This window comes from Streptosporangium sp. NPDC000239, assembly GCF_040300765.1.
Lineage (GTDB): Bacteria > Actinomycetota > Actinomycetes > Streptosporangiales > Streptosporangiaceae > Streptosporangium.
In genome coordinates, this window is the sequence record NZ_JBEPEI010000002.1 from 1 (window position 1) to 51266 (window position 51266).

Genomic DNA, 51266 nt, shown 5'->3' on the forward strand with positions numbered 1-51266 from the left:
CATGTCGCCATGTCGTGCGTTAGGACGGGTTTGTGCTTCATGCACTGGCTTTTAGCACACTGTTGAGTTCTCAAGAAACGGACGCGTTCACCGTCCCCCCGAACCGTTTTACCGGCCGGAATTCCGGGGCGTTTCGTTTCGTTCATTTCGTTGTGTCTTTATTCTTTCAGACCCGCTTTTTCGTGTCAAACCGATCCGACCGGATCGCATTTTCTTCGATAAAGCCTGTCCGAGGAATTTCAGACCGCCCCGTCTCCGGAGCAACCCTTCCAACTTACTCCAACATCCGGGCCTTGTCGAACCGGCACCCTGCGCGACGCATGCGTCATGCAGGGAAAGTGGATCATTGGAAGGGGTCCCGAGGCCTTGGCGATCTTCGCCGACCCCCTCGGGCCTGTGAACTCTATGTAAGGCCTCCGTCGCCGTCAAATCGACGATCACCCGGCGATCGAAGAGGTGATCGGCGCGGTGATCAAAACAGGGAACGCATCAAAGACCACCCCACAAGGCCGCTTCTCTTCCCATATGGGTAGAGATCCAATATGACGGAGCAAAGACGGATTCCCCGGGCTCTCGTCGTGCTGCTCTGCGCGGCGGGCGCGGTGGTCACACTTGCCGGAGTACGGGAAGCCGGGTCGATCATCGGGCCCGTTCTGCTCGCACTGGTGCTCGTTCTGGCGGTCGCCCCTGTCAGGGCAAGACTGGAAAGGCGGGGCGCGCCCGGCTGGACGCTCGTCGCGGCTCCCCTGGCTCTCGTACTGCTCCTGCTGTTGAGCATGGTCGCGGTCCTCGCTCTCTCCGCCGCGCAGCTGACGACCCTCGCCTCCACCTACGGGCAGCAGTTCGACCAGTTCGTCGTCCAGGTACAGCAGTTCGCGGCGCGACTGGGCATCGGCAACCAGCAGGTGAACCAGGTGATCAGAACCCTCGACCCGGGAAAGGTCTTCGGGATCATCAGCGGCTTCGCCTCCGGACTGCTGGGGGTCTTCTCCAGCCTGGTGATCATCGTCATCGTGGTGCTGGCGATGTGCCTGGACGCCCGGGCCATCTCCTCCGTCCTGTCGTCCCGCCTGGCTCGGGAACACTCCGAACTCGTCACGGCGCTCGGCCACTTCGCGCACAACACCCGCCGTTATCTGGTCGTCTCCACGGTCTTCGGGCTTGTCTGCTCGGTGTTGGACGTCATCGCGCTGTGGGTGCTCGATGTCCCGCTTCCGATTCTGTGGGGTGTGCTGGCGCTGTTCACCAACTACGTCCCCAACGTCGGCTTCGTCATCGGCCTGATCCCGCCGGCGCTCCTCGGCCTGCTGCAGGGCGGTCCCAAGACCATGGTCCTGGTGATCGTCTGCTACATCGCGATCAACTTCGTGGTCCAGTCACTCGTCCAGCCCAAATTCCTCGGGGACGCGGTCGGCCTGTCCACGACGGTGACCATGATGTCCCTGCTGCTGTGGGCGTTCGTGCTGGGCCCGCTCGGAGCGTTGCTCGCCATTCCGCTGAGCCTGCTGGCCCGCGCCCTGCTGGTGGACAGCGACCCCGAGGGGCGGTGGGTCGCGGCGCTCATCTCGGGGAAAGTCGTCGAGGACGGCCGGGACCGAAAACCCGCGAGGCCGTCCTAGCCTGGAGGCATGTACCGCGAGTGGGCCCCGGATCCGGCGATCGCCGGGCGGGTGACCTGTGTCTGGACGAGCCTCTCCGTCTCGGCGGCCACACAGCTTGTGGTTCCCGACGGCTGTGTCGACCTGATCTGGGGGCCGGACGGTCCGCACGTCGCCGGGCCGGACACCGGGCCGATGCCGGTGCTGATGCGCCGGGGTGACCGTTACACGGGGGTCCGTTTCCGGCCTGGCGCGGTGGGCGAGGTGTTCGGCGTTCCGGTCGAGGCGCTGCGTGACGCCAGGGTGCCGCTCGACGAGCTGGGGGTGTTGCCGGACCTGACGCCCCGCACCATGCAGGAGACGCTGGCCGTACGGTTGCGCGAGGTTCCTGAGCCCGATCCGGCGGCGCCGGCCATCGCCGAGGCGCTGCGGACGGGCAGGACCGTCGCCCAGGCGGCTTGGAAGCTCGGTCTCGGGGAGCGGCAGCTGCATCGGCGGTCGCTGCGCGCCTTCGGGTACGGGCCGAAGACGCTGCAGCGGGTGGTGCGTTTCCAGCGGGCGTTGCGGCTGGCCAGGCGCGGGACGGCGCTGGCCGAGGCCGCGCTGGCCAGTGGGTACGCCGACCAGTCCCACATGGCCAACGAGGTCAGGCGGCTGGCCGGGGTGTCCCTGGGCGGGCTGCTCAGCCGGTGACCCGTTCTCCGGGCGGTGTGGGCGGAGCGTCCAGCCTGATACCGAAATGGTCGCGGTAGGCGGCCAGGATCTCGGCGTCGGTGGTCAGGGTGGTCTCCTCGCGCTCGTCCCCCACGGTGCGGACGAGCTGCCTGTCGTTGAGCGTGAGACGCCCGTCCTCGGTGAGGAGGGAGCACACGAGCGAACGGGTGAAGTGGGACTTGGGTGAGGTCTGCTGCCACCAGCAGGTCGCCTCGTAGTCGGCCAGGACGCGTGGCCGCCGTTCCAGGCGATATTGGGGCACGCCGTTCTGCAACACGTCGATGTCCCCCTCCTCTGCCTCGACCAGCCGGAAGACCCCGCCCTGGTCAGCCTGGTCGGTGCGCAGGTCGAGCCGGAGGGGACGGTTGACGAACCTGCCGAACCCGACGTCGACGAGCCACGGCTCCGGGGTGTCGACGCGTAGCGCCATGTGGTCGAAGGGCGGGCCGAGCGAACCTCCGGAGAAGACCCTGGCCGCCAGCATGGTCACCCGGTAGCCCAGCGAGCGGAGCAGTACGGCGAAGGCACCGTTGAGCTCGTAGCAGAAGCCGCCCCTGCGGCGGCCGACGATCTTGTCGATCAGGGCCTGTTCGCTGAGCGTGACGGGTTCGCCGAGGTGGATGCTCAGGTTCTCGAACGGCACCGTCCGCAGGTGGCGCAGGTGCAGTTCGCCGAGAGCCTCGGCGTCCGGGCGCGGAGGGCGGGCGGCGCCGATCCGCGCCAGATATTCGTCCATGGGGGTGTTTCCCGTTCAGGCTGCGGCCGGGGCCGTGGGAGACAGGGGATCCGAGGCCTTGGAGACGCGGCGCGCCCAGGGCATGGCCATGACCAGGATCGGCAGCAGGACGATGGAGGCGCGGGACCAGATCGAGTGCATGGCCCACCAGGTGTCGGTGTCGAACTGGGTCAGGTAGAGGTAGCCGCAGCCCGCCCAGAGGGACACGCCGATGATGGCCGGCCAGGCGAAGCGGGTCGGGCGGGCGACCAGGAACGGCATGAACCACAGCAGGTACTGCGCGCCGAGCCTGGGCGTGGTGACCATGAAGGCGAGCAGCAGGGCGGTGGTGAGGTCGATCGGGTCGGCCCGGCGCCAGAGGAAGGCCACGACCAGCATGGTGAGGTAGATCAGCCGGGTGCCGAAGGTCGCGATCCCGGAGTGGAGGGTCCAGTCGCCACCGACGAGGATGGCGCTGTAACCCCACTCACCGACGATCGGCCTGACGTCTCCCATGACGCGGATGACCTCGGGAAGCTGATCCAGCGAGGTTCCGGCGAAAACGGGCAGGGTGGCCAGGAAGAAGATCGGTGGCACGGCCGTCGCCACGAACGCGGCCAGCCGGGAACGGAAGGTCGGCAGCAGCAGGAGCATCCCGGGGATCAGCCAGATCGGCCAGCTCTTCGCGCACAGGGCCAGTCCCATCAGCAGGCCGGCGATGATCGCCCTGCGCATGACGGCCGAGTCGCCGTCGCGGGGGGCGAGCGCCGTACGCACCGAACCACCGGGGGCGAGCGCGCCGCCCGGCGCGGTGAGGCTCCGTACGGCTCCGCCCAGCCCGAGGGCGGCGACGCGTTCGCGCGCCAGGGCGAACACGTCGATCCTGAGGCCGGGGCGCTCGGGGTCGCCGGGGCCGCGGGCGACCACGAAGGCGGCGACACCGAAGAGCAGGGCGACGGGTTCGACCTGTCCGTGGATCGAGGCGACGAGGATGGCCAGCGGGTTGCAGGCGTACTGGAAGGCGCGCAGGGAGGCCTTGCCGCCGCCCGCGAGCTTGCCGACGAGCGGGATCAGCGCGATGTCGGCGACCACGGTGACGAGCCTGCCGCCGATCTCCCACGGGATGCCCAGCCACAGCAGCAGGCCGTACACGTAGGGGATGGTGGGCAGGAAGTGCCAGCCGCCCTCACTGCCGATCACGGGGTCCTGACGTCTGAGGATCGCCTCGCCCGCGGGCTTGAAGCTCTCCATGAAGTCGACCGGCTGCCATCTGCTCATCGCGGCCAGGACCATGATGAGCACCCGGAACACGATGCCCACCACGAGCACGAGGATGGGAGACGGGCGCCAATCTCGCCACTGGGCGACCAGAGCCAGCACGACACCTGTGACGAGGACAAACCCCGTGAGAATTGCGTAGTCCATGACGGTAACAGCCTGCCGGAACCGGTCGCCTCACGCCCACTCGGTCTCGAAAACGAGACCTGTCTCTCAGCTTACATCACTCAAAGCTCTACAATCGTTACAAATGGTAGCCCCTGGGGGCGAGTCCTGGTCGTTCGGCAAGTGGATCGCCGAACCGCCCGGGAGGGTGTGGGTGGCGCCGGCCCTGCTGGTGCTCGGGGTGGGCTTCGTCGCGCAGAACCGGGTGCCCGTCAGGATCCGCTGGATGGTCTTCGGCGTGACCTGGCCGCTGTGGCCGGCCCTGCTCGTGATGCCGGTCGTCGGCGTGCTCATCGGGGTGCCGGCCCGTCGCCGGTCGGCGCGGCGGAGGTGAAGGCCTTCCTGGTGTAGAGCAGCGCGCCCAGCGCCGTCAGGGCGAGCAGGAGATAGCCGATCGTGTAGGCGTGGGCCACGGAGTAGACCACTCCCATGACCAGTGGCGGGAAGTAGCCGCCGAGACCACCCGCCGCGCCGACCAGGCCGGTGACCGTTCCCACCCTGGACGGCTCGACGAGTTTGGCGACCAGGGCGAAGACGCCACCCGTGCCGAGGCCGAGGAACAGGGCCGTCAGCACGAAGCACAGTCCGGCGGGGATCTCGGCGGGCGGTTCGAAGGCCAGCACGACCGCCATGATCGCGGTCCCGGCGAACGAGACCAGCAGCACCCTGGTCGCGCCGATCCGGTCGGACAGCGCGCCGCCGACCGGCCTGGCGAGGACCGCGGCCATCGAGAACCCCGCGTCGCGCAGGCCCGCTCCGGTCTGGGTGAAGCCGTAGACGACCTGCAGCAGGGTGGGCAGGTAGGTCGAGAAGGCCACGAAACCGCCGAAGCAGACGGCGTAGAGGAACGCGCACTGCCAGGTCGCCTTGATCTTGACGGCCTCGCGCATCCGGGGCAGCGCGGGCGCCGTCGCGGGTCGCCATTCGGGTGAGTCCCGGCTGACCAGCAGCATCACGACGCCCATCACGGCCAGCAGCACGGCCATCAGCACGTGGGTCTGGGCCCTGCCGAGCCACTCGACCAGGCGGGGCGTCAGGAACGCCGAGACGGCGGTGCCGCCCATGCCCATGCCGAAGACCCCGGTGGCGAAACCGCGCCGTTCCGGCCGGTACCAGGCGTTGACGAACGGGATGCCGACGGCGAAGGAGGTGCCGCCGAGGCCGAGCAGGAAGCCCCACAGCAGCAACCAGCCGTAGGAGTCGGACCAGCCGACCCCGAGCACCGGGACGATGGTCACGAAGCACACGACGGCGAACATGAGCCGCCCGCCGAGCTTGTCGGTGAGCACGCCGACCGGGATGCGGCCGAGCGAGCCGACCAGCACCGGGATCGCGACCAGCAGGGAGGTCTGGGGCGGCGACAGGCCGAGCTGCCTGGTGTAGCTCCCGGCGAGGGGCCCTATCAGGTTCCACGCCCAGAAGGTGATGGCGAAAGCGGTCGTTGCGAGCACCAGGTTGACGACCTGGCCCCGGCGAAGTTCGTTCGGCATGCGCACCCCCGACATCACAAATGGTAACCATCCGTGATGGATCACTCACAAGGGGTGCGGCTCGCGAAAGGAAAGATGGACGGATTCCGGCCTGCGACCTTGGCCGGAATCCGTCCGCCGGGCGGAAACTCAGCAGCTAAGGTTGCCGCCCGGAGTCACACCGAGGATCTGAGTGAACCTCTGGTAGCTGTTGATCCTGCTCTGCACCTGGGAGGGGTTGCCTCCGTTGCACTCCAGGGCGCCGTTGATGCTGCGGATCGTCTCACCGAATCCGGCGCCGTTGACCATGGCGTTGTGCGGGGTCATCGTGCCGGGGCCGTTCTGGGTCATCCAGTACCAGATGCCGGTCTTCCAGGCCACGGCCGGGTCGTTCTGCACCAGGTTGGGGTTGCGCAGCAGGTCGATGCCCAGGGCGTCGCCGGCGGCCTTGTAGTTGAAGTTCCAGCTCAGCTGGATCGGGCCCCGGCCGTAGTAGGCGGCCTGGCCGGCGGGGCAGCCGTACGGCTGGCTTGCGTCGCAGTAGTGCGGGTAGTTCGAGGTGTTCTGCTCGACGACGTAGACCAGGCCGCCGGTCTCGTGGCTGACGTTGGCCAGGAACGCCGCCGCCTCCTGCTTCCTGACCGTGTCGCTGCCGGTGCCCGCGAACGCCGGGTAGGCGCTCAGCGCGTTGACCAGGCCGTTGTAGGTGTAGAAGGGGTTGCGGCTCGGGAACATCTGGTTGAACTGCGCCTCGCTGACCACGAAGCCGCCCGGGTTCGGCGTCGTCGACGTCGGGGTGGGCGTGGGGGTCGGCGTGCCGGAGGGGCGGCAGACGTACGGCGACCAGTACCACGTGCTGATCACGGGGTCGTAGCCCGGGTTGTCGTGGGTTGCCTGGTAGTAACGGCCGTTGGTGTACCTGACGATGTCACCGGTGACGTAGTTCCTGCCCGCGACCCAGTCGGGGTGGTCACAGGTCGGGACGGTCGGGGTCGGCGTGGGGGTCGGCGTGCCGTTCCCGCACACCCCCTGGTCCGCCCACACGATGGCGACGCCCGGCGTCTCGTTCTGGGTCCACCACTTGGCCGACCAGTTGTGGCCGTTGTAGGAGGCGGTGTTACCGCCCGTGTAGACCTTCGAGGAGTTCCAGGGGTCCGCGCAGGCGGCGGCGACCGCGGTGGAGGTGGTTGCGGTCGTTGAGACGGTCGTTGAGGCGGAGGCCGCCGGGAGGACGACCGCCAGGGCGCCTGTCACCGCGGCCGCGGCGATGGACGCCATGATGCGTAGTCTCGTCACTTGCTCACTCCTTGGGGCGAAGTCCTTGGGTGGAGTCCTGCGCGGACTCCTGGGGGAGTCCCTGGGGTGATGTCCTGGGGCGGAGACACGGGGACCGGCAAAGACAATCGGCGCCGGAGGTCCGTCTCCCCCGGCGCCGATGGGAACCTCGCCGCCGGGGGTCCGTCTCCCCCGGCGGCGATGAACACCTCGCCTCCGAGGGTCCGTCTCCCTCGGTGACGATGTACACCTCGCCGTCGGAGGTCCGTCTCCTCCTCCGGCGATGGAGACCTCACCGCCGGGGGTCCGTCTCCCCCGGCGGCGAGGGGCCTGTCAACTCAGGGCGTCAAGGTAGGCCCTGTGGTTGCGGGAGAACTCGAAGTTGTTGTACTTGTCCCAGTTGATCGACCAGGTCATCAGACCCCGCAGGCCACGGTAGACACCCTTCGGCTTGTAGGAGCCGCAGTTGGTGCCCTTGCTCAGGCAGTCGAAGGCCTTCTGGACCTCGGCCACCGAGGTGTAGCCGTTGCCCGCGTACTGCGCGGCGGGCAGGCCGATGGCGACCTGCTCGGGGCGCAGGGCGGGGAAGACGTTGTTCGGGTTGCCCGCGATCGGGAAGCCCGCCAGCAGCATGTCGGTCATCGCGACGTGGAAGTCGGCGTTGCCCATCGTGTGGTACTGGTTGTCAAGACCGGTGATCGGCCCGGAGTTGTAGTCCTGGACGTGCAGCAGGGTCAGGTCGTTACGCAGCGCGTGGATGACCGGCAGGTAGGACCCGGCCCGCGGGTCGGCGGAGCCGCTCGCGCCGGGACCGTAGAACTGGTAGCCGAGCTGGACGAAGAACGTCTCCGGGGCCATGGTCAGCACGAAGTTGGCGCCGTACTTGGCCTTGAGGGTCTTCAGCGCGGAGATCAGGTTGACGACGACCGGGGTGGTCGGGGACGCGAGGTTGGTGTCACCGGCGTTGAGGTAGAGCGAGTGGCCCTCGAAGTCGACGTCGAGGCCGTCGAGGCCGTACTTGTCGATGATGGCGCTGACCGACTCGACGAACTTGTCACGCGCGGCCGTCGTGGTGAGCTGGACCTGGCCGTTCTGGCCGCCGATCGAGATCAGCACCTTCTTGCCCTGGGCCTGCTTGGCCTTGATCGCCGCGATGAAGTCGGCGTCGGACTCCACGCTGGGGCACTCGGCGACCGGGCAGCGCACGAAGCGGATGTCACCGGAGGTCACCGAGGTCGGCTCGCCGAAGGAGAGGTTGATGAAGTTCCACTCCTTGGGCACGTCGGCCATCCGCACGTAGCCGGAGCCGTTGGCGAAGGAGGCGTGCAGGTAGCCGACCAGCACCTTGTTCCCGGGCGGCGGGCTGTCGCTGACCGTGACCGAGACCTCGCCGGACTTGCTCGACTCACCGGCGGGGTTGAAGGCGCTGACCCGGTAGGCGTAGGTGCCCGCCGGAAGGGTCTCGCTGAAGCCCGTGGTCGTCGTCGTGCCGACCTTGGTGTTGCCCCGGTAGACGTTGTAGCCGGTCGGGTTGCCCGAGGCCGGGCTCCAGCTCAGCGTCACGGTGCCGCCGTTGGCCGTGGCGGTCAGGCCGGTCGGGGTTGCGGGCGGCGGCGGGGTGTCGTTGCCGACCGTGACCGAGACCGTGGCGGACCTGGCCGACTCGCCGGCCGAGTTGACCGCGCTCACCTGGTAGTTGTGGTTACCGGGCTGGGGGCTGTCCGCGTAGGTGGTCGTCGTGGCCGAGCCGACCTTGGCGCCGTCACGGTAGACGTTGTAGCTCGTGGCGCCCTCTGAGGCGTTCCACTTCAGCGTGGCGGTGGTCACGCTGCCCGTACCGGTCAGGCCGGTGGGGGTGGCGGGCACCTGCGGGGTGTCGTTGCCGACCACCAGCGTGACCGACGCCGACTTGGCCGACTCGCCCACGGCGTTGACCGCGGTCACCTGGTAGACGTGGGAGCCCGCCGGGGCGCCCAGGTCGGTGTAGGTGGTCGTCGTGGCCGAGCCGACCTTGTTGCCGTCACGGTAGACGTTGTAGCTGGTGGCCCCCTCGGAGGCGGACCACTTCAGCGTGGCGGTGCTGGGGGTGCTGCTGCCGGTCACGTTCGTGGGAACGGCGGGCGCCCCGGCTCCGGGAGGGCCGTCCAGGACGATGTCGTCGGCCTGGTAGGCGCCCTGGCCGTACCAGCCGTTGACGTAGACCGTCACCGAGTTGGTCGAGGCGCCGGTGGTGAAGGTCCGGGTCAGCTGGGAGTAGGCCGACGGCGAGGACGTCCACGTGCTCTGGTCGGTCGTGCCGGTGCCGGTCACGCCGAGGAACACGTAGCCGCCGCGCACCCAGCCGGACAGGGTGTAGGAGGAGGACGGCTTGACGGGGACCGTCTGCTGGCAGCGCGCGGTGTCGGCGCCCTGCGGCGTGGCCTGCAGGGCCTTGGACCCGCCGTGCACCGGCGAGGAGACCGCCGTCGCGCCGGAGGAGGCCGTGCAGGTCCAGCCGGACAGGCCGTCCTCGAAGCCGGGGTTGTTCGCGATGTTGGCGGCGCTGGCGGGCGTCGCGGCGAGCATCGTGCCGCCGATCGCCAGTGCGGCCGCCGTGGCGAGCTTCCTGAGGTTCATCCGGTGAATCCCTTGAAGATTGTGGTGAACTCCCACGGCGACTGTGAGATGCCGCTGCAGGTGGGCGATACCTGACCGTTGGGGCAGCCGCCGTTGTCACGGCCGGCCGACCAGAAGCCGATGTAGGCCACGTGGTTGCTGTTGGCCCAGTTGAGCAGCGAGCGCGCGTCCGCCTGGGTGGTGGTCGATCCGGTGTCGTTCTTGCCGATCATCGGGGTGAGACCGAGCATCTTCTTGAGCTGCGCGTCGGTCTTGGCGGGCCAGACGCCCTTCATCTGGTTGAGGGTCGCCTGGGCGGCGCTGATCAGCGCGGCGCCCCAGTTGCCGCTGTAGCCGAAGTCCATCAGCATCGGGTTGACGATGAGGTTGAGACCCTTGGCGGCGGCGTCCTGCAGGATCGACACGGAGAACGGGTCGAGGCCGTAGTCCGCGCCCTGGATGCGCAGCGTGTAGCTGATCACGGTGCCGCGCTCGGTCTGGAGCTGCTTCAGCGCGGTGTTGACCTTGTTGACGTCGATGGAGGCCTCGACGTCGACGTCGAGGTGGTTGGTGCCGACGGTGTCGAGCACCTTCTTGTAGGCGGTGAGCAGCGCGGCGGAGGTGCCGCAGGTGTGCTCAAGGTAGGGACCCTGGGCTCCACCGGTGGCCACGATGACCTGGCCGCCCTTCGCCTGGAGCGCCTTGACGTCGTTGATGATGCGCGGCTCGTCGATCGGGATGGTGCCGCCCCAGGCCGGGTTGCAACCGGTGCTGTCGCCGAGGGCGAAGGCCAGGGTGTAGTTCTTCACCCCGGTGGCGTTGGACGCGCTGACCAGGGAGGGCGTCGGCATCGTGATGTCGATGTAGGGCGCGTAGCGGATCTCACCGGTCGGAGGGAGGGTGTCGTCGCTGGTCTTGCCGCTGACCGAGGGACCGTACGCGGAGCAGTTGTTCGATCCGTCGCACGCCCTGACCCGGAAGCCGTAGGTGGTGTTGGCGGTCAGGCCGGTCGCGGTGTGGCTCAGGTTCGCCCCCGCGCTGACCGGGGCCCCGTTGTCCCTGGAGACCTCGTAGCGGTCGACCTTGCCCGAGTCGTCGGTCGAGGCCGACCACGCCAGGTTCAGCGAGTTGGCCGTGGGACCGCCCACGGTCAGGCCGGCCGGCACGCTCGGCGGGGTGGTGTCGGGGCCGCCGGTGGTGGTGCCGTTCACCACGGAGGTGTAGGCGGAGCAGTTGTCCGAGCCGTCACAGGCGCGGACCCGGAAGCCGTAGGTGGTGCTGGCGGTCAGGCCGGTCGCGGTGTGGCTCAGGTTCGCCCCCGCGCTGACCGGGGCCCCGTTGTCCCGCGACACCTCGTAGCGGTCGACCTTGCCGGAGTTGTCGGTCGAGGCCGACCAACTCAGGTTGAGCGTGCTGTTGGTGGCGCCGCCGACGGCCAGGTTGCCGGGGACGGTCGGCGGGACGGTGTCCGGGGGCGGGGTGTCGTCACCGGGAGGGCCGTCCAGGACGATGTCGTCGGCCTGGTAGGCGCCCTGGCCGTACCAGCTGTTGACGTAGATCGTCACGGACTTGGTGGACGCGCCGGTGGTGAAGGTCCGGGTCAGCTGGGAGTAGGCCGACGGTGAGGACGTCCAGGTGTTCTGGTCGGTCGTGCCGGTGCCGGTCACGCCGAGGAACACGTAGCCGCCGCGCACCCAGCCCGACAGCGAGTAGGACGAGGACGGCTTGACGCTGACCGTCTGCTGGCAGCGCGCGGTGTCCGAGCCCTGCGGCGTGGCCTGCAGGGCCTTGGACCCGCCGTGCACCGGCGAGGAGACCGCTGTGGCCCCCGAGGTCCCCGAGCAGGTCCAGCCGGTCAGGCCGTTCTCGAAGCCGGGGTTGGTGGCGATGTTGGCGGCGTGGGCCGGCGTGGCGGCGAGCATCGTGCCCCCCACCGCCAGTGCGGCCACCGCGGCGAGCCTCCTGAGGTTCATCCGTTGTACCCGACGAAGATCTTGGCGAACTCGTAGGGCGTCTGGGGGATGTTGGTGCACTTGTACAGGGGGCCGTTGCAGGCGTTGCGGTCCCGCGTGCCCTCCCAGTACGAGAGCATCCCCAGGTGCTTGGACTTGGCGAAGGCGACGAGCTGGCGGGCGTCGGCCTGGTCGAAGACCCTGCCGTCGTCGTTCTTGCCGAGCATCGGGGTGACGCCGAGCATTCTCCACAGCTGGGCGTCGTTCTTGGCCGGGTAGAGGGTCTTGAGCTGGTTGAACGTGCTGTTGGCCGCCTGGATGGCCGCGTCACCGTAGTCGGCGTCACGGTAGTAGTCCATGGCCATGACGTTGACCAGGTCGAGGTTGACCCCGGCGTCCCTGGCCGACTTGACCACGTTGATGCCGCTCTCGACGAGGCCCTCGGGCAGCACCGGCAGGGTCAGCGAGATCTTGAGGTTGGGGTAGGTCTGCTGGAGCTTGGCCAGCGCCTGCGACCTGCGGTTGACGGAGGCGGTGTCCTGGGTGGCCGCGCCCTCGATGTCCAGGTCGATGTACTTCAGGCCGTAGGTGTCGACGACCATCTTGTACTCGTTGTAGAGCGCGGTGACGTCGGTGCAGGCCTGGGCGAGCTCGACGCCGCTGGCGCCGCCGAAGGAGATCTTCACGTCACCGCCGGCCGCCCTGATGGCGTCGATCTGGTCCTTGGCCCACCCGGAGCGCGGGTCGAAGGCGCCGAACCAGGTGGCCTTGCAGGTCCCGGCGCCGATGAAGGCGAGGGTGTAGTTCTTGACCCCGGAGGCCGTCACCATGTCGGACAGGACCGGCGTCGGCCAGGCGCCCATGTCGACGTAGGGGGCCATCCACAGGTTCCCGCCGGGCTGGACCGTCGGAGTCACGGTGGGAGTCACCGTCGGGGTCACGGTGGGCGTGACCGTCGGGGTCACCGTGGGGGTCACGGTGGGCGTGACGGTCGGCGTCGGCGTGGGGGTGGAACCGCCGTCGCAGGGGTTGCCGTTGAGCGTGCAGCCGGTCGGCGAGCCGGTGCCGGTGGAGACCCAGCCGAAGGTGGCGGTCGCGCCGGGCGCGAGCGTGCCGTTGTAGTCGCGGTTCTTGAAGGTGTACTTGCTCCCGGACTGCGTCATGAGCGAGTCCCAGTAGGAGCCGACCCCGGTGCCCGAGGGCAGGTCCAGGACCACCGTCCAACCGTTGAGCGTGGTGGTACCGGTGTTCTTCACGGTGATCTGGCCGGTGTAACCGCCCGACCACTCCGATGCCTTGGTGAAGGTCGCGGTGTCCGCCTGGGCGGGCGCGTTGACAAGCAGTGTCGCTCCGCAGGCGAGCGCCGCGGCGACGGCGAGCGTCGACAGCCGCACTCGTGTTGATCGTTGGTTCATGACCTGCCTCATGGGACTTCTGGGGGGTGTGGGGGGTGTCATGGGGTGTCATGGGGGTACGGCCCGCGGCCCGGTGCACGGGGCCGCGGGCCGTACCGGCTAGAAGCCGGCGGTGATCTTGGTGAACTCCCAGTCGGCCTGCGCGACGCCGCTGCAGGTCTCCTGGACGCCGCCGCCGGGGCAGGGGCGGTCACGGTTGGTCGACCAGAAGGCCAGGCGGGTCAGACCCTTGGACTTGGCGTAGTCGGTGATCTGCTGCCAGGTCGCCGGGCTGGTCACCTCCTGCTGGTCGGACAGGCCGTTCATGCCGGAGATGCCCATGTGGGCGTAGGCCTGCGCGTCGGTCCAGCCGTTGGCGGACTTCAGCGCGTTCTTCAGGCCCTCGGCCGCGTTGACCGTGCTCTGGTACATGTTCGCGCCGCCGTTGAAGTCGAACGGCATGATCGTGTAGTTGTCGATCGGCACGGCCAGCGCCTTGGCCTGGTTGATCAGGCGGATGCCGTGGCTGGTCGGGCCGGTGGTCGCGGTGCCGAAGGTCACGACGATCTTGACGTTCGGGTTGGCGGCCTTGACGATCTTGAGGCCGTTGAGGATGCGGTCCTGGACGGTGTAGTTCTCGAACTCGTCGGTGTTCTCGATGTCGAAGTCGACCACGGCCGGGCCGACCGCGTCGATGACCTTCTGCACGGCGCCGGCGAAGGCCTGCGGGGTCGAGCAGTTCGGGCCGAGCTTGTTACCGCTCCAGCCGCCGAAGGAGATCTGGACGTTGCCGCCCGCGGCCTTGACCGCGTTGATCGCGGCCTGGTCGGCGCCACCGGTCAGCGGACGCTGCCCGTCCCAGGCCGGGTTGCACCCGTTCTGGGCGAGGATGAAGGCCATCGTGAAGGACTTGATGCCGGTGGCGTTCATGACGGTGGTGACGCTGGGCGGGTTGCCCCAGCCCATGTAGAGGTACGGCGCGCCGGGCATCTTGGCCGGGTTCGGGTTGGTGCAGCCCGTGGTGGTGCCGGTGACGGCGGCGCTGGCGGCCGACTCGCCCTGGGAGTTGTAGGCCTTGACCGTGTAGGTGTGCGGCTCACAGGTGCCCAGGTTGGAGACCGTCGCCGAGGTGCCGGTCACGGTCGCCTTCACCGTGGAGCCCTCGTAAACGCGGTAGCCCGTCACCGTACCCGAGGAGGCGCCCCACGACAGCGAGATGGAGGTGTCGGTGGTGCCGCTCACGGTCACGTTGGCCGGTGCGCCGGGGGTACCGGTGGTGCAGCCGGTGGTGGTCGCGCTGACCGGGTCGCTCTTGGCACCCTCGCCCGCGCCGTTGTAGGCCGCGACGGTGTAGGTGTGCGCCTCGCAGTCACCCAGGCCGGAGATCGTCGCCGAGGTGCCGGTCACGGTCGCCTTCACCGTGGAGCCCTCGTAGACGCGGTAACCGGTCACCGTACCGCTGGCCGCGCCCCACGACAGGGACACGCTCTTGGAGCCGCCGGTGGCCGTCACCGCGCCGGGCTTGCCGGGGGCGGTCTCGGTGCTGCCGCCGCCGCAGTCGGCGCCGTTGACCTTGCAGCCGGTCGGGGTCGCGTCACCGGGGGAGGCGATGAAGCCGAAGCTCACGCTGCTCCCGGCCGGGAGGCTGCCGTTCCAGCCGACGTTGCTGAGCGTGAAGTGGGTACCGCTCTTGGTCAGGCTGGCGTCCCAGGCGGAGCTGACGTTGCCGCCCGCGGGCAGGTCGAACTCGACCTTCCAGCTGCTCAGGGCGGCACCGCTGTCGTTCTTGATCGTGTACTTGCCTTCGAAGGCCGAGCCCCAGCTTGAGGTCTTGGTGAAGGTCGCCGTCACCCCGGCCGCGTGGGCCGGGGAGGAGGCGAGCAGTACACCCGAGGCGGCGATGGCCGCCGCCACGAGAATACGAAGAGGACGCATGTTCCCTCCATGGGGAAGAGGTGCGAGAAGTGCGGTCTTACCTGGGGGGTGTCACTTCGTCGTGACCTAGGTAGGGCCCGCGCCCCGGGGGCGGAAGACGCGGGCCGTACCGGCTGTGTGCCCTGGGAGGTGCTTCCCTAGGGAAGAGTGGCGAGGTGCGGCTTGACGGTCTTGGAGAAGTTCCAGTTGTTGCTGGCGTCCCAGTTGATCGACCAGGTCATCGCGCCCCTGATGCCGGGGTAGGCGTTCGGGGGAACGAAGGAGCCGCAGTTGGTCTTGGTGGCCAGGCAGGTCAGCGCCTGGTTCACCATGGAGGGCGCGACGATGCCGCCGCCCGCGGCGCCGGGGCCCGCGGGCAGGCCGAGCGCGACCTGGTCGGGGCGCAGACCGTTCTCAAGCTGGATGCAGGCCAGGGCGGTCATGAAGTTGACCGTGCCCTGCGAGTAGGCCGCCATCTTGTCGCAGCCGAGCATGGAGCCCGAGTTGTAGTACTGCGTGTGGACAACGGTGAGGATGTCCTTGATGTTCAGCGCGAGCTTGAAGTACTCGGCGCCCGGCGACTGCATGTCGATCGTCTGCGGCGCCATCGTGATGATCAGGTCGGAGCCGGCCTTGGCGCGCAGCGACCGCAGGGCCTGGCCCATGTAGGTGGCGTTGAGGCCGTTCTCCAGGTCGATGTCGACGCCGTCGAAGCCGTAGTTCTGCATCAGGGCGTAGACGCTGTCGGCGAACCTGGTCGCCGCGGCCGAGCTGGCGACCTGGACGCGGCCCTTCTCACCGCCGACCGAGAGGATGACCTTCTGGCCGCGCGAGTGCACGGTCTGCACGTCGGCCTTGAACTGGGCGTCGGTGTAGCCGCCCAGGGAGGCCGACAGGCCCGGGTCGATGCCGAAGACGACCTCGCCCGCGGTGGAGCTGGCCTCGCCGAAGGAGACGGCGATCAGGTCGTACTCCTTCGGCACCGAGGAGAGCTTCAGCTCGACCGCGGGGTTGTCGAAGTTGTGCCAGTAGCCGGTGAGGAAGTGCTTGGGCAGCGGGGTGGTGGTGCAGCCCGTGGTGCTGGTGCTGGCCGGGTCGCTCTTGGCGCCCTCACCGTTGTCGTTGTAGGCCGCGACGGTGTAGGTGTGCGCCTCACAGTCACCCAGACCGGAGATCGTCGCCGAGGTACCGGTCACGGTCGCCTTCACCGTGGAACCCTCGTAGACGCGGTAACCGGTCACCGTACCGCTGGCCGCGCCCCACGACAGGGACACGCTCTTCGAGCCGCCGGTCGCCGTCACCGAGCCGGGCTTGCCGGGGGCGCCGGTGGTGCAGCCGGTGGTGCTCGCGCTCGCCGGGTCGCTCTTGGCACCCTCGCCCGCGCCGTTGTAGGCCGCGACGGTGTAGGTGTGCGCCTCACAGTCACCCAGACCGGAGATCGTCGCCGAGGTACCGGTCACGGTCGCCTTCAGCGTCGAGCCCTCGTAAACCCGGTAACCGGTCACCGTACCGCTGGCCGCGCCCCACGACAGGGACACGCTCTTCGAGCCACCGGTCGCCGTCACCGCGCCCGGCTTGCCCGGGGCGGTCTCGGTGCTGCCGCCACCGCAGTCGGCGCCGTTGAGCTTGCAGTTCAGCGGTACGGAGTTGGCGCCGCCCGGGGTGCCGAGGAAGCCGAAGCTCACGCTGCTGCCGCTGGGGACGCTGCCGTTCCAGCCGACGTTGCTGAAGGTGATGTGCTGGCCGTTCCTGGTCAGCGTGGCGTCCCAGAACGAGCCGACGCTGACACCGGCGGGCAGGTCGAACTCGACCTTCCAGCTGCTCATGGCGGTGCCGCTGTCGTTCTTGATCGTGTACTTGCCTTCGAAGCCCGAGCCCCAGTCGCCGACCTTGACGAAGGTCGCGGTGGCCGAGGCGGCCTGTGCTGGGAGTGCGACCGCCGTCGCCGCCGCGGCGAGGGCCGCCGCGGCGACGAGCGATCCGGCTATGACGCGAAATCTCACGTTAACCTCATGCATTCGGTGGGGGGGGTGGCCGTACGGCTCGCGCTCCTTTTTGGGGGGTGCTCCTCTGCAGGCGGCGAGGAGGCGGAGCGCAAGCCGTACGGCGGGTAGGGCGCGGTCCCGGGGCCGCAGGAAGGCCGGGTCCACGCCATGGTTCAGCGCAGGCCGTCGCCCGGCACGCCGAACGAAGAGGCGCCGTCGCTGGTCGTCTCTTGGTTCGCCGTACCGGTCGCGTGCCCGATCTTCCGGTGTTCACCGGTGATGACCGGCTGTACGCCGACCCGCGGAGTCCGGCCGACGGTGTGTTCGGCCCGTGCGGACGCGCGCGGATCGCCCGGGGTGTTCCGCGTGGCCGCGTCGTTACGGCTCACGCTGGTCGAAACGCTGGTCGAAACGCTGGTCAAGGCGATGATGGAGCCGAGATGCCGCCCGTGACCGGTGGGCGGCGTGTTCTCGCGCCGGGTTTGCCGGTGCGCGGGAACCGCGATGGTGACATCCTTGGGCGTGTGCCCGCCCCGTGGCCCCGACCACCGGCCGCAAGGCCGGACGAGGGTGGCGGTGGTGGTGCCACCTGGCGCGAACGCCCCGTGCGGGGAGCTTGCAGCCTCAGTCAGGACGAGTAAGGGAAGGGTACGCCACATGATCGCTCCCTTGACAGGGGAACCTGGGGGGTGGAGTCGTCCGAACGGCCGGACCTTCACATGGTGATGACTGCCGTCTTGGCGTTCTCGCAGCTCGCGATCGATCAAGGCGGTGGGGGGCGCACCATCGTCGTCTCGTCTCCTCATTTCTTTTAGGAAAGTTTCCTAAGAGTTGTCGCGATCGTAGCCTTGACAGAGATTTGCCACAAGGCCCAAAAGCTCAAGGATTCAACGATCCAGCTAGGCACGTTCCAAAATCTGCCCTCCTTTCCGCCTCCGCGCGCCGGTCACTCCTCGCCGAGCACCTGTGACAGCGGTTTGCGGGTGAGATCGGGAACCTCCGCGTCGTGGGCCGCGTAACCGACCGGGAACAGAATGTAAGGGCGCTCACTGCCGGGACGTCCGCAGATCTCGGTCAGGAACGCCATCGGGTTCGGGGTGTGGGTGAGCGTCGACAGACCCATCTCGTGCAGCGCGGCGATGAAGAACCCGCACGCGATGCCGACGCTCTCGTTGACGTAGTAGTGCTTGACCCGGGTGCCGTCGGGGCGGACGCCGTACTTCTCCGCGAAGCAGACCACCAGCCACGGCACCGTCTCCAGGTAGCCCTTGTCCGAGGTGGTCTCCAGGTGGGCCAGGGCCTCGCGCCACTCGGCGGTCAGCCGGCCGCCCTCGTAGTTCTGCCGCTCCTCGATCTCGGCGGCCTCCCTGATCCGCTTCCTGGTCTCCGGGTCGCCGACGACGATGAACTTCCAGGGCTGCTGGTGCGCCCCTGACGGCGCGGTGTTGGCGGCCCTGATCGCCAGCTCGACGCACTCGCGGGGCACGGGCTCGTCACTGAAGAAGCGCACGCTCCTGCGCCGGTCCATGTGCTCGTAGAACCTGCGGCCCCGTTCCACCATCTCGGCCTCGGGGTACCGCGTGGGCCGGTAAGGAATGAAAGGGTGGGAATGCTCGCGTGCCATTTCTCCTCCATCTTTGCCGTATATGCCATATATGCAGGCGTAGTGTGATTGGCAGTCCCAGACTGGGCAACACACCCGCCGTTTCACTGCCAGATCGTCAGTGAAGGGCACGGCGCGCACTTCGGAGGTGGACAGATTGGCAGCCCGGCGGAACGGCCTGGACGAGCTCGACCGCAAGGTGCTCCACCTGATCAGGGAACGCCCGAGGACCGGGCTGCTGGAGATCTCCCGCCTCCTCGGCGTCGCCAGGGGCACCGTCCAGGCCCGCCTCGACCGGATGGTCTCCGACGGGGTGATCACCGACTTCGGCCCCAACCTCTCCCCCCGCGCGCTGGGGTACCCGGTGCAGGCCTTCACCACGCTGGAGGTCGAGCAGGTCTCCAGGGCCGAGATCTCCGCCGCGCTCACCGCGATCCCCGAGGTCCTGGAGGCCCACATCGTCACCGGTCCCGGCGACGTCTGGTGCCGGATCGCGGGCCGCGACCACGAGCACATCCAGGAGGTCATCGACGAGACCCTCACGATCCCCGGCGTACGGCGCAGCAGCACGGTGATCACGTTGTCCACGGTCGTCCCGCACCGGGTCCAGCCCCTGGCCGACCGAGGCTGAGACACCGGTTCCCGGGAACAGCCGGACCCCGGCGGGCGATCCGGAGACGGGCATGCCGGCGGCGGAGGCGGACCGCCGAGCCGGGGAGGCCGGGAAGGGCTGTGACAGGACGAACGGCGGGCCGTCGCGACGGCCCGCCGTACCGGACTCCGGTCTCAGGCGGCGCTGAACCCGCCGAACAGTGCCAGCGCAAGCCCGAGGGCGACGACCACGTTGACCAGGGTCGCGGCGGCGAAGACCCCGACCGGGCGCCAGCCCGCCTCCCGCAGCGAGGCGACCCTGAACTCCAGGCCGATGCTGACGAAGGCCAGGATCAGGAACCAGACCCGCAGGTCGTTCACCTCCCCGATGACCGCCTTGGCCTGCGTGACGGCGACCGTGCCCTGCCACCAGGTGGCGATCACCGAGGCGGCGACGAAGCCGAGCACGAACTTCGGGAAGCGCCGCCAGAACTCGCCGAGACCCGGCCCGCGCGTGCCGGGGCGCCGCTCGACCCGGAAGGCGAAGTAGGCGGTAAGCCCGATGGTCACGACGCCGATCAGGGCGTTCTGGGTGACCTTGACGATGCTCGCCACCGCGAGCGCGTTGTCTCCGACGATCGCGCCCGCCGCCGTCACCGCCGCGGTGGTGTCGATGTTGCCGCCGATCCACGCCCCGGCGACCTCGTCGCTGAGCCCGAACACGCCCGCGAGCCAGGGCAGGACGAAGATCGAGGGCAGCGCGAAGGCGATCACCAGACTCGCGCTGTAGGCCAGCTGCTCACGCCTGGCCTGTACGGCGCCCGCCGCGGCGATGGCCGCGCTCACCCCGCAGATCGAGACCGCGGCCGACAGCAGCGCGCGCAGCCGTTCCTCAAGGCCCAGCCTGCCGCCGAGCCACCAGGTGAACAGGAACACCGAGGTGATCAGCACGATCGCCTGGACGATCGCGGGACCGGCGGCCGTGACGATCACCCTGAGGTTGATCGAGGCGCCCAGCAGGACCAGGCCCGTCTTGATGAAGAACTCGGTCCTGAAACCGCCGGACAGGCGCTCTCGCACCCCGGCCAGGGTGAGCACGGCGTTGCCGGCCAGCCCGATGACGATCGCGTAGACCGGGTACTCGACGGTGGCCGCGATGTTCCCGAGCGGGGTCCCCTTGAGCAGCTCGGGGACGTTCTGGTCCAGATAGCGGGTCGCCGCGGCCAGCAGCAGCACGACCAGGACGCCCGACAGCGCCCATCCGGCGCCGCCCTGACGCCGGGACACGACGTTCGTCTCCTCGATGCTCATCAGGGCACCAGCCCTACGGGGATCACGCCGACGAGGACCAGTGCCAGCAGCACCAGGCCCACGATCGTGGCCGCCCAGTCCTCGTTGACCGCCGTACGGCCCTCGCTCTCCACCGCGGTCTCCGCGGGGGTCTCCACAGGAGGATCGGTCTCGCTCATCTCACGACCTCACTCGTCGTCCGACGTCACCCCCGAGTCATTTCCATGGTAATTCGATAGGGATTAAAGGTAAAGCGGTACGACGCGTGGCGGTAGCGTGTGACGGATCACGCAACGTCCCCCTGGAGCACGACCATGTTCTTCGGCATAACCGACATATGGACTTATGTCCTCGGCGCCTTCTTCATCATCCTGTTGCCCGGCCCGAACTCGCTCTACGTGCTCACCACCGCCGCGCAGCGCGGCGTACGCCAGGGATACCGCGCGGCCGCCGGGGTGTTCATCGGCGACAGCGTCCTGATGGTGCTCGCCTCGGCCGGGGTCGCCTCACTGCTGAAGTCGACGCCGATCCTCTTCAACGTCGTCAAGTACGCCGGCGCGGCCTACCTGGCGTGGATCGGCTTCCAGATGCTGCGCGGAGCCTGGCGCTCCTGGCGGACGTCACAGGACGCCCAGGCGGCTCAGGCGGCCCAGGGAGCGCAGGCCGGGCGGACGACGCAGGCCGCGTCCCGGCGCGGTGGGGAGAACCCCCTGCGCAAGGCCCTCGTGATCAGCCTGATGAACCCGAAGGCGATCCTGTTCTTCATCTCCTTCTTCATCCAGTTCGTCGACCCGGCCTACGGCATGCCCGCGCTGTCGTTCCTGATCCTGGGCGTCATCTGCCAGGTGTTCAGCATGCTCTACCTGTCTCTGCTGATCTTCGGTGGAACGTTCCTCGCCGCCCAGTTCAGGACGCGCCGCAAGCTGGCCGCCGGGCTGACCACCGGGGTCGGCGCGCTCTTCCTCGGCTTCGGCGCGAAGCTGGCCACGGCCTCCATGGGCTGACGCCTCCCCGGCCCCGGCGGGACGGCTCGGGCACTCACCCGGCTCGGATACGGTGAATCGCCGTCCGGCACGGGAGTCTCCGTCCCCCGATCCGAGACGTCCGGCGGCCGTCCCCTGGGGAGCGTCATGAGCCATCCGCCCGTCGTCCTGCCCCGCCTCACCGCCCTGGTCCGGCAGGCCGTGCCCAAGCTCCTCGAAGGGGTGGTCGCCCCCCTGGCCGTCTTCTACGCCGCGCTGGCCGTGCTCGGGCTCAACGGGGCCCTGATCGCGGCGGTGAGCTGGGTCTACGCGGGGGTCGGCTGGCGCCTGGTCCGGCGGGTCAGGGTGCCGGGGACGATGGTGCTGGCCGCCATCGCGATCACCGTGCGGGCGCTGCTCGGGCTGTGGAGCGGAAGCGCGGTGGTCTACTTCCTCCAGCCGGAACTGGGCACCATCTGCATCAGCGTGGCCTTCCTCGCCTCGGTGCGGCTGAACCGGCCACTGGCGCAGAAGCTCACCCTCGACTACATCCACCTGCCCTCCGCGGTGCTCAGGCACGAGCGGGTGCGGCGGTTCTTCGCCCGGATCACCCTGCTGTGGGCCTTCGTGCTGCTGGCCAACTCCTCGGTGAGCATCTGGCTCCTGCTGCACGAGTCGATCGGCACCTACCTGCTGGTCCGCACCGGCGTCGTCGCGCTGATCAGCGGTCTCGCCGCGGCCGTCTCCGTCTACGCCTTCCGCCGCGTCCTGCGCCGCCTGCACCACGACCCGGCCCCCGCCTGAGCCTTTCCCTCCCCGCCGGGGAAACCGTCCTCGTCTGAGCCACGAAGACAGGGGCAGGGAGGACCTCATGGACATCGCGGAAAATCCGAAACGCTGGCTCGTGCTGCCCGTCTTCATCCTCGCCCTCGCCCTGGTCGCCGCGGCCGGGGCGCTGGCGGCGGGAGACGCGGGCGGTGAGTACCTCATGCTCGACCGCCCCGCGTGGGCACCGCCGCGGTGGCTGTTCGGTCCCGCGTGGACGGTGCTCTACGTCATGATCGCGCTGTCGGGCTGGCTGGCCTGGTCGGCGCGCGGCCTGACCCCCGCGCTCGGCGTCTACGCCGTCCAGCTCGTCCTCAACGCGCTCTGGACCCCGCTGTTCTTCGGCGCCCACCTGTACGGCGTCGCCTTCGCCGAGATCGTGGTGCTCTGGGGGACGATCGTGGCCACCGTCGTCATGTTCCGGCCGATCAGCCGCCCCGCCGCCTGGCTGCTGGTGCCGTACGCGCTGTGGGTCACCTACGCGGGCGCGCTGAACCTGGCCGTCTGGCTGATGAACTGACCCCGCCGCGCGGGATCTCCTGCCGGAACAGGAGGGCGCATGACGAAAGTAGGGGGTCACCACGACCGAACGCGGGATGTGCCGACCGCCCTCTGCTTCCTAGGGTCGAGATGACGCGCCCCTGAGGGGCCCTCAGGGGGCGCTCCCCGAAAGCTCGGGGACTCCCCCTGATGCCCGACATGCGGGCCGCCCGGCACCGTGCTGTGTGCGGTTCCCGATACCTACAGGAGTGCGGCTGTGACACAGGCCATCCTCGACGCCGTCCACCAGGCGATGTCCTCGCCGTGGATCTATCTGGCGCTGTTCGCGCTGGCCATGCTCGACGGCTTCTTTCCCGTGGTCCCCGCGGAGACGGCCGTCATCACGGCCGGTGTCTTCGCCGCCTCGACCGGCGCACCCAGCCTGTGGCTGGTGATCGTGGTCGCGGCACTCGGAGCGTTCGCGGGCGACCACATCTCGTACGCCATCGGGCGCACGACCAACAGCCGTCTGAGGGGCGGAAGGCGCAGCGGCAAGGCGATCGCCTGGGCGGAACGGGCCCTGGCCGAACGCGGCGGGCTAGTCCTGGTCGTGGCCCGTTACATCCCCGCGGGCCGGACGGCGTGCACCCTCACCATGGGCGCCGTCGCCTACCCCCGGCGCTCCTTCGCCCTCTTCGACGCCCTGGCCGCCGTGTCCTGGGCGATCTACTCGGGGCTGATCGGCTTCGTGGGCGGCGCCGCCTTCGAGAACGACCCGATCAAGGGGCTGCTGCTCGGCCTCGGCATCGCCCTGTCGATCACGGCGGTGGTCGAGGTGGTCCGCTTCACCCGGCGGCGCCGTACGGCCGAGCGGCACGAGCGGACCGCGGCCGGGGTCCGCGACTGACCCCTACCTCCTTTCCCCCTCGCCGGCGGGGAGGGAACTCCGTCACCTCGGAGAAGGCCGTCGCCCCGGCCACGAGGCCCTGACGGCCCCCGAGCCCGACCCCGGGGAATTCCCCGGGGAGTCAGGGAGAACCCCGATGGTTCCGGGGTCCGTGCCGCGAGACGCTGCCACTGGTTCACCGGAAGACCCCAACCGGTCGCCTCCTTGAGGTGTCTCGGCCATCTCGCCATGTCTTCATCTGCAGTGGAAGGAGTGCGCATGACCGTGTTGGCCGTCGGCCTGGCGTTGCTGGGATCGCTGTTCTTCGCGCTCGGAGCCGCGTTGCAGCAGCACGAGGCGGCCGGTGCGGAACGACCCACGATCGGCCGTCTGTTCCGGCGCCCGCGATGGCTGCTCGGCGGGCTGTCCATCGGGGTCGGGACCGGCCTGCACGTCCTCGCCCTGAGGTACGGCCCGCTCACCGTCGTCCAGCCGATGGGCGTGGCCAGCCTGCTGTTCGCCCTGCCCTGCGCCGCCGCCCTCGGCGGTCGCAGACCCACGTCCCGTGAACTGTCCGCCGCCGCGGTGATCGCCGTCGGGCTCGGCGGCCTGGTGCTGGTCGTTCCCCAGGGCACCGGAGACCCCCACCTGAGCACGACGGGGGTGGTGGCCCTGCTCGCGGGGGCGGCCATCACCGCCCTGGCCCTGTGGGCGGCCTCCCGGCGGACCTCGCCGGCGGGACGGGCCGGGCTGCTCGCCATGGCCGCGGGCGTGCTCTACGGGGCGACCGCCACCCTCACCAGGGTCCTGGTCTACGGCGACTGGGACCTCTGGCTGGTGCTCGCCGTACCGCTGCCCTGCCTGGTCGCGCTGGTCCTGCTGCAGCACGCCTACGCCGCCGGCCACTTCGGCGTCGCCTTCGCCGCGCTCCAGGTGGCGGACCCGCTCACCGCCGTCGTCTTCGGAGCCCTGCTTCTCGGTGAACCGCTGCCGACCGGCGCGGTGAGCACGCTGACCGCGCTCGCCGCCGCCTGCCTCACCGCCGCGGGCACGGTCGCGCTGGCCCGCACGACCCCGCTGTCCCCCAACGTCCGATTAGATCGATGAAGGAGTATCGATGGTCACCTCAGCCGCCCCGATCCTCGCCCCGTCCCCCCTCCCCCAGAGGCCGAGACGGGTTCTGATCGCCACCGACACCTACCCGCCGGACGTCAACGGCACCGCCTACTTCACCCACCGCCTGGCCTGTGGCCTGGCCGGGCGGGACAACGAGGTCCACGTGATCTGCTGCTCCGACGAGGGCCCGGCCAGGACCGAGTCCCTCGACGGGGTGACCGTGCACCGGCTGCGCTCGGCCCCGCTGCTGGTCCACCCGACCATGCGCGTCTCCCTCCCCTCCAGGCTCGACCGGCTGGTACGGCACATCGCCCCCGACGTGCTCCACGTCCAGGGACACTTCGTGGTCGGCAGGGCCGCGATCTCGGCGGCCAGGCGCGGCGGCGTCCCGGTGGTCGCGACCAACCACTTCATGCCCGACAACCTCTTCCAGTTCGCGCACGTCCCCGGGCCGCTGCGGGAGCAGGTCGCCCGGCTGGCCTGGCGCGACTTCAACCGGATCTTCTCCCGTGTCGACCGGGTCACCACGCCGACCAGGATCGCCGCCGGGCTGCTCACCGACCGGGGCTTCACCCGCTCGGTCGAGGCCGTCTCCTGCGGCATCGACCTCGCCCGCTTCCACCCGCACGCCGAGCCCAGGGCGTGGGCGCGCAAGGCCTTCGACCTGCCCGACCGGGACACGGTGCTGTTCGTGGGGCGCCTGGACGAGGAGAAGCGGCTTGAGGACCTCGTCCGCGCGCTGCCGTACGTCCTCAACGAGACCGACGCGCAGATCGCGCTGGTCGGCACCGGCGGGCAGCGGGCGGCGCTGGAACGGCTGGCGCACCGGATCGGGGTCGGCGACCGGGTGATCTTCCTCGGTTTCGTGCCGGACGAGACGATCCCGCAGGTGTACGCCGCGGCGGACGTGTTCGCGATGCCCAGTGTCGCGGAGTTGCAGAGCATCGCGACGCTTGAGGCCATGGCGACGGGCCTGCCGGTCGTCGCCGCCGACGCGATGGCCCTGCCCCACCTCGTACGGCCCGGCGAGAACGGTCACCTGTTCGCCCCCGGCGACGTGCGGGGGCTGGCCAAGCACCTGGGCGACCTGCTGCGCAGCCCGCAGGCGCGCGCCTCCATGGGCGCCGTGAGCCGCTCGATCGCGCTGACCCACGACCACCAGGCCTCCCTGGCCAGGTTCGAGGCGATCTATCAGGAGGTGGCGCGGTGAGCGCGGGCGCCCTGGGCAGGGGCGCCGTCGGCACGGGAAAGGAAAGCGAAGGAACCGTGAAAGAGGAGAACGCGGGCGCACGCGCCGTGTGGCGCTGGCCGGGGGTCGCGGCGGCGCTGCTGGCCGTCGCCGCGACGCTCTACGCGCACGTGGCCGCGGGCCAGGTCGATCCGATGACGACGTTGATCAGCGACTACGCGCTGCTGGGCGCCAGTGCCCCGGCGATGGTCCTCGGCACGATCGCGCTCGCCGTCGGCTCGGTCTGGGTCTCCTACGGCCTGGCCCGGGTGGACCCGGCGCGCAGCGCCGCCGCCCGGGTGCTGTTCCTGGCCGGGGCCGTCGGCCTGCTGCTGACCGCGGCCTTCACCACGGACACCGCCGCCGGGACCCTCTCGGCGGGCGGGGAGATCCACCGCTGGTCGGCGGCCGTGGTCTTCACCGCGCTGCCCTGCGCGGGCTGGCTGCTCGGCAGGAGGTTCAGGAACCCGCTGCTCTCGGTCGTCAGCGCGCTCTCGGTGGTGCTCCTGGCCGCCTTCCTGGCCGCCCACCCGGGCTCGCTGGTCTCCTCCCTCATCGACGGCCCCGGCTACTACGGCCTGCTCCAGCGCCTGCTGGTGCTGAGCGACGCCCTGGTCGTCCTCCTCGCCTCCCTCGGTCTGGGCGGCAGAGGTGAGACATCTCGCGTACCGACCCTCGGGGTACCTACGCTAACGTAGGTTACGGTTCCGTAGTCTGTGAGGGAGAAGACCGCAATGCGCGAGTTCAGCCAGACCGAGCTGTTGCTTGAGCTTGAGCCCGTCGTCGCCGGGGAGCTGGACCGGCATCACAAGGTGGCGAAGGAGTGGTTCCCCCACGAATACGTCCCGTGGTCCGAGGGCAGGGAATTCGACGGCGTGCTCGGCGGCGAGGCCTGGGTCGAGAACGACTCGAAACTGCCCGAAGAGGCGCGCGTCTCCCTCATCGTCAACCTGCTGACCGAGGACAACCTCCCCAGCTACCACTACGAGATCGCCACCGCCTTCGGCCGCGACGCCGCCTGGGGCACCTGGGTGCACCGGTGGACCGCGGAGGAGGCCCGGCACGGCGCCGCCCTGCGTGACTATCTGACGGTCACCCGCGCGGTCGACCCGGTCGCCCTCGAACGCGCCCGCATGTTCCACATGGAGGAGGGGTTCACCAACTCCTACGAGGGAGTGCTCCACTCACTGGCCTACGTCTCCTTCCAGGAGCTGGCCACCCGGATCTCGCACCGCAACACCGGCAGGGCCTCCGGCGAGCCGAACTGCGAGCGGCTGCTGGCCAGGATCGCCGCCGACGAGAACCTGCACATGCTCTTCTACCGGAACCTTCTCGACGCCGCCTTCAAGCTGGCCCCGAGCCAGACGATGCGCGCCGTCACCGACGTGGTGACCACCTTCCAGATGCCGGGGACCGGCATCGAGGGCTTCAGCCGCAAGGCGATGATCATCGCCAACGCCGGGATCTACGACCTGCGCCTGCACATCGACGACGTCCTCATGCCGGTGCTGCGGCAGTGGGCCGTCTTCGACATGAAGGACCTCGACGGCGAGGGCGAGAAGGCCCGGGAGGAGCTCGCCGAGTTCCTCGCCCGTCTGGAGGTCTCCGCCTCCCGCTTCGTCGAGCGCCGCGAGGCCCGCCGCGCCCGCGAGGCCGCCCGCTCCTGAACCTTCTCGCGCCTTCCGCCGGGGGCTCGGGAAGCGGCCCCCGGCGGAAGGACGCGCGGATCAGGACTTCGCCAGGTCCGCGAGCGGGACCTCGGGGTCGGCGAGCCGCTCGGCGTCCACGGCGACGCCCGAGCGGATCAGGTTCTGCACCGGGCCGATGCCGTCGTCCCACAGGTTGACGTGCATGCCCGCCACGACGCGGCCCCCGCTGAGCCAGAAGGCGTAGAAGGCCTGTTCCTCCCGCTCTCCCCTGACGACGACGGAGTCGTAGCCGCCCGGCTCGAACCAGCCGGAGAACTCCATGCCCACGTCGTACTGGTCGCTGAAGAAGTAGGGCGGCCTGTCGTAGACGACCTCCTGGCCCAGCATGGACCTGCCCGCGGCGAGGCCGCCGTTGAGCGCGTTGGCCCAGTGCTCGACGCGGACGCGGGTGCCGTACAGGGGGTTGAAGGCGTTGGCCACGTCACCGGCGGCGTAGACGTCGGGGTCCTCCGTGCGCAGCGCGGCGTCGACCAGGACTCCGTTGTCCACCGGCAGACCGGACAGTACGGCCAGCTCGGCGTTGGGCCGCACGCCCACGCCGACGATCACGACGTCGGCCGGGACCTCCGCCCCGTCGTCGGTCGCGACGGCCCTGACGCGCCCGTCACCGAGGACACCGGTCACCTGACGGCCGAGCCTCAGGTCGACCCCGTGCCGCCGGTGCAGGTCGGCGAAGAAACCGCCCATCTCCGGCCCTAGCGCGGCCTGCAGCGGCACCGGGCGCGGCTCGACGACGGTCACCTCGCAGCCGTACTCGCGGGCCGCCGCCGCCGTCTCAAGGCCGATCCAGCCCGCGCCGACGACGACGACCCGGCCGCCGCCCTTGATCGCGTCACGGAGCCGCTGTGAGTCTCCGAGGCCACGCAGGTAGTGCAGGCCCTCAAGGTCGGCGCCGGGCACGTCGAGGCGGCGCGGGGAGGCGCCGGTCGCGAGCAGCAGCTTGTCATAGCCGATCTGCCCTCCGCCGTCCAGCTCCAGCCTGCGCGCGCCCCGGTCGAGGTCGGTCACCTGGCTGCCGGACACCAGTTCCACGGAGTGCTCGCGGTACCAGGCCTCGTCGTGGACGTAGACCTTGGCCTGGTCCTCCTTGCCCAGGAGATAACCCTTCGACAGCGGAGGACGTTCGTAGGGCAGTTCGGACTCGGCGCCGACAAGGGTGATCCTGCCGTCGAAGCCCTCCTCCCGCAGGGACTGGGCGGCCTTCGCGCCTGCGAGGCCCGCCCCAACGATGACGTACGTCTGCTCGGTGGTCATGCTCCTCTTCTTATCGGATTACCGCCCCGCTATCGATCAGTTGGCGTGATCCGTCTCCACGGCGGCGTTCCCCCTTATTTCATCACTTGTTGACTTTCTGGTCGCACCGACCTACGTTTACGGGAGAAAGACACTGATCACCGCCCGTGGCCTTGTGGAGGCTCGCCGATGTCCGCCAGCCCGTTGATCCTGCCGTTCTCCGACATCGGAGCGGAGGCGCTCCCCCTGGCCGGCGGCAAGGCCGTCAACCTCGGCGTGCTCACCAGGGCCGGTTTCCCCGTCCCGCCCGGGGTCTGCCTCACCACACGGGCCTACCGCGCGGCCACCGAGGGGGCGGGTCTCGGCGACGTGCTCGACGCGCTGGCCACGACCCCCGCCGGGGACGTCACGGCCCTGAACGAACTGGCCGCCAGGGCCCGCGCCCTCGTGCTCGCCGCCCCGGTGCCCCCCGAGGTCGCCGAGGCCGTACGGCACGGCGTGCGCGGCCCCGGCGGTCCCTCCGGCCCGGTCGCCGTGCGCTCCTCGGCGACCGCCGAGGACCTGCCGCACGCCAGCTTCGCCGGGCAGCAGGACACCTACCTCAACGTGGTGGGCGAGGAGGCCGTGCTCGACGCGGTCAGGCGCTGCTGGGCCTCGCTGTGGACCGACAGGGCGGTCGCCTACCGGGCGGCCAACGGCGTCGACCACCGGTCCGTCCTGCTGGCCGTCGTGATCCAGGAGATGGTCTCCTCCGAGGTCGCCGGGGTGATGTTCACCGCCAACCCCGTCACCGGCAGGCGGCACGAGGCGGTGATCGACGCCAGTCCCGGGCTCGGCGAGGCCGTGGTCTCCGGCTCCGTCAACCCCGACCACTTCGTGGTGGACGTCGCGACCGGCCGGATCACCGGGCGGCGCCCCGGCGACAAGCTGCTGGCCGTACGGCCGCTGCCCGGGGGAGGCGTCGAGCATGTCGGCCTCGGGGACGGGACGGGGTCGGCCTGCGTCACCGACGACCAGGTCAGGGCGCTGGCCGCGCTGGGCGGGCGGGTCGAGGAACACTACGGGAGCCCGCAGGACACCGAGTGGGCCATCGACGCCGACGGCTCGCTGTGGCTGACCCAGTCGCGCCCGATCACCACCCTCTTCCCCGTCCCCGAGAGCGCCGCGGCGCGGGCGGAGGGCGGCCCCCGGATCTACTTCTCCTTCAGCGTCGCGCAGGGCGTCTACGCGCCGTTCACCCCGATGGGCGTCTCGGCCTTCCGGCTGATCTCCTCCTCGATCTCGGCGCTGGCGGGGAACCCCGTGGCCGACGTGACCGCCGGGGCCCCGCAGCTGACCGAGGCGGCCGGGCGGCTGTTCCTCGACGTCACCGGCGTCATGCGCGGACGGGCCGGTCGTGCGGTCGTGCCGCGCCTGCTGGACGTGATGGAGGCCAGGTCGGCGGTGGTGCTGCGCGGTCTGTTCGACGACCCCCGTTTCGGGGTGACCCGGCGCTCCGTGCTGCCCGCGCTGCGGCGGGTGCTGCGGATCGCGCGCCGCTTCCGCGTCCCCTCCAACGTCGTGCGGGCCGTGCTGAACCCCGGGGCCACGCGGGGGCGGGTCGAACGCCTCAGGTCACGGCTGCGGGCCGAGCTGGCGCCGCTGCCGGAGAGCGCCACCCCGCTTGAGCGGCTCGACCGGGTCGAGCGGACGCTGAGCGCGCGGACCGTCCCCCTGCTTCCCCACGTCGTGCCCGGCCCCATCGCCGGGTTCGCCATGCTGGGCCTGGCCGCCCGTCTCCTGGGCGGGCGGGCCCGGCCCGGGGAGCTGACGACCGTGCTGCGCGGGCTGCCGCACAACGTCACCACCGAGATGGACCTGGCCCTGTGGCGGCTGGCGGGCCGGATCAGGCGGGACGCCGACGCCGCCGCCCTGCTGCTCACCGTCCCCGCCGCCGACCTGGCCCGGCGCTTCCACGACGGGACGCTGCCGCGGACGGTCCAGCGGGAGCTGCGGGAGTTCCTCGCGGTCTACGGCGTCCGCGCGGTCGCCGAGATCGACCTGGGGGTGCCCCGCTGGTCGGAGGACCCCACGCACGTCCTGGGCGTGCTGGCCAACTACCTGCGCCTGGACGACCTCTCCCAGGCTCCCGACGAGGTGTTCGCCAGGGGCGCCGCGGAGGCGGCCGTCATGATCAGGACACTCGCCGCCCGGGCCGGTGGCCTCCGCGGGCCGCTCGTCCGCTTCGCCCTCGGCAGGGCGCGGGCCCTGGCCGGGCTGCGTGAGCTGCCCAAGTTCCTCGTGGTGACCGTGCTGGCCGCGATGCGCGCCGAACTGGCCGCCGTCGGGGCCGAACTGGCCTCCCGCGGCGTCCTCGACTCCCCCGGCGACGTCTTCTTCCTGACGATCGGCGAGGTCAGGGCCCTGCTGTCTGCCCCGCCCGCCGACCCCGCCGGTTCCCTGGCGCTCGTCGCGGAACGGCGCGCCCAGGCGGACCGGGAACGGCTGCGCAGGCACCTGCCCAGGGTCGTGCTGTCCGACGGCACCGAACCCGAGGCCGTCGCCACGGCGGAGCCGGTCGACGGCGCGCTGACCGGGACCCCCGCCTCGGCGGGGACGGTGACCGGGACGGCCAGGGTCGTCCTCGACCCCGTCGGGGCCCACCTCGAACCCGGGGAGATCCTGGTCTGCCCCTCGACCGACCCCGGCTGGACGCCGCTGTTCCTCACCGCGGGCGGCCTGGTCATGGAGATGGGCGGGGCCAACTCACACGGCGCCGTGGTGGCCAGGGAGTACGGCATCCCCGCCGTCGTCGGTGTCGCCCACGCGACCGAGCACGTCGTCACCGGCCTGCGGATCACGGTCGACGGCACCTCGGGAACGGTGACCACGACCTGAGGCGACCTGAGGCTCATCCGCGCAGCACCTCCGCACACCACCCGAGGCCCGTCACGGCCCGGTCGACCAGCGCCTGGTCGGCGAACTCGTCCGTGCCGAGCAGGCCGAGCAGGGCGAAGGTGTCGGCGGCGTAGGCGGCGATCGTCCGCTCGTCGGCCGGTTCGCCCCCGGCCTGGCCGTACCCCGCGAGCAGCGGCCCCTCCAGCAGGCCGTAGGCCCTCATCCGGCCGAGTTCGGCGGCGGGGTCGCCCATCGTGCAGTTGGACAGGTCGAGCACCGCGACGAGGTCGTCCCCGTGGAAGCACAGGTTCTCCCTGCGCAGGTCCATGTGGAGCAGCCGCAGCGGCGCCCGCCCGGCCCGCTCCCCGGCCACCGCCGTGGCCGCCTCGACGAGCGCCCGGTGCCCGTCGAGGGGGACGCGGGCGGCCAGCGCGCCCACCCGGATCTCGATGCGCCTGGCCATCGCCTCCGGGGCGCAGTCGGCGCCCAGTCCCGCGCGCCGGGACGCCGGGACGTCCGCCGTGTGGACGCGCGCCAGGACCTCACCGAGGCGGCGCAGCCGCGTTTCGCCGAGTTCGGCCGCTCCGTCGTCGGGGACGAGGTCCAGGAGCATCCACGACCGCTCCCCCTCACCCCGGGCTCGCCGCCACCCCCTGAGACCGGCGACGGGCACGCCCGCCCGGGCGAGAACCCCGTGCGCCAGGACCTCGCGTTCGAGGACGGCCCCGAAGTCGACCGTCCCGTCGTAGGCCGTCGGGGTGACCTCCCGCAGCGGCACCCTGAGCACGAACCGCCGTTCGCCGTCCGCCTCGACGAGCAGCGCGGCGTAGTCGGCGCCCCGGCGCCAGGGCGAGATCACGCACCCCGGCGGCAGCCGGTCGGCCAGCTGCCGGGCCATCCGCCCGGCGAGCCGTTCCTCGTCGGGAATCTCCAGACCGCGCAACACGACATCCCCCCTGTCCCCGTTCCCCGCCCGATTGTAAGAATCGGCTCGGTGGGTCGCCTCGGGAAAGGACCGTCACGTGTCCCGTGATCGGATCGCCGTGCTCGGCGAGTGTGTCGCCGACGCCTTCGTCACCGGTACGGCGCCGGGAGGCGGGCTCGCCCTGCGGGTCCTGCCCGGCGGCGGTCCCGCCAACACCGCCGTGGCCCTGGCCCGTCTCGGCACGCCCGTCCGCTTCCTCGGGCGGATCTCCCGTGATCCCTTCGGGGAGCTGTTCCGCGCCCACCTGGACGCCTCCGGCGTCGATCTGACCGGCTGCGTGAGCGCGCAGGAGCCCAGCGTCCTGGCCGTCGCCACTCTGGACGAGGCGGGACGGGCGGCCTACTCCTTCCACGCCGAGGGAGCGGCCGACTGGCGGTGGAGTGCGGCGGAGCTGACCGGCGAGCGGGTCGGCGACGCCGTCTGCCTGCACACCGGCTCCCTCGCCCTGGTCCACGACCCCGGGGCGGGGCGGATCGAGGAGCTGCTCGCGCGGGCCGCCGCCGGGACGACCGTCTCGATCGACCCCAACGTACGCCCCGGCGTCGTCCCCCTTGACCGCTACCGGGAGGCGATGCCCCGCTGGTGCGCGCTGGCCGACGTCGTCAAGCTGAGCCTCGACGACCTGGAGCTGATCCGCCCCGGTGAGACGGCCGAGCGCGCCTGCGACGCCTGGCACGCCGCGGGTGCCCGGCTGGTCGTGGTGACCCTCGGTCCCGGGGGCGCGCTCGTCTCCCTGGACGGCCTGCGCGTGAGGGTGCCCGCGCCCGCCGTACGGGTCGTGGACACCGTCGGGGCCGGTGACTCCTTCACCGCCGCGTTCCTGCACCGGCTGCGCGCGGACGGCCTGCTCGGCGGGCGGCTCGACGCCCTCGACCTGGACGCGGCCGGGCGGGCGGCGGCCTTCGCGGCCGGGGCCGCCGCCCGCACCTGCTCGGTTCCCGGAGCCGACCCTCCGTGGGCCGGTGACCTGTGAGCCCCGCTAGCTCCTCGGTCCCGTGGAGAGGGCCTCGGCCCGTTCGCGCCCGCCCGGCAGCAGGCGGGCGAACCACTCCGAACGGCTGGCGATCAGCGGCCCGAACAGCGCGAGGATGAGCACGTATCCGGCGATGAACGGCGCGAGCCTGCCGTCGAGCCCGGCGGCCACGGCCATGGTCGCCAGGACCAGGGCGAACTCCCCTCGGGAGAGCACGGTCAGTGAGATGTTCACCGCCTGTGTCGCGCCGAAGGAGTTCATCCTGGCGGCCAGTGCCCCCGCCGCCACGTTGAACACCAGGGTGAGCATGACCGCGATGGCGACGGGCCAGGCGACGGAGAGCATGTCCCCGGGCTCGATGGACAGGCCGAACGCGAAGAAGAACAGGGCCGCGAAGGCGTCCCTGAGCGGATGGACGAGCCGGCGGATGCGCGGCGCGGCCTTGGTCGAGCTGAGGATCAGGCCGATCATGAAGGCCCCGATGGCGTCGGAGACGCCGAGTTCCTCCGCGACGCCCGCGGTGAGGATCGCCAGTCCGGTGAACATCACCACGAGCAGCTCGTCGTCCTTGGTGGTCACGAGCCTGTCGACCAACCGGGTGCCCCACCTGGCCAGCGCGGTCAGCGCGATCAGGAAGGCGAAGGCCTTGCCGAAGGAGAGCGCGGCGGCGGCGAAGGAGTCGGCACCGCTGAGCACCGGCTGCAACACCGCCAGGTAGAGGGCGAGAAAGATGTCCTCGACCACGATGATTCCCAGGATGAGGCGGCTCTCCGGGTTGCCGATCCGCCCGAGGTCGACGAGCAGTTTGGTCGCGATGGCCGAGGAGGAGATCCCGACCACCCCGGCCAGGACCAGCGCCTCCCTTGTCCCCCAGCCGAGGGCGAACCCGAAGATCAGGCCTCCCCCGACGTTGAGCAGGATGTAGACGGTCCCGGCGAGCGCCAGCCTGCTGCCGCCCGCGATGAGACTGTCGAGGGAGAACTCCAGGCCGAGGTAGAACAGCAGGAAGATCAGGCCGAGCGTGGCGATGACCTTCAGGTCGGCCGGGTTCTCCACGAGGGCGAGCCCGGGGGTGTGCGGCCCGAAGATGATGCCCGCGAGCATGAACAGGGGGATCGTCGGCAGTCCGATCCGGCCGCCGAGCCTGGCGATGATCCCGGCGGCGAGGAAGGAGCCGCCGAGGGCGATGAGAGCGTCACCCAGTGCCACGGTGGCCTCCTTCCGGCCTGATTCCGGGCATGGTGAAAGCGCATTCGTAGAACATGAAAAAACCTCCGTCGGACGATCTCGATCTGGTGCGTCAGAGATCGCCGGACGGAGGCGCCCGGGGTTCGGACGGGCCGTGTACGGCCCGCGTGACGACGGTGACGGGCGGCCGGGGGCGCAGCCACACCACCCGTGCCGGGCCGGCGTGCCGGATCGTGGGCGGAGGCAGGCTGTGCCCCGCCTTGTACGGCGAGGCCGGGGGCAGGATCGCGCCGCTCGCCAGGGCCACGGCGACGCCGGGTTCGTGGCGTAGCCCGTGGTGCGCCTGGAGCGGCGCGTGGATGACAGTGAGCAGAACGAACAGAAGGGAGGCGACCGTACCGACGACCCTCTTCTGCAAACCGGACCCTAACCCTGAGGCGAATTGTCCGTTATTTTATCATCTGTCACCGTCGTTTCCCGGGCCGGGCGCCACGACATCAGATACGCCCGCTGCCAGAGGATTTCGAGCGGCCCCCGCTCGAAGCGGCGCAGCCACAGCGCGGCCAGCGTCATGAACACCGCGCAGATGGCCGCCCAGGCGGCGACCGTCCACCACGGCCGCAGTCCCTCGAACCGCGTGGCCAGGCCGAGCCCCCAGCCGTAGCAGAGCACCGCCCCCGCCAGGTTCTGGAAGACGTAACAGCTCAGCGCCGTCCTGCCGACGGCCGTCAGCCCCCGGCGCATCCGGCCCTGAACGTCCCCCGCCCCGAGCGCGACCGTCGTCACCAGCCCCAGCAGGCCGAGCGCGACCAGCGGCGGCAGCAGGTAGCGGTCGACCAGGAACCAGCCTTCTCCGGAGAAGGCCGTCAGCAGGTTCAGCGGCGCGCCGACGCCGAGCCCGAGGACCATCAGCCTGCGCCGCAGGACGGCGCCGCGTTCCGAGTCCTCGAAGACCCCCGCCCGCACCAGGCGGGAGCCGAGCAGGAACAGCACGACGCCCAGCGGGACGATGAACACGGCCTCGAAGCGGTAGGTGCCCATGTTGACGATCCTGGCGGTGACCTGGTCGAGGTAGCCGCCCTCGGCGAACCGTCTCGACGGCGCGGCCCCTGAGGAAAGATCGGCGACGCCGTACAGGAGGGCGAGGGTGATCAGGCCGATCACGGCGGCGAACACCGTCCCCGTCACGATCATCCAGGCCCTGACCACCCGGTCGCTCCTGCCGATGAGGAAGGCCACCAGGACCGAGACCACGGCGTAGCCCATGAGCACGTCGAACTCGAAGATCAGCACGTAGTGGAGCAGTCCCTCGACGAACAGCAGCGCCGCCCGCCACAGGTACCGGCCGGGCCAGGTGACGCCACGCCGTACGGCCGAGCGGTACTGCAGCTCCATGCCCACCCCGAACAGCAGGCTGAGCAGGGCCAGGAACTTGCCGTTGGCCAGGAAGTGCAGGAAGGTCTCGGCCGCCCCGCTCCCGGAGAGGGCGTCCATGACCCCGGCCGGCCCCAGGGGGTCGGTGAAGATCCAGATGTTGGTGCCGAGCGTGCCCATGATGGCGATGCCCCTGAGCACGTCGAGCACGTCGATGCGTCGCGTCGTCACCCTTCAACGATCGCCGTCCCCGGCCCGCGGGACATCGTCGCGCGGACCCATCCGTCGGCTACATCGATCTATGTAGCCTCTCCCCCGCTGGGGCGATCTCTAGACCGACAAATCCGGATATGTCGCCTTCAGAGGTGTTCGGCGAGGAACTCCGCCGTGGCCTCCACCGCCCGGGCGACGCAGGGCTCGACGTCGTAGAGGTCGGTGTGCCGCCGGGCGTCCACCCAGACGAGCCGCTTGGGCCCCTCCATCCGCCGGTAGACCTCCTCGGCGCCCTCCGGGGAGCTCATCCGGTCGATCACCCCGTGCACGACCAGGCCCGGCGTCGGGGCCAGGAAGTCGGCGCCGGTCATGTCGTCCACGGTGAGCAGCTCACCCAGGGAGGCCCTGGTGACCAGGTTTCGCCAGTGCGGGCAGGCGCCCCGCCCCGTGCCGTAGTAGTCGAACGGTTCCGGCCCCGGCATGGCCGCCTCGCCCTCCTGCGCCACGGCGGGCAGGTACTCCACCTCCCCGCCCCGGTCCTGACGCTCCATGACCTCGGCGTGGCGGGCCAGCGCCTCCCGGTAGCCCGCCCCCATCGTGGCGCGCGTGCCGTACGGATTGCCGTAGGACCCCGCGATGCCCGCGAAGGCCCCGACCCGGGGGTCGAGGGCGGCGAACCTGAGCGCGTAGCCCGCGCCGAGGCAGATCCCGACCGCTCCGATCCGGCCGCCGTCCGCCTCGGGACGCGAGCGCAGCAGCGAGACCGCGGCCCGCAGGTCACGCAGCTTGCCCTGCGGATCCTCGTGCCCGCGCGGCGTGCCGCCCGACTCGCCCCAGTTGCGGTGGTCGAAGGCCAGCGTCACGTAGCCGGCCCCGGTCAGCGCCTCGGCGTAGCGGCCGGCGACCTGGCCGCGTGTCCCGGTGAACGGCCCGGTCAGCACCAGCGCCGGACGCGGCCCCGGCCCCTCGGGCACGCGCAGGTCACCGACGAGTGTGATCCCGTCGGCCTCGAACTCAACCCTCTCGCTCATGCCCCCAGACTGTACGGCTCCGCGAACGTCCCCGGCCCTCGGCCGTACGCGCCGAGGGCCGGGGACGACGGCTAGGAGTCGAACCCGAGACCCATCTTGTCCAGGGTGCGCAGCCAGAGGTTGCGACGGCCCTGGTGGAGGTCGGCCTGGGCGATCGACCAGCGGGTCATCTGGATCCCGGCGGAGCGGACCGGCTCCGGCGGGAACGGCAGCGGCTTCTCCCTGACCATCCGCAGCTCGGTCCGCTCGGTCGATTCGCCGCCGAGCAGGTCGAGCATGACGTTCGCCCCGAACCTGGTCGCGCCGACCCCCATGCCGGTGTATCCGGCGGCGTAGGCCAGGCGTCCGCCGTGCGCGGTTCCGTAGAAGGCGCTGAAACGGCTGCAGGTGTCGATGACGCCGCCCCACCGGTGGGTGAAGCGCAGCCCCGACAGCTGCGGGAAGGTCGTGAAGAAGTGCTCGGCCAGTTTGACGAAGGTCTCGTCGCGCTGTTCGTACTCCGGCTTGATCCTCCCGCCGTTGTAGTAGACCGCGTCGTAGCCGCCCCAGAGGATGCGGTTGTCCGAGGTCAGCCGGTAGTAGTGGAACTGGTTGGCCGAGTCTCCGACGCCCTGCCGGTTGTGCCAGCCGACCGATGCCAGCTGCTCCTCCGACAGGGGCTCGGTCATCAGCGCGTAGTCGTAGACCGGCACCAGGAAGTGCTTCAGCCTGCGCAGCAGCGGCTGGAACACTCCGGTGCCGAGCGCCACCTTCTCGGCCCTGACCGTGCCGTGCGGGGTGAGCAGCTCCATGTGCGTCCCGGTGTCCCGCATGTGCCTGACCGGCGTGCGCTCGTGGACGCGCACGCCCAGTGAGAGACAGGCCTGCCTGAGGCCCCAGGCCAGCCGGGCGGGGTCGAGCATGGCGCAGCCGTCACGCTCCCAGTGGCCTCCCACGTAGGTGGGCGAGTTCACCTCCGCCCTGACCTGGTCCTGGTCGAGGACGTCGAAACGGACACCCAGCTCCCTGGCGACCTCGACGCTCTGGTGCATCTCCGCGAGCTGCCACGGCTCGGTGGCCACGTGCAGCTCCCCGGTCCGCTCGTAGCCGCAGTCGATGCCGTACCTGGCGACCGTCTCGCCGAGCTCGTCGAGGTTGGTCAGTCCCATGTGTTCGAGGAGGGCGATCTCCTCCGGCCAGCGCTCAAGGCCGTTGGCGATGCCGTGGGTGAGCGTCGCCATGGCGAATCCGCCGTTACGACCGGACGCCGCCCAGCCGATCTTCTTTCCCTCCAGCAGGACGACGTCCAGCGACGGGTCCCGCTCCTTGGCCATCAGGGCCGTCCACAGCCCCGAGAAGCCACCGCCGACCACCGCGAGCCCGGCGGTCGTGTTTCCGAAGAGCCGCGGCAGCGGCTCGGGTTTCGCCGGACTGTCGAGCCAGTACGGCTTGCGCTCCGCGTCAGCAAGAGCCTTCAGCGGATCCACAAATCTCACTTCCCTACGGTGAGTCAAAGAGTCTTTGTGTGTGTCGCGGGGCCTTGGGGGCCACGCGCGGGTTCCCCCCGCCTGAGTCCGATCTCGCCTCCCTGTTCTCTGTCGAGGATCCTGATGCGCCTGAGCCCGTGCCACCGGCGGCGGCACGGGCTCAGGCGACGGTCAAGTGCGGCGGCGGGCGGTCACCGTGTTGACCACGGCGATCACGACGCCTACCGCGAATATAAGCGTTCCCAGGATGTTGACCTGCGGCGGGATGCCGATCCTGGTGGCCCCCCAGATCCACAGCGGGAAGGTCTCCATGGCCCCGCTGGTGAACTGGGTGATCACGAAGTCGTCGATGGACAGCGCGAAGGCCAGCAGCGCGCCGGAGACGACGCCGGGCAGGATCATCGGGAACGTCACCCGCCAGAAGGTGGTCCAGGTGGAGGCGCCCAGGTCCCTGGCCGCCTCCTCGACCGACCTGTCGAGCCCGATCACCCTGGCCCGCACGGTGATGGCCACGAACGACAGCGAGAACAGCACGTGCGCCACGACCACGGTCCAGAACCCGGTGTCCACCCCGGCGCTGACGAACAGCGACAGCAGCGAGGCGCCCATGACGAGCTCGGGTGAGGCGATCGCGGCGAACAGCACCAGGTTGGTCGCGCCCTGCCCGCGGAAACGGTGACGGCCGAGCGCCAGCCCCATGAGGGTGCCGATCACCGTGGTGATCAGCGTGGCGAGCAGGGCCACCTGCAGTGAGTTGCCCACGGCCCCGATCAGCTCGGGATAGTCGCCCAGCCTGCCCCACCACCTGAGCGTGAAGCCCTGCCAGGTGACGTTCGACTTGCTCGCGGTGTCGTTGAACCCGAAGACGATCATGACCACGATCGGCAGGAACAGCCAGGCGATGACCAGCCAGACGTAGCCCCACAGCAGCCGCTCGCCGAACCTGACCCTGGGTCTGGTGATCTCCGGTGCGCTCATCGGGCCGCCGCCTCCAGCACGTTCTCGGTGCCCAGCGCCCTGGCGTAGGCGAAGATGCCGACCAGCATCACCGCCATCAGCGTGAACGACAGCGCCGCCGCGGTCGGATAGTCGGCGTTGACGAGATACTCGGTCTGGATGATGTTGCCGATCATCGTGTTGGCCGGGCCGCCGAGGATCCCGGCGTTGACGTAGTCGGCGGTCATCGGGACGAACGTCATCAGCACCCCGGCGAAGACCCCGGGCAGCGAGAGCGGCAGCACGACCTTCGTGAAGGCCTGGCTCCTGGCCGCGTAGAGGTCCTGGGCCGCCTCGACCACCCGGGGGTCGATCCGTTCGAGCGCCACGTAGATCGGCAGGATCATGAACGGCAGGTAGTTGTAGACCAGGCCGCCGATCACCGCGACCGTGGTCTGCAGGACGTGGAAGTCCTGGGCCACCAGGCCCATCGCCTTCAACGGCGACAGCAGCAGGCCGTCGTCGGCCAGCAGGAACTTCCACGAGACCGTGCGCAGCACGAACGACACGAAGAACGGCAGCAGCACCAGCAGCAGGTAGGTGGACTTGCGGGAACCGCCCCTGAAGGCGATCCAGTACGCCACCGGATAGGCCATCGCGATGGAGACGGCCGTGCCCACGAGGCCGTACCCGACCGAGCGCAGGAACTGCGTCTGGTAGCGCGTCAGGGCGTCGCCGTACACGGAGAAGTCGAAGGTCTGCACGAAGCCGTTCAGGATGTCGCCCTCCTGGGTGGAGACCGAGGCCATGAAGACCATCGGCACCACCAGGAAGATCAGTAACCACAGACCGCCCGGCAGGATGAGCAGGTAGGGGGTGAGGCGCTTCACCGGGGCTCTCCGTCAGCCCTGGGTGATCGGCTGGAAGATGGACTCGAAGGTCTTCTCCTTGGCCCCGTCGAGGGTCACGTAGGAACGCAGCCTGGCCATGTCGGCGTCCGAGGGGTAGATCATCGGGCTGTTCGCCAGCTGTTCGAGCGCCGCCTTGTCCTCACCGGACTGCTTGGCCGCGTCGGCGAGGACCAGGTCCTTGGTCGCCGGGACCGGCGTGATGTAGTTGATGGCCTCGACCAGGGTCGTCGCGATCTTGGGCTGGTAGACGTAGTCCATGTACGTCAGCGCGTCCACCGGGTTCTGCGCGGTCCTGGGGATGCACATGTTGTCGGTCCAGATCGTGCCGCCCTCCTGGGGGACCACGAACTTGAGGTCCTTGCCCTCGGCGACCTGCTGGAAGATGTCGCCCGACCAGGCCATGGTGATCCACACGTCGCCCCTGGCGAGCGCGTCCACGTAGTCGTTCTCGTAGTACTTGCGCACCAGCCCCGCGTCGCGCTGCGCCTGGAGCCGCTCGGCCGCCTTGCGCCAGTCGGCCTCCGTCGAGGTGTCGGGGTCGATGCCCAGGGAGAACAGCCCGACGTTGGCGATCTCCTCGCTGTCGGTCATCATGCCGACCTTGCCCTTGTACTTGGGGTTCCAGAGGTCCTCGACGCTCTTGACCTCGTCGACGTACTTGGGGTTGTAGGCGATGCCGGTCAGCCCGACCGTCCACGGGATCGTGTGGGCGTTGCCCGGGTCCCACGTCGGGTTCTTGACCTTCTGCGCGGCGTTGGCGGCGAAGTTGGGCAGCTTGGAGTGGTCCAGCGGGGCCAGGTAGTCGAGCTGGATGGCCCGGCCGAGGTGGATGCCGTTGGTCAGCACCATCAGGTCGTGGCCGATGTCGTTGCCCGCGGCGAGCAGCGGCTGGATCTTGCCGAAGAAGGACGGGATCTCCTGGATGACCTCCTTGTAGGAGACCTTGATCCCGGTGTCGGCGGTGAACATCTCCAGCGACGGGTACCTCTTGCCGTCCTTGTCGATGTACAGCGGCCAGTTGGCGAACCGCATCGTCCCGTTGCGCTTCTTACCGGTCCAGAAGTCGGCGACCGCGTCCTTCTTCGGTGTGGTCACGGGCTTCTTGCCCTGGATGCCGCAACCGGCCAGGGCGAGCCCGGCGGCCGAGAGCCCGGCCAGACGCAGGGCGTCGCGGCGGGTGACCGAGCGGTTTTGCGTCAGGCCCCGCAGCAGGGCGGGGTTGGAGCGGGGGTCCATGGCTGTGGTCAACGTCAACTTCCGATCACGTACGAGTGGCGTGCCTGCCACGACAACCAGACGGCCTCGCCACGCTCGGCCGTGCTCGTGCTGTCGAGCGCGTTCTGCTGGAAGACGGTGATCTCGGCGCCGTCGGCGAGGCGCACCGTGTAGCTGTTGTAGAGCCCCAGGTAGACGACCTCGGAGACGGTGCCGCGCACCGCGCTGAGGTCGCCCTCCGGCTCCCCGGCGGAGATCGTGATCTTCTCCGGGCGCACGGTGACCGCGACGCGGTCCCCCGTGACGTGGGCGTCCCCCTCGACCAGGACGCGCCCTCCGTGTCCCGCCCGCAGGACGGCCCGCCCGGCGCCCGTCTCCTCGACGACGCCGTCGAGGAGGTTGGAGGTGCCGATGAAGCCGGCGACGAACGCGGTGGCCGGACGCTCATAGATCTCGCGGGGCGGGGCGAGCTGCTCGACCAGGCCGTCGTTCATGACGGCGATGCGGTCGCTCATGGTGAGCGCCTCGCTCTGGTCGTGGGTGACGTAGACGAAGGTGATGCCGACCTCGCGCTGGATGCGCTTGAGCTCGATCTGCATGGCCTGGCGGAGCTTAAGGTCCAGGGCGCCGAGCGGCTCGTCGAGCAGGAGCGCGCGGGGGTTGTTGACCAGGGCGCGGGCCAGGGCGACGCGCTGCTGCTGGCCGCCGGACATCTCCCTGGGGCGGCGCTTCTCCCGCCCGGTGAGGTCGACGATCTCCAGCATCTCCCCGACGCGCCGTTTGATCTCGGCCTCGGCGACCTTCCTGCGCCGCAGGCCGAAGGCGACGTTCTCCCAGACGTTCATGTGCGGGAACAGCGCGTAGGACTGGAAGACCATGTTCACGTCGCGCCTGTTCGGCGGGACCCCGGTGACGTCCTGGCCGTGCAGCCTGACCGTGCCGCGCGAGGGGTCCTCGAACCCGGCGATCATCCGCATGGTCGTCGTCTTGCCGCAGCCCGAGGGCCCCAGGAGGGAGAAGAACTCGCCTCCGGCGATGCTCAGTGTGACCCCTTTGACCGCCTGGACGACCTCACCCTGGGCGAGGTACTCCTTGACGACTCCGGAGAGCTCGATGGCGGGCACCTGGGGGGAGGAGGGGGCGGCCGCAACCGCCCCCTCCTCTTCTGAGCCCGCCTGGATTTCGGTCATACCAGGCTTAATCTCTCTGTCTGCGGCTACTCGCCGATGTAGTGCATGACGTGCTTTACGCGAAGGTAGTCGTGAAGGCCGAAAACCGACAGGTCCTTACCGTATCCGGAGTGCTTGAACCCTCCGTGCGGCATCTCCGAGACGAACGGGATGTGGGTGTTGACCCACACGACGCCGAAGTCCAGCCTCCTGGAGACCCGCATCGCCCGGCCGTGGTCGGAGGTCCAGACCGAGCTGGACAGGCCGTACCTGACACCGTTGGCCTTGGCGACCGCGTCGGCCTCGTCGGAGAAGGTCTGCACCGTGATGACCGGGCCGAAGACCTCGTTCTGCACCATCTCGTCGTCCTGGCGCAGGCCGTCGACGACGGTCGGGGCGAAGAAGTAGCCCCGCTCGCCGACCCGCTCGCCGCCGGTCAGCACCTTGGCGTGCCCGGGGACGCGCTCAAGGAAGCCCGCGACCCGCTCCAGCTGGGCGGCGTTGTTGAGCGGGCCGTACAGGGCGTCCTCGACGGACAGGTCACCGGTGACGGTCGCGGCCGCGGCCTCGGTGAGCGCGGCGACGAAGGCGTCGTGGGCGTCCTCCTGGACCAGCACCCGGCAGGCCGCGGTGCAGTCCTGACCCGCGTTGTACAGCCCGGCGGTCGCGATGGCCTCGGCGGCCGCCTTGAGGTCCTTGACGTCGTCGAAGACCACCACGGGGGCCTTGCCGCCCAGTTCGAGGTGGACGCGCTTGAGGTCGTCGGCCGCCGACCTGGCCACGGCCATGCCCGCGCCGACGGAGCCGGTGATCGCGACCATCTGGGCCGACGGGTGGCCGACGACCAGCGCGCCGGTCTCGCGGTCGCCGACGACGACGTTGAAGACGCCCTTCGGCAGGATCTCACCGATGATCTCGGCGAGCTTGACGGTGGAGACCGGGGTGGTGTCGGAGGGCTTGAGCACCACGGTGTTACCCGCGGCGAGCGCGGGGGCGATCTTCCACACCGCCATCATCAGCGGGTAGTTCCACGGCGTGACCTGGCCGACGACGCCGATCGGCTCGTGCCTGATCACGGAGGTGTGGTCGGCGAGGAACTCACCCGACGTCGGCCCCTCAAGCGTGCGCGCGGCGCCCGCGAAGAACCGGAAGTGGTCGGCGGCCACCGGGGTCTCGTCCTCGGCCATGCGGGCGAGCGGCTTGCCGGTGTTGCGGCACTCGGCCTCGTTCAGCTCATCCGCCCTGGCCTCGATCGCGTCGGCGACCTTCAGCAGCAGACCGGCGCGCTCACCCGGGGTGGTCTGGCTCCACGACTCGAAGGCGGCGGTCGCGGCGGCGTAGGCGGCGTCGACGTCCTCGGCTCCGGAGACCGGGGCCTGAAGATAGGCTTCCCCGGTGCAGGGGTCGATGACGTCGGAGAACCTGCCGCTTCTGGCGTCCACGAGCTCACCGTCGACGTAGTTGCGCAGCCGGGCGGATTCACGGTTCTCAACCGGGGTGGTCACCGTTGACCTCCTAGTTCTTTCGAGCTGAGTCGTCGAGACTCTTACAGAGGAGAAGACCCTCGACAAGGGATTTCGTTGTTAAGATATCAAATTGCTACGAAATCGCTTGACAGAGACGTAATAACTGACACGATGTCGCACCAGAGCCGCGAGAACACCGGCGACACACACGCATCAGGACGTCTCAGGGAGCGCGCATGACGACCCCGTCCAAGGCACGCCGCGAGAACGACGCCAGACCCGGCACCGTCGTCCTCGACGAGATCTCAAAGAAGATCATCGAGCAGTTACAGGCGGACGGGCGCAAGCCGTACGCGGCGATCGGCAAGGCGGTCGGCCTGTCCGAGGCCGCGGTGCGCCAGCGGGTCCAGCGCCTGATCGACGGCGGTGTCATGCAGATCGTCGCGGTCACCGACCCGCTGACCCTCGGCTTCTCCCGCCAGGCCCTGATCGGCATCAAGTGCGAGGGCGACCTGGAGGCGGTGGCCCAGGAGCTGTCCCTCATCGCCGAGCTCGACTACGTCGTGCTGACCGCGGGCGCGATGGACATCATGGTCGAGGCGGTCTGCGAGAGCGACCAGCACCTGCTGGAGATCCTGGGCAAGATCCGCGCCATTCCCGCGGTCCGCGGCACGGAGACGTTCGTCTTCCTCAAACTCCACAAGCAGACCTACTCCTGGGGCACCCGCTGACCCCTTGGAGCGTTTCTCGGGAAGCCCACTACCCTTCTGGGACATTCCTTGGGGGACCCACCGGCCTCCTGGGGCGGCACGCTTTCTGTTAACTTTATTTCCTAATTGCTAGCGTTTCCCCCGCGACCACACGCGCGCCTCAGCGACGGAAACGGGTGATCACGAAAGTGGTACCAGGCATGCGGCTCTCCAAGGTGTTCTTCAGATACTCGCGACGCGGTCCGTGGGTGCTGCGGGACATCGACCTCACGCTACGGCCCGGCTCCGTCATCGAGGTCACCGGCAAGAACGGAGCCGGCAAGTCCACCCTGCTGCGCCTGCTGGCCGGGATCGTCCCGCCCTCCAAGGGCACCGTCGCCCAACGGCCCCGCGTCGTCGGCTACGCCCCCGACGTCTTCCCCATCGGCCAGCCGTTCACCGTCACCGCCTACCTGACCCACATGGCCGAGATCCGGGGGGTCTCCCCCGCCGCCATAGGACGCCTCGCCGACCGGCTTGAGGCGACCCACCTGCTCGAACAGCCGCTCGGCGACCTGTCGAAGGGCAGCGCCCAGAAGATCGGGCTCATCCAGTCGCTGCTGGACCCGCCGGACCTGCTCATCCTGGACGAGCCCTTCGCCGGGCTCGACGCGCACACCCGGGGCGAACTGCCCGCCATGATCGGCGAGATCGCCGCGAACGGCGGGACGGTCGTGGTGAGCGACCACCAGAACCAGCTGGAGAACTTCCCCGGCGCCGACCACTGGCTTGTCGCGGGCGGTACGGTGACCACCCAGGCGGGAGAGCGCCCCAAGCAGGTCGTGATCGAGGTGCTCGTCGACGCCGCGGAGGCCGACGAGGTCGAGCAGAAGCTCCACGCCGACGGCTACACGACCAGGCGGGCCCTGTGACCCCCTCCGCGTCACGCCTTCCCGGCGTCAGGCAGATCACTCCCTACGGCGCCCTCCCCCATCCGAAGGCGGCCGCAACGCCCAGGAAGGCCAGATGATCCCCCTCGTCCGTTTCAAGCTGGCCGCCTACACCCGGTCGCACCGCCTGCTCCAGCCGGTGATCGCCCTGTTCGCGATGCTGGCGATCTTCTACTCGTCGCCGGGACCCGCCCTTGAGGGCTACAGCGACTCGGCCGCGCTGCTCATCGTCGTCTTCGCCTGGGCCGCCAGGAGCCTGCTCGACACCGAACCGCCGACCCAGCGGCTGATCTCGATGACGGCGGCGGGAAACCCCGGCCGGGAGGTCACCTCCGGCCTGGTCGCCGCCTTCGCCGTCAACCTCGGCCTGGCGGCGGTCGCGATCGTGGCCCCCCTGATCATCCGCTTCGGCGTCCTGCCCGCGCCGGGCGACCTGGCGCGCGGCGTCGGGCTCCACCTGCTCGGGGTGTGCGTCGGCACCGCGCTCGGCGCGCTCGCCAGCGCCCCGATCCTGCCCTCCCCCGCCACCTCCCTGGTGGCCCTGTTCGGCGGCTACACGGCCATGCTGCTGCTCAGCCTCACCCCGATCGGGTCCTTCCTGGTGCCGATCATGCCGTGGATGCGGGCGACCAACTCGGGCAGGCTCGACGAGGTCCTGCTCCCGATAGCCACCGCGACACTCCTGTGGTCCGCGGCGGGCGTGCTGGCCTACCTCAGACTGCGCCGCTCCCGCCCCTGACGGACGCCGCCCTTGGCCCGTGTCAAGGCGTGACGGCGAGGACCGGGTGCGGCGGGGGGCGCCGGGTGCGGGGGCGGGTCGGTACGGCGGGCGGCGGCCGGGGGGCCGGCCGTAGGGCCTGGGGGGTTGCCTGGACTGTTCGGGGGCTATTCGGCGGCGGCGAGCTGGCCGCAGGCACCGTCGATCTCGCGGCCCCTGGTGTCGCGGACCGTCACCGGGACGCCGTGGAACTCCAGGCGGCGGACGAAGGCCTGCTCGTCCTCCGGGCGGGAGGCGGTCCACTTCGAGCCCGGGGTGGGGTTGAGCGGGATCAGGTTGACGTGCACGAGCTTGTTCCTGACCAGCTTGCCGAGCAGGTCGGCCCGCCACTCCTGGTCGTTGATGTCCTTGATCAGGGCGTACTCGATCGAGACACGGCGCTTGGTCCTGGCCGCGTACTTCCAGGCGGCGTCGAGGACCTCGGCCACCTTCCAGCGGGTGTTGATCGGCACCAGGGTGTCGCGCAGTTCGTCGTCCGGGGCGTGCAGCGACAGCGCCAGCGTCACCGGCAGCCCCTCCTCGGCGAGCTTGCCGATCGCCGGGACCAGGCCGACGGTCGAGACCGTGACCCCGCGCGCCGAGATGCCCAGCCCCGAAGGGGCGGGCTCGACCAGCCTGCGCACGGCCCCGATCACGGCCTTGTAGTTGGCCAGCGGCTCGCCCATGCCCATGAAGACGACGTTGCTGATCCGGCCCGGCCCTCCTGGGACCTCGCCGGAGGCGAGAGCCCTGGCTCCCGCGACCACCTGCTCGACGATCTCGGCGGTGGACATGTTGCGGGTCAGGCCCGCCTGGCCCGTCGCGCAGAACGGGCAGTTCATCCCGCAGCCCGCCTGAGAGGAGACACAGATGGTCGTCCGGTCCGGGTAGCGCATCAGGACGGACTCGACCAGCGCGCCGTCGAACAGCCGCCACAGCGTCTTACGGGTCGTGCCCCTGTCGGTCGTCAGCTCCCTGACCGACGTCAGCAGCTTCGGGAACAGCGCGGCGGCGAGCTTCTCCCTGGCCGCGGCGGGCAGGTCCGTCATGAGGGCCGGGTCGCCGTTGAGCTTCTCGAAGTAGTGCCGGGAGAGCTGGTCCGCGCGGAACGCCTTCTCACCGAGCTCCGTGACCGCGGCCTTGCGCTCGGCCATGGTCAGATCGGCCAGGTGACGGGCGGGCTTCGCCCTGCGGGGCGCCACGAAGGTGAGCTGGCCGGGGGCGGGAGTCCGGCTCTGGCTCTGGCTGGCAGTGGACACGGTGCAAAGCCTTCTCTCGACGGTTACGCGAATACTTCGGAAGCGGTGCTCGCCCCTGATCTAGAGTCCGGAGGTATGGCGACAATCCGCTCCACGGGCGAGCGGGGAGACGACGTCGAGGTCGTGTTCACCGACGTCAATCCCTACGGGAGCCGCACCCTGGTGGTCGAACGCGACGAGACCTCCTCGGTAGCTTACCTGCGCGGGCCTCACGGCACGGTTCACGGAGCGGTGTGGCTGGCAAACCACGGCCGCGCCCCCGAGGCCTTCGACCCGTCCCGTCCCGAATCCGGGCTTCCCCCGGTGGCGCCTAGGGCGAACACCGGGCACCCCGACGGCAGGGCACCGCTGGGCAGGTTGCGGGCGCTGTGGTTCGAGGAGGGCGACGGCGTCGCCCTGTACGAGAACGACGAGTTGCTGGCGGTCATTCCTGGCTGGGCCGACATGAGCCGCGGCATGCCGGGCTACTCCTTCGACGCCGTCGGAGAGTTCCCGTTCGCCTGGTCGCTTGAGGAGGCCCTGGAGGGGCTGGCCCCCAGACTGGCCAGGGCCCGCGCCTACTGGGACTGGCGGACGGGTGAGGGAGCCTGGGCGACGTTCCAGCAGTTCGTGATGGGCCACCTGGACAGGACGGTGGGCACGGCGGGCAGGTTCTGGGACGCCGGAGGCGACCGGCTGCCGACGGTCGGCATCACGGAACGGCCCCCCGAGGGTCAACGCGAGTACACCGTCCTGTCCACGGTCGGAATGAGCTGCCAGCCGATGCCGACCGTCGAGCAGTACGTCGAACGGCCCCAGGCCCGCACCAGGATCGAACTCGCCGTCGCCACCCCCGGCGACCCGCGTGAGGCCGCCAGGCTCTTCCTGTGGCTTGCCCAGTATCCCTGGCACTCGGTCACCTGGCTGGGACACGGCCACACCGCCAGGTGGTACCACCGCCCCGAGACGTTTCCGCTCGGCTCCCCCTACGGGGGCGTCATCATGCTGAGCGGCCTGCCCGGCCTGCCCGACCTGTCGGGTTTCGCCTTCGGCGGGGACGACGTCGAGTGGCTGTGGCTGGTCCCGATCACCGCCGAGGAGCTCGACCTGGTCGGCGAGGAGGGCCACCGGGCGCTCCTGCCCCGCCTCTCCTCGGCCCGGATCACCGGGACCTGAGGGCTCACACCAGCAGCGTCAGCAGCGCCCAGATCGGGATCAACGCGGCCAGCAGCGAGTCGAGGCGGTCCATCAGGCCACCGTGACCGGGCAGGACGCTGCCCATGTCCTTGACGCCGAGGTCCCGCTTGATCACCGACTCGACGAGGTCTCCCAGCGTGGCGAAGGCGACCGCGACCGCGCCGATCAGCACGCCCTTCCACACGGCGTCGCCGAGCAGCCACGCGACCAGCCAGCCGCCGACGGCCATGCAGGCCAGTGCGGAGCCTGCCAGCCCCTCCCAGGTCTTCTTCGGGCTGATCCGCGGCGACATCTTGTGCCTGCCGAACAGGATGCCCGCGAAGTAGCCGCCGATGTCGCTGGCGGCCGTGGTCGCGACGAAGACGACCACCCGGTCCGGCCCCTGGTCATCGGCGAGCAGAAGCCCGACGAACCCGGCCAGCAACGACGGGTAGACGGTCACCAGCAGGGTCGCGGAGATGTCGCGGACGTAGCCCTCCGTGCCCTGGAACATCCGCCAGATCATCAGCACGAGCACGGTCATCGCGAAGGCGCCGACGAGCCACGCGGGCCCGTCCCTGCCGCCCCAGTAGGCGCCGCAGACCATGATGGCCATCCCGGCCAGAACCGGGACCACCGGGACGTTGATGTCCCTGGCCGCGAACGACTTGACGAGCTCCGTCACGCCGATGCCCACCGCCGCGATCACCACGGCGAGAAAGAGCCACTCGACGAAATAGAGGGAGGCGATGATGACCGCTCCCAGACCGGCACCCACCGCGATCGCGACGGGGAGATTCCGGCCGGTACGGCTACCGCCCGTCGCAGGTTCCACGAGGCCCTACTCTCATGCGAAAAATCCTTGTCCCGCGCGGAAGGCCGGGCGGGACAAGGATCACAGGCTCAGACTTCGAGCAGCTCGGCTTCCTTGTGCTTGAGCAGCTCGTCGATCTTGGCGACGTGCCTCTGGGTGAGGTCGTCGAGCTCCTTCTCGGCGCGACGCACCTCGTCCTCGCCCGCGTCGCCGTCCTTGACCATCTTGTCGAGGGTCTCCTTGGCGTGACGGCGGATGTTGCGGACGGACACCCGGGACTGCTCCGCCTTGGTGCGGGCGACCTTGATGTACTCCTTGCGGCGCTCCTCGGAGAGCTCGGGGAAGGCCACCCGGATGACCTGACCGTCGTTGCCCGGGTTGACGCCGAGGTCGGAGTTGCGGATCGCCTTCTCGATCGCCGCCATCGAGCCCTTGTCGAAGGGCTGGATCACGACCATACGGGCCTCGGGGACGTGGAACGAGGCCAGCTGCTGAATGGGCGTGAGGGCGCCGTAGTACTCAGCGCTGATCTTGTTGAACATCGACGGGGTGACCCGGCCCGTGCGGATGCCGGCGAAGTCGTCCTTCGCCACGGCCACGGCCTTCTCCATCTTTTCTTCGGCTTCGAAGAGAGTTTCGTCAATCACAGCGGCTCCTGCCTTCTCGGTCACTCACCATTCCACACCCGCTTCGCGGAACGCCGTACCATCCGGAGGGGTCCCTCCATATGGCCGGTGCCGCCTTCCGCTCCGCTCACCGCGGTCAGGCTCGCTCCCCGTCTTCCGGGTCACCGACCCGACTCACTCACTTCACGGGAGACTCCTACGTCGCCCACCGCTCCGCTCGCTCCGTCAGGCTCGT

At 70.0% G+C, this 51266-nt stretch carries 46 protein-coding genes; 18 read left to right on the top strand and 28 right to left on the bottom strand.

From position 1 onward, the window contains the following. Positions 1-542 precede the first annotated feature (542 nt). Positions 543-1619 (top strand): AI-2E family transporter, encoded by a 1077-nt coding sequence (locus tag ABT340_RS05515; protein ID WP_352009470.1) that lies wholly within the window; start codon positions 543-545, stop codon positions 1617-1619. 9 nt (positions 1620-1628) lie between these two features. Then, positions 1629-2291, top strand: coding sequence for a DUF6597 domain-containing transcriptional factor (locus tag ABT340_RS05520; protein WP_352009471.1), 663 nt, complete (start codon positions 1629-1631; stop codon positions 2289-2291). Here ABT340_RS05520 and ABT340_RS05525 read toward each other — a convergent pair. Together ABT340_RS05525 and ABT340_RS05530 are read right to left on the bottom strand one after the other, a co-directional pair. Beyond that, positions 2281-3048 (bottom strand): arylamine N-acetyltransferase family protein, encoded by a 768-nt coding sequence (locus tag ABT340_RS05525; protein WP_352009472.1) that lies wholly within the window; start codon positions 3046-3048, stop codon positions 2281-2283. The genes ABT340_RS05520 and ABT340_RS05525 overlap by 11 nt on opposite strands. A gap of 15 nt (positions 3049-3063) precedes the next feature. Then, a complete protein-coding gene (locus ABT340_RS05530) occupies positions 3064-4452 on the bottom strand; it encodes a putative hexosyltransferase (RefSeq protein ID WP_352009473.1) in 1389 nt (462 codons plus the stop codon). Positions 4453-4555: 103 nt separating this feature from the next. Between ABT340_RS05530 and ABT340_RS05535 the strand changes: the two genes are divergently transcribed. Beyond that, positions 4556-4804 carry a LapA family protein gene (locus ABT340_RS05535; RefSeq protein WP_352009474.1) on the top strand — a complete coding sequence of 83 codons (249 nt, stop codon included), beginning with the start codon at positions 4556-4558 and terminating at the stop codon, positions 4802-4804. On the opposite strand, the gene ABT340_RS05540 is transcribed toward ABT340_RS05535, so the two are convergent. The 9 genes from ABT340_RS05540 to ABT340_RS05580 all read right to left on the bottom strand — a co-directional run bounded on the left by ABT340_RS05540 (position 4761) and on the right by ABT340_RS05580 (position 18678). Continuing rightward, complete coding sequence (locus tag ABT340_RS05540) at positions 4761-5960, bottom strand: MFS transporter (RefSeq protein WP_352009475.1); 1200 nt, start codon at positions 5958-5960, stop codon at positions 4761-4763. The two genes, ABT340_RS05535 and ABT340_RS05540, sit on opposite strands and share 44 nt — an antisense overlap. Positions 5961-6089: 129 nt before the next feature. After that, the gene (locus ABT340_RS05545; RefSeq protein WP_352009476.1) at positions 6090-7235 is read right to left on the bottom strand and encodes a glycoside hydrolase family 19 protein; all 1146 of its coding nucleotides are present in this window, start codon (positions 7233-7235) and stop codon (positions 6090-6092) included. Between the two features lie 312 nt (positions 7236-7547). Beyond that, positions 7548-9830 (bottom strand): rhamnogalacturonan endolyase family protein, encoded by a 2283-nt coding sequence (locus ABT340_RS05550; RefSeq protein WP_352009477.1) that lies wholly within the window; start codon positions 9828-9830, stop codon positions 7548-7550. After that, positions 9827-11782 carry a fibronectin type III domain-containing protein gene (locus tag ABT340_RS05555; RefSeq protein WP_352009478.1) on the bottom strand — a complete coding sequence of 652 codons (1956 nt, stop codon included), beginning with the start codon at positions 11780-11782 and terminating at the stop codon, positions 9827-9829. Before ABT340_RS05555 ends, ABT340_RS05550 begins: the two co-directional genes overlap by 4 nt. Further along, positions 11779-13176 (bottom strand): cellulose binding domain-containing protein, encoded by a 1398-nt coding sequence (locus ABT340_RS05560; RefSeq protein ID WP_352009479.1) that lies wholly within the window; start codon positions 13174-13176, stop codon positions 11779-11781. The genes ABT340_RS05555 and ABT340_RS05560 overlap by 4 nt, the downstream gene beginning before the upstream one ends. Positions 13177-13275: 99 nt before the next feature. Continuing rightward, positions 13276-15090, bottom strand: a complete 1815-nt coding sequence (locus tag ABT340_RS05565) for a cellulose binding domain-containing protein (RefSeq protein WP_352009480.1) — start codon at positions 15088-15090, stop codon at positions 13276-13278. Between the two features lie 137 nt (positions 15091-15227). Further along, a complete protein-coding gene (locus tag ABT340_RS05570; protein WP_352009481.1) occupies positions 15228-17072 on the bottom strand; it encodes a cellulose binding domain-containing protein in 1845 nt (614 codons plus the stop codon). 155 nt (positions 17073-17227) lie between these two features. Next, on the bottom strand, positions 17228-17713 hold the full coding sequence (locus ABT340_RS05575; protein ID WP_352009482.1) for a hypothetical protein: 486 nt from the start codon (positions 17711-17713) through the stop codon (positions 17228-17230). Between the two features lie 287 nt (positions 17714-18000). Continuing rightward, positions 18001-18678 carry a nitroreductase family protein gene (locus ABT340_RS05580; protein ID WP_352009483.1) on the bottom strand — a complete coding sequence of 226 codons (678 nt, stop codon included), beginning with the start codon at positions 18676-18678 and terminating at the stop codon, positions 18001-18003. A 127-nt stretch (positions 18679-18805) separates the two neighbouring features. On the opposite strand from ABT340_RS05580, the gene ABT340_RS05585 reads away from it, so the two are divergent. Then, the gene (locus ABT340_RS05585; protein WP_352009484.1) at positions 18806-19288 is read left to right on the top strand and encodes an Lrp/AsnC family transcriptional regulator; all 483 of its coding nucleotides are present in this window, start codon (positions 18806-18808) and stop codon (positions 19286-19288) included. A 155-nt stretch (positions 19289-19443) separates the two neighbouring features. Here ABT340_RS05585 and ABT340_RS05590 read toward each other — a convergent pair whose 3' ends face one another. Both ABT340_RS05590 and ABT340_RS05595 read right to left on the bottom strand, forming a co-directional pair. Next, entirely contained in the window at positions 19444-20559 is a 1116-nt protein-coding gene (locus ABT340_RS05590) for a YeiH family protein (protein WP_352009485.1), read from the bottom strand. After that, positions 20559-20717: a hypothetical protein gene (locus ABT340_RS05595; RefSeq protein ID WP_352009486.1), complete on the bottom strand. Its 159-nt coding sequence runs from the start codon at positions 20715-20717 to the stop codon at positions 20559-20561. Before ABT340_RS05595 ends, ABT340_RS05590 begins: the two co-directional genes overlap by 1 nt. 135 nt (positions 20718-20852) lie before the next feature. On the opposite strand from ABT340_RS05595, the gene leuE reads away from it, so the two are divergent. The 8 genes from leuE to ABT340_RS05635 all read left to right on the top strand — a co-directional run bounded on the left by leuE (position 20853) and on the right by ABT340_RS05635 (position 27702). Then, complete coding sequence (gene leuE / locus ABT340_RS05600) at positions 20853-21542, top strand: leucine efflux protein LeuE (RefSeq protein WP_352009487.1); 690 nt, start codon at positions 20853-20855, stop codon at positions 21540-21542. Positions 21543-21668: 126 nt separating this feature from the next. After that, positions 21669-22304, top strand: coding sequence for a VC0807 family protein (locus ABT340_RS05605; RefSeq protein WP_352009488.1), 636 nt, complete (start codon positions 21669-21671; stop codon positions 22302-22304). A 67-nt stretch (positions 22305-22371) separates the two neighbouring features. Further along, on the top strand, positions 22372-22845 hold the full coding sequence (locus tag ABT340_RS05610; protein WP_352009489.1) for a TspO/MBR family protein: 474 nt from the start codon (positions 22372-22374) through the stop codon (positions 22843-22845). A gap of 237 nt (positions 22846-23082) precedes the next feature. Then, a complete protein-coding gene (locus ABT340_RS05615; protein WP_352009490.1) occupies positions 23083-23712 on the top strand; it encodes a DedA family protein in 630 nt (209 codons plus the stop codon). 258 nt (positions 23713-23970) lie between these two features. Further along, entirely contained in the window at positions 23971-24798 is an 828-nt protein-coding gene (locus ABT340_RS05620) for a DMT family transporter (RefSeq protein ID WP_352009491.1), read from the top strand. A 10-nt stretch (positions 24799-24808) separates the two neighbouring features. Next, entirely contained in the window at positions 24809-26017 is a 1209-nt protein-coding gene (locus ABT340_RS05625; RefSeq protein WP_352009492.1) for a glycosyltransferase, read from the top strand. Beyond that, complete coding sequence (locus ABT340_RS05630) at positions 26014-26733, top strand: DUF998 domain-containing protein (protein WP_352009493.1); 720 nt, start codon at positions 26014-26016, stop codon at positions 26731-26733. The genes ABT340_RS05625 and ABT340_RS05630 overlap by 4 nt, the downstream gene beginning before the upstream one ends. 36 nt (positions 26734-26769) lie before the next feature. Further along, the gene (locus ABT340_RS05635; protein ID WP_352009494.1) at positions 26770-27702 is read left to right on the top strand and encodes an acyl-ACP desaturase; all 933 of its coding nucleotides are present in this window, start codon (positions 26770-26772) and stop codon (positions 27700-27702) included. A 60-nt stretch (positions 27703-27762) separates the two neighbouring features. Here the strand turns inward: ABT340_RS05635 and ABT340_RS05640 are convergent, their stop codons facing one another. Next, positions 27763-28998: an NAD(P)/FAD-dependent oxidoreductase gene (locus ABT340_RS05640; protein ID WP_352009495.1), complete on the bottom strand. Its 1236-nt coding sequence runs from the start codon at positions 28996-28998 to the stop codon at positions 27763-27765. A 168-nt stretch (positions 28999-29166) separates the two neighbouring features. Between ABT340_RS05640 and ABT340_RS05645 the strand changes: the two genes are divergently transcribed. Then, positions 29167-31854 (top strand): PEP/pyruvate-binding domain-containing protein, encoded by a 2688-nt coding sequence (locus ABT340_RS05645; RefSeq protein WP_352009496.1) that lies wholly within the window; start codon positions 29167-29169, stop codon positions 31852-31854. 13 nt (positions 31855-31867) lie between these two features. Here the strand turns inward: ABT340_RS05645 and ABT340_RS05650 are convergent, their stop codons facing one another. Further along, positions 31868-32800, bottom strand: a complete 933-nt coding sequence (locus tag ABT340_RS05650) for a phosphotransferase family protein (RefSeq protein ID WP_352009497.1) — start codon at positions 32798-32800, stop codon at positions 31868-31870. A gap of 76 nt (positions 32801-32876) precedes the next feature. Here ABT340_RS05650 and ABT340_RS05655 point away from each other — a divergent pair, with 76 nt between their 5' ends. Continuing rightward, positions 32877-33812: a carbohydrate kinase family protein gene (locus ABT340_RS05655; protein WP_352009498.1), complete on the top strand. Its 936-nt coding sequence runs from the start codon at positions 32877-32879 to the stop codon at positions 33810-33812. A gap of 6 nt (positions 33813-33818) precedes the next feature. Here the strand turns inward: ABT340_RS05655 and ABT340_RS05660 are convergent, their stop codons facing one another. From ABT340_RS05660 to ABT340_RS05705, 10 genes are all read right to left on the bottom strand, one after another. After that, complete coding sequence (locus ABT340_RS05660; RefSeq protein ID WP_352009499.1) at positions 33819-35021, bottom strand: cation:proton antiporter; 1203 nt, start codon at positions 35019-35021, stop codon at positions 33819-33821. 91 nt (positions 35022-35112) lie between these two features. Continuing rightward, a complete protein-coding gene (locus ABT340_RS05665; protein ID WP_352009500.1) occupies positions 35113-35418 on the bottom strand; it encodes a hypothetical protein in 306 nt (101 codons plus the stop codon). A gap of 8 nt (positions 35419-35426) precedes the next feature. Further along, positions 35427-36605 (bottom strand): DUF418 domain-containing protein, encoded by a 1179-nt coding sequence (locus ABT340_RS05670; protein WP_352009501.1) that lies wholly within the window; start codon positions 36603-36605, stop codon positions 35427-35429. Between the two features lie 128 nt (positions 36606-36733). Further along, on the bottom strand, positions 36734-37618 hold the full coding sequence (locus tag ABT340_RS05675) for an alpha/beta hydrolase (protein WP_352009502.1): 885 nt from the start codon (positions 37616-37618) through the stop codon (positions 36734-36736). A gap of 71 nt (positions 37619-37689) precedes the next feature. Then, positions 37690-39084 (bottom strand): NAD(P)/FAD-dependent oxidoreductase, encoded by a 1395-nt coding sequence (locus ABT340_RS05680; protein ID WP_352010155.1) that lies wholly within the window; start codon positions 39082-39084, stop codon positions 37690-37692. 171 nt (positions 39085-39255) lie between these two features. After that, positions 39256-40062 (bottom strand): ABC transporter permease, encoded by an 807-nt coding sequence (locus tag ABT340_RS05685; RefSeq protein WP_352009503.1) that lies wholly within the window; start codon positions 40060-40062, stop codon positions 39256-39258. After that, positions 40059-40910, bottom strand: a complete 852-nt coding sequence (locus ABT340_RS05690) for an ABC transporter permease (protein ID WP_352009504.1) — start codon at positions 40908-40910, stop codon at positions 40059-40061. Before ABT340_RS05690 ends, ABT340_RS05685 begins: the two co-directional genes overlap by 4 nt. A gap of 12 nt (positions 40911-40922) precedes the next feature. After that, positions 40923-42167, bottom strand: a complete 1245-nt coding sequence (locus tag ABT340_RS05695) for a polyamine ABC transporter substrate-binding protein (protein WP_352010156.1) — start codon at positions 42165-42167, stop codon at positions 40923-40925. A gap of 14 nt (positions 42168-42181) precedes the next feature. After that, entirely contained in the window at positions 42182-43336 is a 1155-nt protein-coding gene (locus ABT340_RS05700) for an ABC transporter ATP-binding protein (RefSeq protein WP_352009505.1), read from the bottom strand. Between the two features lie 26 nt (positions 43337-43362). After that, positions 43363-44820: a gamma-aminobutyraldehyde dehydrogenase gene (locus ABT340_RS05705; RefSeq protein WP_352009506.1), complete on the bottom strand. Its 1458-nt coding sequence runs from the start codon at positions 44818-44820 to the stop codon at positions 43363-43365. Between the two features lie 197 nt (positions 44821-45017). On the opposite strand from ABT340_RS05705, the gene ABT340_RS05710 reads away from it, so the two are divergent. From ABT340_RS05710 to ABT340_RS05720, 3 genes are all read left to right on the top strand, one after another. Continuing rightward, a complete protein-coding gene (locus tag ABT340_RS05710) occupies positions 45018-45512 on the top strand; it encodes an Lrp/AsnC family transcriptional regulator (RefSeq protein WP_352009507.1) in 495 nt (164 codons plus the stop codon). A gap of 179 nt (positions 45513-45691) precedes the next feature. Further along, a complete protein-coding gene (locus tag ABT340_RS05715; RefSeq protein ID WP_352009508.1) occupies positions 45692-46402 on the top strand; it encodes an ABC transporter ATP-binding protein in 711 nt (236 codons plus the stop codon). A gap of 94 nt (positions 46403-46496) precedes the next feature. Next, entirely contained in the window at positions 46497-47159 is a 663-nt protein-coding gene (locus ABT340_RS05720; RefSeq protein ID WP_352009509.1) for a hypothetical protein, read from the top strand. Between the two features lie 146 nt (positions 47160-47305). Here the strand turns inward: ABT340_RS05720 and rlmN are convergent, their stop codons facing one another. Beyond that, on the bottom strand, positions 47306-48436 hold the full coding sequence (rlmN, locus tag ABT340_RS05725; RefSeq protein ID WP_352009510.1) for a dual-specificity RNA methyltransferase RlmN: 1131 nt from the start codon (positions 48434-48436) through the stop codon (positions 47306-47308). A gap of 75 nt (positions 48437-48511) precedes the next feature. Between rlmN and ABT340_RS05730 the strand changes: the two genes are divergently transcribed. Then, positions 48512-49591, top strand: coding sequence for a suppressor of fused domain protein (locus ABT340_RS05730; protein ID WP_352009511.1), 1080 nt, complete (start codon positions 48512-48514; stop codon positions 49589-49591). 4 nt (positions 49592-49595) lie between these two features. Here ABT340_RS05730 and ABT340_RS05735 read toward each other — a convergent pair whose 3' ends face one another. After that, positions 49596-50426, bottom strand: a complete 831-nt coding sequence (locus ABT340_RS05735) for a phosphatidate cytidylyltransferase (RefSeq protein ID WP_352009512.1) — start codon at positions 50424-50426, stop codon at positions 49596-49598. A gap of 68 nt (positions 50427-50494) precedes the next feature. Further along, positions 50495-51052 carry a ribosome recycling factor gene (frr, locus tag ABT340_RS05740; RefSeq protein WP_352009513.1) on the bottom strand — a complete coding sequence of 186 codons (558 nt, stop codon included), beginning with the start codon at positions 51050-51052 and terminating at the stop codon, positions 50495-50497. Positions 51053-51266 lie beyond the last annotated feature (214 nt).

Coding starts and splice junctions, on each gene's coding strand:
- ABT340_RS05515 (WP_352009470.1), top strand. CDS start 543: ATGACGGAGCAAAGACGGATTCCCCGGGCTCTCGTCGTGCTGCTCTGC.
- ABT340_RS05520 (WP_352009471.1), top strand. CDS start 1,629: ATGTACCGCGAGTGGGCCCCGGATCCGGCGATCGCCGGGCGGGTGACC.
- ABT340_RS05525 (WP_352009472.1), bottom strand. CDS start 3,048: ATGGACGAATATCTGGCGCGGATCGGCGCCGCCCGCCCTCCGCGCCCG.
- ABT340_RS05530 (WP_352009473.1), bottom strand. CDS start 4,452: ATGGACTACGCAATTCTCACGGGGTTTGTCCTCGTCACAGGTGTCGTG.
- ABT340_RS05535 (WP_352009474.1), top strand. CDS start 4,556: ATGGTAGCCCCTGGGGGCGAGTCCTGGTCGTTCGGCAAGTGGATCGCC.
- ABT340_RS05540 (WP_352009475.1), bottom strand. CDS start 5,960: ATGCCGAACGAACTTCGCCGGGGCCAGGTCGTCAACCTGGTGCTCGCA.
- ABT340_RS05550 (WP_352009477.1), bottom strand. CDS start 9,830: ATGAACCTCAGGAAGCTCGCCACGGCGGCCGCACTGGCGATCGGCGGC.
- ABT340_RS05555 (WP_352009478.1), bottom strand. CDS start 11,782: ATGAACCTCAGGAGGCTCGCCGCGGTGGCCGCACTGGCGGTGGGGGGC.
- ABT340_RS05560 (WP_352009479.1), bottom strand. CDS start 13,176: ATGAACCAACGATCAACACGAGTGCGGCTGTCGACGCTCGCCGTCGCC.
- ABT340_RS05565 (WP_352009480.1), bottom strand. CDS start 15,090: ATGCGTCCTCTTCGTATTCTCGTGGCGGCGGCCATCGCCGCCTCGGGT.
- ABT340_RS05575 (WP_352009482.1), bottom strand. CDS start 17,713: ATGTGGCGTACCCTTCCCTTACTCGTCCTGACTGAGGCTGCAAGCTCC.
- ABT340_RS05580 (WP_352009483.1), bottom strand. CDS start 18,678: ATGGCACGCGAGCATTCCCACCCTTTCATTCCTTACCGGCCCACGCGG.
- ABT340_RS05590 (WP_352009485.1), bottom strand. CDS start 20,559: ATGAGCATCGAGGAGACGAACGTCGTGTCCCGGCGTCAGGGCGGCGCC.
- ABT340_RS05595 (WP_352009486.1), bottom strand. CDS start 20,717: ATGAGCGAGACCGATCCTCCTGTGGAGACCCCCGCGGAGACCGCGGTG.
- leuE (WP_352009487.1), top strand. CDS start 20,853: ATGTTCTTCGGCATAACCGACATATGGACTTATGTCCTCGGCGCCTTC.
- ABT340_RS05605 (WP_352009488.1), top strand. CDS start 21,669: ATGAGCCATCCGCCCGTCGTCCTGCCCCGCCTCACCGCCCTGGTCCGG.
- ABT340_RS05610 (WP_352009489.1), top strand. CDS start 22,372: ATGGACATCGCGGAAAATCCGAAACGCTGGCTCGTGCTGCCCGTCTTC.
- ABT340_RS05620 (WP_352009491.1), top strand. CDS start 23,971: ATGACCGTGTTGGCCGTCGGCCTGGCGTTGCTGGGATCGCTGTTCTTC.
- ABT340_RS05625 (WP_352009492.1), top strand. CDS start 24,809: ATGGTCACCTCAGCCGCCCCGATCCTCGCCCCGTCCCCCCTCCCCCAG.
- ABT340_RS05635 (WP_352009494.1), top strand. CDS start 26,770: ATGCGCGAGTTCAGCCAGACCGAGCTGTTGCTTGAGCTTGAGCCCGTC.
- ABT340_RS05640 (WP_352009495.1), bottom strand. CDS start 28,998: ATGACCACCGAGCAGACGTACGTCATCGTTGGGGCGGGCCTCGCAGGC.
- ABT340_RS05645 (WP_352009496.1), top strand. CDS start 29,167: ATGTCCGCCAGCCCGTTGATCCTGCCGTTCTCCGACATCGGAGCGGAG.
- ABT340_RS05675 (WP_352009502.1), bottom strand. CDS start 37,618: ATGAGCGAGAGGGTTGAGTTCGAGGCCGACGGGATCACACTCGTCGGT.
- ABT340_RS05685 (WP_352009503.1), bottom strand. CDS start 40,062: ATGAGCGCACCGGAGATCACCAGACCCAGGGTCAGGTTCGGCGAGCGG.
- ABT340_RS05695 (WP_352010156.1), bottom strand. CDS start 42,167: ATGGACCCCCGCTCCAACCCCGCCCTGCTGCGGGGCCTGACGCAAAAC.
- ABT340_RS05700 (WP_352009505.1), bottom strand. CDS start 43,336: ATGACCGAAATCCAGGCGGGCTCAGAAGAGGAGGGGGCGGTTGCGGCC.
- ABT340_RS05710 (WP_352009507.1), top strand. CDS start 45,018: ATGACGACCCCGTCCAAGGCACGCCGCGAGAACGACGCCAGACCCGGC.
- ABT340_RS05715 (WP_352009508.1), top strand. CDS start 45,692: ATGCGGCTCTCCAAGGTGTTCTTCAGATACTCGCGACGCGGTCCGTGG.
- ABT340_RS05720 (WP_352009509.1), top strand. CDS start 46,497: ATGATCCCCCTCGTCCGTTTCAAGCTGGCCGCCTACACCCGGTCGCAC.
- ABT340_RS05730 (WP_352009511.1), top strand. CDS start 48,512: ATGGCGACAATCCGCTCCACGGGCGAGCGGGGAGACGACGTCGAGGTC.